Genomic DNA, 56,247 nt, shown 5'->3' on the forward strand with positions numbered 1-56,247 from the left:
CCGCCGTATACGGAACCGTACGTACGGTGGTGTGAGAGGTCGGTAATTGAAATAATCAATTACCTCCTACTCGATCGTCTGTCGTCGTGACGGGGTCATTTTTATGATATCAGCGGGGTTAACTTACCGGAAAAATTGAGATTGTCGGGGTTAGTTGGTATAATTGGCTAGACTAGGAATTAGTAAGAAAGTAGGAAAATAAATGGATAAAGCGACAATGCAAGATCGGCAAAAACATATCCGGAATTTTTCAATCGTCGCCCACATTGATCACGGTAAATCAACGTTGGCGGATCGGATTCTTGAATTGACGGATACTATCTCGAAACGTGAGATGCAAGACCAAGTGCTGGATTCAATGGACTTGGAACGTGAACGTGGCATCACGATTAAGTTGAATGCGGTCGAACTGCATTATACGGCTAAAGATGGCGAGACCTATATTTTCCATTTGATCGATACCCCGGGACACGTGGACTTCACTTATGAGGTCTCACGGAGCTTAGCTGCCTGTGAAGGGGCGATCTTGGTCGTTGATGCGGCACAAGGTGTCGAAGCGCAGACGCTCGCGAACGTGTACTTAGCAATCGATGATGACTTGGAAATCGTCCCAGTCATCAATAAAATTGATTTACCTTCGGCGGAACCTGAAAAAGTTCGTCAGGAAATTGAAGATGATATTGGGATCGATGCTTCGGACGCCGTGCTCGCCTCAGCTAAGGCCGGTATTGGGATCGAAGAACTGCTGGAACAAGTCGTTCATAAGATACCAGCACCAACTGGTGATATCGATGCACCGCTCAAAGCCTTGGTCTTTGATTCAATCTATGATGACTACCGCGGGGTTGTGTTGAGCGTTCGAGTGCATGAAGGCATCGTGCGGCCAGGCGACAAGATTCGATTGATGAATAGTGGTAGCGAGTATGAAGTGACCGAAGTTGGTGTCAACTCACCGAAACCGATTGCGCGTGACTTCTTGATGGCTGGTGATGTCGGCTATATTACGGCCAGCATCAAGGATATTCAGGATACCCGTGTCGGTGATACGGTGACGAATGCCGCTCGTCCGGCTGAAAAAGCCTTAGCTGGTTATCGTGAAATGAATCCGATGGTCTATGCTGGGATCTATCCAACCGATAATGCCCGGTTTACTGATTTACGTGAAGCGCTAGAGAAGCTCAAGTTGAACGATGCGGCCTTGGAATTCGAGGCTGAATCTTCACAGGCGTTAGGCTTTGGGTTCCGTTGTGGCTTCTTAGGATTGTTACACATGGATGTTATTCAAGAACGACTTGAACGTGAATTCAACCTAGACTTGATCACGACGGCGCCATCTGTGACTTATCATGTCCTGATGACAGATGGCACTGAAAAGGATGTTGAGAACCCGGCAGAAATGCCGGAAGCCTCATCACTCAAGGAAATCCGTGAACCGTACGTGAAGGCCCAGATCATGGTGCCAAATGAATACGTTGGGGCAGTCATGGAATTAGCACAGCGTAAGCGTGGTGAGTTCGATACAATGGAATACTTGGATAATAACCGGGTCAATGTGGTTTACCATATTCCGTTGTCTGAAATCATCTTTGATTTCTTCGACAAGTTGAAGTCGAACACCCGTGGTTATGCCTCCCTTGATTATGATTTGGATGGCTATCGGGCGAGTGATTTGGTTAAAATCGATATCTTATTAAATGGGGACAAAGTTGATGCGTTGAGTTTTATTGCGCACCGCGACTTTGCCGCGGCACGTGGTCGGGAGATCGCGTCGAAGCTGAAGACGATTATTCCACGGCAAAACTTCGAAATTCCAGTCCAAGCAACGATTGGTGCCAAAGTGATTGCCCGTACCAATATCAAGGCATACCGGAAAGATGTGACCGCGCACTTGTATGGTGGCGACCGAACTCGACGGATGAAGTTACTTGAGAAACAAAAGGTTGGGAAGAAACGGATGAAGGCTGTCGGGCGAGTTGAGATCCCGCAAGAAGCGTTCATGGCTGTTTTGAAAACTGACGAAGAAGAAAAGCCGTCGTAATAGGGTTCCGCGCAAGCGGAGCTCTTTTATTTTGCTGATTTTCCTACCATTTTCCTACCTCGAAACCTAGAAGTAGGAAAAATAGACAGATTTCCCGTTTTTGTCTTCCAACCAAATTTATGAGAAATTCTCCTGTATAGCATTCTTCCTACCAAAATTTAATGACTGTTATCTAACATTTGCTCAAATATATCAACAGTATCACGTTTCATTTTTTGAGTAACATGAGAGTAGGTATCCATGGTAGTTGCAATCCTTGAATGACCAAGACGCTGTTGGATTTCCTTGTAGTTGGCATTATGTTCCAATAGCATGGTTGCGTGTGTATGACGGAGTGAATGGAAATTAAAAGGAAAGTCCACGTCTTTACTAACTTTTCCGGCATAATAATGAATAACAGATGGTGTTACTGGTTTTCCGTTTGCTTTGGTACAAACAAAGTTGCTTTCATAATAAAATTTTCCGTACCGCAAGTGATTGGCTAGTTGTTCTTTTCGAGCGTGTTTTAAGATTTCCACAAGAGTTTTTCCAATCGCAATAGTTCGATAGCTGGCCTTCGTCTTTGGAGATGTAATTGCAAATTCTGATTTAGGCTTCATGATCATTTGTTTGTTAACAGTCAGCGTTTGTTCTTCAAAATTGATGTTGTCCCAAGTTAGTCCCGAAATTTCCCCACGGCGCAAACCGGTATTAAATCCGATTTGTAATGGTAAGTAAAATGGTGATGCTTCGGGGACCATTGATAGAATTTCTTTAAACTGAGATAAACTGATGATTTTAAGCTCGGTACGACGTTCCTGGACGGTCCTTTCAAGATCATCTTTGTTAATTGGTGGAATAATATAATCAGCAGGATTTTGATTAAGAACCTGATAGGGGAAAACCGCCATTTTAAATCCTTTACGGATAACCGAAATAATAATATCGATTGTGTGCTTCGCTAAGTTAGTTGGCAAGTTATTGACAGCTTGCTGAATACTGACTGCAGAGACAGCTTTCATTTTATACATACCAAGCGCAGGCTTTATATACTTATCAATGACATTACGATAATTGGTCTGTGTGTTATATTTTAAAGTTTTTACAACAAAATTTTTATGCCAGTAATCAAAGTAATCGGAGACGCTTATATTTGATAGCTTGATTGGTGCACCGCCATTTTCATATTCATCTAGTGCCTTACGTAGTGCGGATTCAGCTTGGACACGAGTTTTACCACCGTATGTTTCGAAACGTTTTCGTTTTCCCTTAATCTTTGCACCTTCAAAGCTGTAGTACCAGCTATCACCGCGTTTTCTTAAATGTCCCTGCATAGATAAAACTTCCTTTCTAAATTGTTGTGAATGCCTATTTTATATAAATCAAACGTATGTTCTTTTGATATGTTAAATAAAAGCCCTAATAGGGCCATTATTGATAAATAAGGTGATATAATTTTGGAAAAAGAGGTGCTTCTATATGACTGATCGAGAGCGTAACTTACTAGTAAGAGCATTGCAATTCTATCGTGATGAAAGACAACTAGATGACTTACCAAGGGATAAAAATTTAAAATATTATGACTACGACGGTAACGGAAAGGTTACTTATTCTACTGCAGATGCAATTGATGCTAATAATATGGAAAAACTATTGAGCACCTTTAATTGATGGCAAAAAATATTCATTGTACACAACATTTAAACCATCTAGTAACATATCACATATTCTTTTAGAAGTAATACCACTATTATGATGATCTACCGAGTTTCGCAATCTAAATAGTGTATCAATGAAGGTTTGTTGTCGTGAGTCTAGACTAATGGGTTCTCTTGTAAATGCTTTGAGATAGTCCTTTGCAGTGGGATTGCGTCCTAATTGTCCCTCCTTATGATAGCTTATCAGTGTAAGTAGCATGAGGTGTTCTAGACAGCTTCCTAATGCAGCGGCACAAAGAAACCATTTTTGATTTTGATAAGCAAATAAACACTGATTGAATTCATCGGTAAATTGATTATCATTAATCGAAGTTAACATTTCATCGAAGTGGTAATTATCTACAAATAACTGGGTTTGTGTTAAAGGAAAGCTTTCAATTTTATTGTTTTTTATCAATTCTGTTTGAAAGTAATTGTATTCGTGATCTACAAATTCTTTGCTCCATTTTGATAAGTCGTCCAATTGATTGACTAGTGGTGAATTTCTAAACAAAACAGTAAATGATAAGGAACTTGGGATGGTCTTACTGATAATTGATTTTTCTACCAAGTTTTTATTGGCAAAATATTGAAGAAACTGTTTCGTACTGTATAGTTGTTCAAACTCAAAATTGTGAGTTTGGGCTTCCAGGTCAATGAATGTGAATGTGTCTTGATCACTACTGTGGGCGAACATAACACTAGTGGTAATGCTTTCAGACATGGATTTTCGATAAGCTCTTATTAAGTAGATGGCAATGTGCCTACTTTCTGCCCACGAAAATCTAGAATAATCGGTGTTTAAGTCACCCATGATATATTTAATTTCATCAAGATAATTTTTCTTCAGTGTGTCTATGATTTGTTGGCTTCCTTCAACTGTCAAGAATGCTCACTCCTGTATTTATTTAGTGGATATGTTAAAATTCCAACAATTCTAGTAATACTTTGCTTCAAAGTCATCTATGTTTCACTCATTAGGGGATGAATCCATTGTTACATTTATATCCCTAGCACTTGCCGTTTCTTCGTTTTGAACTCAGCTTCGGTCAAAATTCCGTCATCGAACAGTTGCATCGCTTTCTAATTTCGCCAACGATGCCAGAGGGGACAGCAGACTGCTTTGCCTTATTAGCGTTGATGATACCTTCCAAAGGGCGGTTGCTTGATCCTTTTTATTCTTAAATAAAAGCCCGAGTTAGGGGCCAAGTAATTATTTATTGATATATCTGTTTCCTTTTTGTCTTGATGGCTGCAGCATCATAATCAACACTGCTAAACTACCGATAACTGGTACAAAATTTATTAGCCAAAACGCACCACTTAAACCGATATCGTGTAATCTGCGGAATTCAGCAGTGAGCCCAATGATAAAGATGTAGATTGAATAAATTAACATTATTGCTAAAAGTACGAAGAGGGCAATAGTAGTTCCTGTCGGTGAACCATCTATATTAAATTCTAGTAATTCTGATCCAATACCCGTGATAGCACCGATAATAAAGCTATAAACGAAAGTTATCACGAATGTGATTAGTGTTACTCCAAGCAGTGCCCACCAATAGTCAGCGCGACCCATACGTTTGTCTATCTTGAACGAGTCCCTAAACAACAATTTTGTTGAACTGATTAGATTTGGATTTGAACTCTCGTTATATGGCTTGTCGATAGTTTCCATTTGAGTGTGTACTGTTGTACTTTGTTCGCTCTTAGCGCCATTTTCTTGTTTTGTGCCACAAAAAGGGCAAAATTCTGCGCTTTCCTGAATCTCTTTTCCACATTTAATGCAAAACTTCTTATCCATATGAACTTCCTCCAAAGGTAAAAGGCCCCATCCTTTTATCTGATTTTCTCCCCAAAGGTTAGCTTTTAAAGACTTCCTAGCTGGTCATATTGATTATTTTACGCGCTTATAGTTCAAACCATAGCTTTCACCAACATCATGTAGGTCGTCTATTTGTAGTCCTAGCGCATCTTCCTAAATCAATGAGGCTAATTCATGGGGCAACTTAAAGAAGTCTAGAAAGTCTAGTTCATCCTCCTGTTTGCTCCAGCCATACTCGTCACGAAGCATAGCTAGCATGAACCTGTTAGCTTCAATTTCATTTCTGTCTGACAGTAGACTATTTGTGTTGACCGCAAAAAACTGCGTATTAAATCCCTTATGATGGCGCAAGTGGAAGATTTCGTGGAAACAAACACCTTCCTGCGTTTTTTCGTCAATCTCACTATTGATAACGATCATTGGAATTCTATGCGAGTTGTTATTGTAGCCATAAATAGCACTGCCGAGATGATTAAACTGGACATTAATATTTAATTCACTGGCAAGTTCAAAGGCATTAAGAATCCCAAACTTATTTGTTAAATGGTCGATATCTTTTTCAATCCACCATTCCATATAACCAGCTCCTACTATTCCTCACCGTGACGATACTTCTTTGGCGTGAATTTTCTTTTCGCTAATTGCTTCGATAATTCGAGTGTCTGACGCATGGAGGCTTTCAATAACTCTTTGTCGTCATCTGAAAGTTCTGCACCATTTTGAAAGAATGATAAGGAGTTCTTAGAATCAAGTCCGCTCATCATATCTTCTAGTTCTTTATCAATGCCACGTTCATCCTTTTCAGTTAAATCATAGTAATGGTCTTTGTTAGTCGAATGCTCTTCTTCACTAGTATTTGCAGTGATTCCGGCCAATTCAAAGATTTCTTTGTCTGAAATGCGCAGACCGGCTGCCATTTTCTTTAGCGTATTTGGTCTTGGAATCTCTCGCTTCTTATTTTCAACCTGTGACCAAAAGGACGAAGAGATTCCGGCTTGAAGAGCAGCTTGACGAATCGTGAATCGTTTATCATTTCTGATCTCTTTAATTTTAGGCCCAAAATTTAGAACTTCATTGCGTAAATTGTCAGATGAACTCATTGCGTCAAACTCCTTTCTATGACTGGATTATAGCAAAAAGTGAAACAAAAAAGTGCAAAAAGTGAAATGTTATTGTTCGAAGTGGTTGCAGAAAGTGAAACGATGGTTTATAGTTATTCTTGTAATAAAGAAAGGGGGCAAGAAAATGTCAGTTGTTTTACCAGTAAAAGATACCGATGAATTAAGAAGCTTGATTAGTCTGAAAGGTGAAACTGTTCGCTCGTTTTCCTTAAAACACGGTATTTCTTACGGATATTTATCCCAGATACTAAATGGTAGAGAGCCATCTCCAAAAATGGCCAAGAAAATATCTGATGGTGTTGGAAAGCCAATTGATTCTATTTTTTTGTTCACTGGGGTTGCAAAAAGTAAAACAAGATGATTAGCTCCACAATCGATTATCACGCTTTTTGCAGTTATGAATTAGTGGTTGTTATGAAAGGTGGCGAGAAGATGTTTTTTACAGTAGGTGATTACATTACGGTTAGTGATGAATTAGTTGGGTATACGCGGCGTGCTAATAAAAATGTTGCAGAAATTCAATCAATTACACATTTGCCGTCTGGATATTATTTAAGCAATAGCGTGCAGTTGGTAACTAATAAGGAATCTGATTATTTAAAATCCAATGGATTAAAAAAGCTCAAGACGATTAAACAGCGACTTGAGCCCGTGGAATTAAATGTATTTTCTAAATTATATTCTTAAGCACGTCAGTAGCAGAAGTTTTAACCGTCCAAAGTTCGACTTCGTACTCAGAGCCTTTTGGTGCAAATGTCCGATGTTTAACTAAGTACCAAGGACCGTTTGTGTTAATAGCAAATGTATCATTTAGATCTGGCAAATTCTTCATATCAACAGAAATGTTTTTCCAAGAACTGCCGTTTTGAACATGTACAAATACGTGATGCATAATATCACCTCCTTTACCTAATTATCGCATAGGAGTGAACAGATGGATTAGAAATTATCAGGCGTTGGCTGGTTGTAGGTTAGCGGTTGTTATGAAAGGTGGTGAGCAATTGAAAATCAAATGGCACCCACAAGTTGTTGTCAAAATTAATAGTTTTTCTAACTGTCATCCTATCTTGACAAAATTTGTTTGGCCTTTCGTTGTAGCTCTCATTATTCCATTCATTGTTGTTTATCTAATGCACTAAAGGGTAAGTTACGAAACTACCAATTGTGTCGATTATTATTTGAGATAAAAAGGGGGCTAGCTAAGTGGTGATAATGATCGTATCAACGTTAATTCAAAATCTGTTGACTCTTTTAGAGCTTTTATTAGTCTATTTGAATTCTCTTGGCCGACTCTCAAACTTTGCTTTAGCGGTGTGGTCAGGTCTTTTGATTGCAGGTCTATTGATAGAGCTTGTGTTTCTTCTAATATTTGTTCAATAAGTGGTACAAACTCTGCAAGTGCTTGAAGTGTTTCGTCATTGTACTTAGACCAGACGGATTTTTCTACTTCAGTATTGATTTTATTGAATTTGTCAGACTCGTTTGTCAGTGCATGGTTTGCATACAGTGTATAGTGGGCGGACCAATATATAGAAGCAGAAACCTTTGAATATCTCAAGCACTTTGATAGTAGCTCCGGCGAGGCATATTTGAGGTTACTCATAATAAACTCCACGATTTCATCGTTGTATGGAGCATATTTGAAAGATTCATGGTCTTTAGGATCATTTTTATGTGAGTAATAAATGTTTTGACGTTGGTATTTATAAAAGGCGCCCAGCCAGATTCCTGTATTGTCGGATTCATAATAAATTGTTTTCAGCAACGGTAAATAGAAATTCTCATATCTTTCGGACTTATTACGAATTTTTATTTCTGTAAAGTATTTTCGCTGTCCTAGACGATGAGAAAAATAGACCGATGATACTGTTACCGATGCTGTGAGAATAGCACAAGCGATGGTTACTAAATTAGAGTTGGTAAGACCACTTGTCAGTAAGATTAGTTTCATGGTATTCACTTCCTTACGCTAATTATCGCATAGGAGTGGATAGGTGGATTAGAAATTATCACGCGCTTTGAGGTTATAGGTTGGTTGTTGTTATGAAAGGTGGTGGAGAATGAGCGAGAAAAAATACAAGTTAATGTCAATGGAAAAAATATTGGCGGATCTATTAACTGGAACATTAACTGGTGAGTACCATTTGGAAGAAGTGCAGCGTTCAAATGAACCATATGATAAAGGTCAAATCCGTTCACATTATGGCTTTGATGTTATTAGAAAAGCTCCCAAAGGAGAAAATGATGACTAAATCTGAATTGATTGAATTAGATAAATATCTGATTAAGGAGATCAAACAAGCAATTGAAAATGAAAATTCCGCAATGGTTGCAGCCATTACGGAATTATACAGATTGACACTTAGTCTTTACTAAAAAAGTCAATGAAACGGATCTTTTTTCCTAATACCGCAACAGTATTAGTACCGGTAAAGACATACGTACTATTTAAATGTTCCAACGTAAGGCCATCTTTAACGTTTTCAACACTGAGCACTTTGGTTGAAATCTCACCCTGAATTATGGTGTTGATTGTAATAGTTTTGAGACCTTTAACAGAGACGTGTCCTTCATCAAAGTAAATATTTGCATCCATGTTTATCACCTCCTTACACTAATTATCGCATAAAGAGAATAATCGGTTCATTTTTTATTGTAGCCCGGAGAAATAAGCAAGAACAATATTATGACGGTTCCAGTGACACCGAAATTGTTAAACATAACGCCAATTACGTATGAAACAAGTTCACCAATCACGGCATTAAAGAGGAACTTTTTTGACTCAGAAAGGGACTGATAACGTTGAATAATTTGGTTAGTGAAACCCTTCACGGTCTGATTTACTTTACGGGTGGCATTCTGACTGTCGTAGTTTACTTGGTCTATGGGTATGTTTTCTTTGTCGGACTCTACGAGCTCTTTAGACGGCTTGGATGGTTCAAACTCAGACGAAGAGTGGTACAAAGTATCAAAAACATCATTCATCTGATCCGCACCAAGTAGCTTGATTAAGTTAGCAAGCTCAGCATTACTTTTTTCAATTTGTTTTAAGCCAAGCTGATTTGAAACATTATTGAATTTTGTACCAAGGCTCATATCGTACGCGGTAATATTTTGAATTTGTAAATTTAAAGCGTTGTTTACAGACAACGCCAAAGATTTCTGAAGATTAACCGATTTCATAGCAGAGTTGATTAAGGACTGCTTGTGTATTGGTGGAACGCCAAGTACATGTAGAGTGGTTAAGTTGGACGCCGTGATATTTTGTCTTGCAACTATAGAGGGCATGTCATATGCAGCCACAGGAATATTGTTCATTGCTGTGCTAATTATTCTTGATTGTCTTTGTAAAGTGTCAGTTACTGTAGGCATATGACTCCAGGCGGCAGTGACCAAGCGAGACTGCGCTCGAATAGCACTACTAAACACGGCTTGGCTGGGGCTTAAAAATGACATTTCCAATTTTGTAAATAAGAATTACGGCAAGAATCCAAAGGCTTATTCATTGGACACAGCCATCAAAACCATCATTAGATTTCATCTGGGTATTTCAAATGTGTATCAAATTAACGAGAGCAATATTGATGAAGCACGTCGGATATTCGAGTTGTTAAAGATCAATATTTAATTTTCAAAGAACAATTGTTTCAAGTTTCATTATTTAAATTGTGCCAGTTGTGGCAGTTGTACAACTCAATAAATTATGAAAGACGTGAAATTATATGGCAGATAAAATTGTTATTTATCCGTCTGCCAATGTTAAACAAACATTGGGAAAGACGCTTCGGCTGAATCGTAAAACGCAAATGGGGCTAGGAAGTGACTTGGGATATACACAAGCAATGATTTCAAAGCTTGTTACTGGTAAGAGCGGATTGCAACTTGATCAGATTCAAAAGTTGCTAGACAAGCTACCATCGCATAACGAGGAATTGATGTTGGATATATTGAACCAGATTTCTGGTGGGATTGTTCCAACTATTGTTTCGAATCACTACCAGTTGATGGATGCAGTAAACCTGGATAATCGTGTTATTGCAGAATGCAATCAAGCAATTCAAGCATTTACTAGTGCGACAGATGAGCTAGGACGTCCCCGAGAATCAGTTGCTGACATGCGAGACCCTTACGAAGCGTTTTATCAAGGTTACGATGTAATTAAGTACCTATATCCGTTTCTGATTGCAGTCAGCAATTACCTTGGTTGCAGTATGCAGGATCTCGCTGCTAAGCGAGAAAAGGTACTCAAGCAAAATAGCTACAAATTAATGTGAGGTGATTTAAATGGCTTCAAACTACTTTATGGATGAAAAAAATCAAATCAGATTCACGTTAAGCATTGCTGATACAGCCAAAGCTTTGCGGACTAGTTATGAAAACATTAATGCGTTGATTGATTTGGGCTTGATCAAAGCGCTCAAATTGAGTTCTTTGTCAGTACCATTAACTGAAATTCAACGATTTATGGACGACAACGCAGGTAAGGACCTTAAACAAACTATTGAAGATGAAAAGCAACAGATTCGACTCAATGGTCAAATAAAGGCATTTGCATTACGAAAAGAGGGATGAACATGAGCCTTTTGGGATATGTTGGATTGCTTGTAGTTATTGCGTTTGTTGGCGTTGGTTTATCAGATTGAGGAGGCAATCAAATGTTGTTTTTTGTGGAAATTTTAGCCTTAGCAGCTCCGTTTATTTATGCTACTAAGAACGGCTGGACGGCAACTATCAGCATGCTAGTCAAGTTACCAGCAACACTATTTGGAATCTAGGAGGAATGAACATGTTTACTTTTAACTTAGCTGATCGCAAGTATCGTAACGTAACCATGGAAGAAATGCACGAAATTTTTAAGGAGGAGGATGCACATGAAGATAAGAAAAGTTCCCGCTAGCGCAATTCATAAGTATGAAAAAAACCGTGCAAGCATCGCAAGTGCTCACACGGCCAAGTTACAAACTTCCGAAAAAAGTTTATGTATCCAGTTTATTCCAAAACCTAGCTTGGTGCAACATATCAAGTTCGTTTGGAGGTGGCTAGTATGAGTTTAGTTGATATGCTGGATGGCTTGAACCGTTCAGAGGACGCTCAATTGATGACTGGTGACTATGAGCCAGATAGGTATTTGCCGATGGACGTAAACGATAACGACGTAGATCCTGATTCCTATTATTGGAAAGTCAACCACGGTTATTCTGGCGATTATGTTATGGATGACCCTGACACAATTGCCGGCTATCTTGATAGTGAGGGTTACGAAGCCAGCGAATATGATTATGGTTCGCACGTCTTACAAGATGATTATCAAGCAATCCTTGTTTATTTTGATGGTGATGGTACTGAACACGAAGCTAGGAGGCCTAGATAATGAGCGAGCTTAAGGAACGAGTACAACCGAAGATTGAAATGACCTATAAAATGGATCGTCACCAGTGGTTGGAACATCGTCGCAAAGGCATTGGTGGTTCTGACGTATCTGCCATTCTTGGTTTTAACAGTTGGCGCTCACCATTTGAAGTGTGGGCAGATAAAACTGGTCGCTTACCAATTGATGATAGTGGCAATGAATTCACCCACTGGGGCAATATCATGGAACCCATTCTTGCTAAAGAGTTCCAGCAGCAAACCGGCAAGAAGGTGCATCGACAAAATAAAACGTTTGTTGATCCAGAGTATGACTTCTTACGTGCCGATATTGATCGTGACATCGTTGGAGAAGAAGGCTTCTTGGAAATTAAAACAGCAATGGAATTCAAGTCTTCCGAATGGACGGATGATGAGATTCCGCCGGCCTATTTGCTACAAGTTCAGCATTACATGATGGTTCTTGACCGGCCGTATTGTTATTTTGCCACCTTGATTGGTGGACATCGCTTTATCACTAAGCGAGTAGATCGTGATGATGAGTTGATTGCAACAATGCGCCAGCAACTTGTTGATTGGTGGCAGAAACACATTATCCAAGATGTCCCCCCAGAAGTAGATGGAACAGATTCAACCACTAACACGTTGAAACAGTTACATCATAAGACCGAAGGTCAGCCAATTATTCTAAATGACGATTTGGACAAACTTCTCGTTGAACGTGAGCACCTTAAAGAAGGGCTCAAGACTTATACTGATGACATTAAAACAACTGAAAACAAAGTCAGAGAGGCAATGTTGACTACCGAAGTTGGCACGTCAAACCACTTTGTCGTTACTAATCGGCTAACCAAGCGGGGTAACCGCGTATTACGGATTAAGGAGAAATAAAGATGGCTACTAATAATACTTTGAGTAAAGCACTGAATCAACAACCGCAAAAGGTAAGTGCGAAGAATGCTTCAATTAAGGTCTTGCTGGAGTCACCTACGATTCAAGCAAAGTTCCAAAATGTTTTAAAGGATAAATCATCAGGTTTTGTGAGTTCTGTACTTAACGTCGTTAACACCAACGGTTATCTGGCTGATGCACAGCCAATGTCCATCATGACTAGTGCCATGGTAGCAGCTACTTTAGATTTACCCATTGATCCTAATCTTGGGTATGCCTACATCGTTCCTTTTAACGGAAAAAATAAGGAAACAAATCGGTGGGAGAAGAAAGCCCAATTAATTATTGGATATAAGGGCTATATCCAGCTTGCACAACGATCAGGTCAATACCGTAAGTTGAATGTTGCACCGATTCCGGAAGGAGCATTTATTTCATGGAATCCATTAGCTGAGGAGCTTAAGTATGACTTTAGCAAGGCTACTTCTGATAAAGCGGTGGGATATGCAGGTTATTTTGAACTACTTAATGGGTTTACCAAGACCGTCTATTGGACACGTGATCAAGTAGAAGCACATCGGATTGCGAATAATAAGGATAAAGATAAGCGTGCATTAACTGGTGTATGGCTAAATAACTATGATGCTATGGCCACCAAGACCGTTCTTCGTAGCATGCTAGGTCGTTGGGGTATCTTGTCCATCGAGATGCAGAATGCTGTTAGCAAGGATGAACAACCACAAGAATTGACTGATGATGGTCAATTAGTAGATGACCGGCTAGATATTACGGATGATGCTACCAACTATGACAGTCCGAATGATGAGGCAGACGGGGGTAAATCTAGCACAAAGTCAGATAAACTTGATTCTGAATTAACTAAGCAAGAGCAACAAGATATCTTTGATGCGGTGAATGGTAGTAAAAAATAGATTTAATTTATGAAAATAGAATTGGCTTGAATGCAGCAGCGACTGAATCCGCCGAACGGGTGTGAGGCCCATTAACAAATATAAGGGGGCGTTTAAATGGCACGTCCAATCAAAAAGGGTTTAGATTACTTTCCACTCGACGTTGATTTTGCAGTGAATGATAAAACGGAAGCAATTATGGGAGAGTTTGGACCAAAGGGTGTTTTGTTCATGATTTACCTGCTGTCTGCGGTGTACCAAAACGGATACTACTTGCAGTGGAATAAATTAAAGCAAATGCAGTTAGCTAATCGAATTGAGGGCGTGTCTCCTGATTTAGCTAATCAAATCGTTAACCGCTTGATTGCTTATGGAACCTTTAGTGAGGAACTGTTCAATTCGGCTAAGGTATTGACGAGCCAACGAATCCAAGAAACCTATTTAGATGCGACTAAAAGGAGAAAATCACAGAAACCAACGTTGTATTGGATTAATGACGACATTAACTTTGTTTCAAGTGATGTTAATGACGACATTAATGCACAAATTAAAGAAAAGGAAAGTAAAGTAAACAAAAATAAAGATAAACCAGACCCACGCGACAAAGTTCTCCGGGAATTTACCGAAAATGTTTGGAATATTTATCCAAAAAAAGTTGACTTTCAAAAATCTTATGATGCGTATTATTCTGCCAAGCTTGAAGGTATCGGTCTAGATAAGATTGTCTCAAAAATCAATGAGTATAAGGCATATCTGAAGTTGAACGGTACTAAAGAGTTTTATACCAAGAACCTAGCAAGTTGGTTACGGGGCCGCGGCTGGATGGACGAGTACGATATGACACCACCGGACAAGCCTAATTCTAGTGGCTCGCAGACACCAATGTCAAAGGAGGCTCAAAGCTATGTCAGAAATGACTTCTAATCCGTTGCAATTTAAAGCGCTGCACGGTTTACAAAAAAGTGATCAGGTTTGCCCAAAGCACCACGTCAACATGGTTTACATGGCGGGTCACAAACCGTTTTGTTTGGTTTGCTCGCGTGAGAGCATCGACAAAAAGGACGAAGAACGTGCTAAACGCATGAAAACTCGTTTTGAGCGCTTCCACACGATTGAGGTTTTGAAGCGGGACTCAATTCTTGATGATGATGACCTTAAGCAAGCGACATTCAAGAACTTTGAGCCGAATAGCGAAGAAGCTAAGCGCAATTTGGGACTGGCGCGGCATATTGCTGGCGAATACCTGGACCCCAAAACGAAGTACAACACGGTGCTTACCGGTTTGCCAGGGCGTGGTAAGTCTCACTTGGCATTATCCATGCTTAAGGCCGTGAACAAGCATAGTCAAGTGCCAATGGCGTGTTTGTTCGTGAGCGTCAACAAGCTCATGGGATTAATCCGCAGCAGCTTCGGCTACCCAGACAGCAAGTACACCGAAGCGAGCATGATTGAGCTGTGTGCAAACGCCGATTTGCTGGTACTAGATGATCTGGGTTCAGAGGCTTCGTTCAAGAAGCAAACCAGCGAGGCTAGTGAGTTCGTCCAACGCGTGTTGTTCGGGATTCTAAACGAGCGGCGGCGCACGATCATCACAACGAATTTACAAAGCAATCAATTGGCCGACATTTACAATCCGAAGTTATTATCACGGATGTATAAAGGCGTTAACGGCCACATTATCAAGTTTACGGAAGCAACACCAGACAAACGGGAGGTCGACTTTTAATGTGTAAATTATGTCATGGTACCAAAGTTGTTCACAACGAAATCATGCGCGGCGTAGTGGTTGTGCAGGCGTGTCCTAACTGCACAAGCGCCGTTCATGAGCATTATGAATATGAATTAGACAAGAGGGTTATGCAAGCTCTAAAAATGTAAGTGGAGTTGGCTTAGTAACTGTCATGTCTATCGAACAGAACAAATTATCAGTATCAAGTAGGTGGATGAAATCAGAGTGACGATTAGCCGCGGAAATGAGTGGCATCGAAATATTGCGTTAAATTACGCAATACAGGAATACCTGCACGGAGAAACGTGGCGGGTCAAAGGAATGCTGAATTTAAATAAAATAGTCAACGTTAATGGTTGGCAAGTTGAAAGAGTGAATGTTGATGAAAACTAGTGAATTTAAGCACCGATTTGAGGCTCTTGACGATAATTACAAGGTAAGTATGACAAAGAACAGTGTTTATCTGCAATACCACGGTGGCGTAATTGGATACATCGATAGAGAAATTCGATTTGGGCTTGGTGTCAATTTCAGTCAATCACTCCCACATCTACAGGAGCTTTACATGCTAGCAACTGAGTTTGCTGGGACATTGGTTGAAGACCGAGACCCGAAACTTTACAGAGTACACATCTTAAGAACTACAGATGGTACTTATTTAAACCGAAACAATAAAGACAAACGTTACTACACAGGTGGCAGTGATGTGTTTGGATCTCAAACACAGTTCACAATGGAAGAAATTGGCGAGATGTCACGCAAAAAGCAACTTGCAATTGATTGGGACAAGGCACTTGAGGAGGTCAAGGATGACTAAGCAACGGAAACATGCAAAGCGGTCGGAAATCAAAAAGAAGCGGCGTCGCATGCGATTACACGCAGCAGAACACAGCAAGAATATTTTGGCAGCCAAACGAATCAAACACACGTACGCGCCATACAAGGTGGGTGACACGAATGAATAGATTTACTGACTCGGTTATGGACCTGATTGCTATCATTGGCACGATTTGTAAAGGGTCGCTAATAATCATTGCGCTTGTGGTGGCATTGATCTTTATTATCAAGGTTATATTGCTAGCTTGGTCAGTCGCTTTCTAGGAGGCACACAGAATGGAGTTAAGTCTTGACGGTCAAACGCAGATTTATATGCAGCTCGGCCTAATTCATGAGTTGGCAAGCGAACATGATCCGAAGCGTTATGAGAAAGACATGAAGCGGATCAAGGAGGCTACCAAGGAAATCAAAGCTACGATTCATCATGAACGTTATTTCTGGGAAATACGTCAGCAAGCGTTTGAATTATTTGGGAATGATTAGGCGGAATTGTAAGGTGACAGCAAATAAAAAGCGCAGCCCCAAGGCCACGCATGATTAATTCCACAAAATTAATTATAGCACAGTCAAAACAAGGGGTGGCACTGATGGAGAGCATTTTTAAAGGTGTTGATAAAGAACGGACGATTGTAAATGCAGATCGGGTTTTAAACAGTTATCGTAAATGGCGATTACGGGCGCAGAGAGTTAGTTTTAATTTGCAGAGCCCTGCTATGGACGGAATGCCTAAGAGTCCTAGTTACGGTAATTCAATTGAGGACAAGCACGTAAATAAATCTAATGCTGATTTTATGGCAAATCTGGTTATTAGAGTGATTGATGCAATTACGATAGATGAAGGGTCAGAAATCTATTCCAAATTGCTGACGTTACTTTACATTAAGCACTATTCAAAAACTAAGTGCATGGTTAGCTTGAACATCTCGGATAAAACTTTCAACAAGTATTTAAAGCAAGCCCAATTGACCTTTGCTGAAATTTATCCAGATAAGGTTGAAAACTTGATTGTTAAAAAGTATGAGCCTGAGCCTGTTGCACGTTATGACGAAGGCTGAAATTACTCCGACAATATTCCGAGTAATTTCCGACAAATTTCCGTGTTAGTTCCGGTAAATACATGAAAAAGGGGTTTATATTAGTAATATCGATTGATAGGTAAGCCACCCCAGCTTTTAAGCCTATCATCAGTTGTGGTTTTAGCTCAGTTGGTAGAGCGTCGGTCTGTTAAACCGATTGTCGTTGGTTCGAGCCCAGCAAGCCACGTTAGGCAGGCATACAGTTTTACAGATTTTGTTCGGCTCCTTGGTTAATTATTGAATACAAGCCTGCCTATTAATTTGATGTCAATCCCACGGCAACCGTTAAGTCGGCAGGTACGTCCTGAATGCCGTGGTTATTATTCCTGTAGCTCAACGCAGAGCTCACAACTTATAATTGTGCGGGTACTGGTTCGAATCCAGTCAGGAATATCCGCCAGCGATTAAATAGGAGATGACGTGCTCCTCTCGGTCGTTGGCGTTAGTCTTAGTGTAAAGTCCAGTCTTCGAATGCTGGGCTTTTTTGATACATGAGCCTCAGATTTGGTGCATAATTGTTTATGTAGTTAGAGATTGGGGATGGAAAATTGAGTTTTGTAAACGCAGTAATTTCACCAAGATTTATAAGTATAGCTAGTGACGGTCAAGTAAGTAACAGTGATGGTACTAGAGAAGGAGGACATACAAAGTATTTTAAATTTAAAGCTGTCCCGGGTAATACAATTTATATAGGTGCAACTGGAAATGTAAGTGTCGTTGAGTTTGTGAAAAAAGAACTGGCCGTTGTTGATTATTCTGTGAGCATTGAAAGTTTGCTGAACTATTTTCGTGATTTCTTTAAAAAAAATAGTAGTTTACTTATGGAGAAAGATGCTAAAACAAATTTTATGATTGTGGGAACAAATCATAAAATTGTGTATGGATATACTTTTTTCTTAGATGATAGTGGGAGGCTCCAGGAAAACGACTACCCGAGTGCTAAGCCGAATGATTTAATTGTTTTATCGGCTATTCCTCCTGAATTCAATGATGATCCAGCTGATCTTTTTTTGGGATTTTTAAATGGAAAAAATATTCATACCAAGTCAGATGTGATTGGCTCTCAAAGGAAGCTATTCAAGTATGTAGCTAGTCGTTGTGAGTCTGTCAATAATGAGTTTTTCCAGCATACGATTAACCTATAGTAACTTACGTTTAACGTCATTAAATTATGGCGTTTTTATTTTACATAAAATTAGGAGGTACACTATGAAAATTAAAATAGAAGCGATGCCAATCGAGTTGAAGTCATTGAAGATTGGGGAAAAACTGTACGTAAACTGTAGCAAAGAAGTCGATAGCCATGTCTAGGATGATTCATTGTAAATACGGTTACGAGACCCGTGAGTGGATTCAGGCTGATGCGCGGTTAGATAAGTGGATAAAAGACAAAAAGCGCCTTGCTAATCAGCAGGACGCTTTAGAAGTGCATAAAAGTATTAATGAGAGTCACGATCTTGGATACCCTTTTTTTGACCATCAGTGAGAAGATTATAAGTTTCTTCCAATGCTTTAGCATTAGTGATTTCATACTGGACTATTAAGTTGACCATGGTTAAGAGAGTAGTAGCCAATGAGGTTGCGTTTTCAACATTATCAAAATCAATCACTCCAGGATGAACGGCATTGTTGCCGATTACTCTAACTGAGTCGAGCATCTCCTTTATTTTAATGGGTAGGCCTTCAGCTACAAGGTCACCAATTTTTTGATTGAGATTATGGTCGTTGTCAACGAGACAATCCACTAACTGTTGAATTGCGAGACGTGATAGGGCGGCTGACGCTCGGGGAGAGTCTTTTAAAACCATTGAAGCCTCAGTGTATGTTTTTAATACATTAGCAGGCATATCCGTATTGGGGGATGGAATGTTACTGTCTGTTTCTTGTGGATAAATCAGTGAATCAACAAGGCTTGAGTTATCCCAATCATAATCTATTAGTTCATCTGTTGGGCTATCAGGTATGTAGGGGTAAGCCGTAATGTCACAAATATAGATGGATTCCTTGGAGCAAAGACTACACGTTACCCTAATCAATACACGTATTTCTGAATTTGAATCATCAGAATCTAACTCTGCATGGAGAAATGCTGAGTATGCAGCATTTTTAGTTTGACAAAATGGACAATTGAATCGACCGTCAGCTATTTTACCTGATCCAGTTTCTATTGAATGGGATAATTGTTTATAAGTAAATATGGACATGATTCTCACTCCTTTTATTTTTAATTATATCAAGTAATGATTATGAAACAAACACTTTGGTGCAGGAGGTGAGGTTGATGTGTGATGGCAAGGATTGACGATGCCGAGCAGGATTATATAAATGGCATGAAGTATAAGGATATTGCCACTAAATATGATGTTAGTGTGAACACGGTGAAGTCATGGCGGACACGTCATAAATGGCGAAAAAAGGGTGCACCCCGTGCATCTAAAAAGGGTGCACCCCCTAGTAACCAGTATGCAGTGGGTAACAAGGGCGGTGGTGCACCGTCAGGCAATAAGAATGCGGTAACTACCGGACAATATGAAACTATTACAATGGGTGCACTAACCAAGGAAGAACAGGTTATCTTTGAGCAAGTTACGGACGACCCGCTGGTGACGATTAATACGCAGATTAGAGAACTAAAGGTGCGTCAATTTCGTATACAAAAACGTATTAACGTACTGCAAGGAGACAGCAAGCCTGAATCGAATAAATTCACCAGTTTCATCATACCAAAAGGTTCAAACAAGCCAATAAGCACAGGCGGTACGGTGACTGAGTATCGTAAAGTTGACGACTTGATAAAGTTAGAGTACGCCTTGACCTCAGTTAATAACTCATTGTTACGGGCTACACACGAAAAGCAACGGATGATTGAATCGTTGGGTAACAATCATGGTGGTCAGCAGGTTACGTCATTTGACGAAATGGACACGGGTGAACTTGAACGACACTTAGAACGGTTGGAGGGTGAATCTGATGCCGATGACAGCTAAACAAATTATGCAGCATGAAATTGAAAGAACTTTGGCCAAGCGGCTGTATAAGTACTATTTCCGTTATGCTCATGACAATCGATATTATCTATATAAGCACGTTCAACTGATATGTGACGCTTTGCAGCGGATCATAAACGGTGAGCGTGCTTTTCTTATCATTGAAATGCCGCCACGACATGGTAAATCGGCAAGTATTACCGAGACTTTTCCAAGCTACTACCTTATGAATAATCCGGACAAGGAAGTTATGATGGCAACCTATTCGGAAGACTTATACAACAAGTTTGGGCGTCGGAATCGTGATAAGTTTGCTCGTTTCGCACCGGAACTGTTTAACCTGCAGATATCCCAATCAACCTCCAGTGCGTCTGAATGGGGAATTGAAGGTCATGATGGCGGCATGTTTTCAACGTCAATTCTATCTGGTGCAACTGGTCGTGGTGCTGACTTACTTATTATTGATGATCCGGTTAAAAATGCGCAAGAAGCCGAGTCACAAACGATTCGCGACAAAGTATGGGATGAATGGCAGTCAACGTTTAGTACTCGTTTGCATGACAATTCAAGCTGTATTGTGATCATGACACGCTGGAACCAAGATGATTTGGTTGGACGGTTACTCCGACAAAAGGCTTATCCGTGGGAAGAAATTCGATTACCAGCAATTGCTGAATCTAATGATGATATTCTTGGCCGCAAGATTGGTGAGCCACTATGTCCGGAACTTGGCTACGACGCCGATTGGGCGAAGATAACTGAAAAAGGTGTTGGGTCACGAGTATGGGCGGCACTCTATCAGCAACGGCCAGCTCCGGAAGGTGGCGCAATTTTCAAACAGGATTGGTTCCATTACTATGTACCAAATATTAGTACACGAGTGCGACTTGGTTTACCAAGCAGTGTTGTGATATTGCCGATGCACTTGGATCAACAAGTGCAGTCTTGGGACGCCACTTTTAAGAAAGCTGATACCTCCGACTTTGTAGCTGGACAAGTATGGGCTCGCCGTGGTTCGGACCGTTACTTGTTAGATCGTGTACATGGTCGCATGAGCTTCACTGAAACATTGTCGGCGATCGAGTCAATGACGACAAGGTGGCCTAAAGCAACGACTAAATATGTAGAAGATAAGGCCAACGGAAGTGCCATCATTGATACGTTACAGCATAAGTTAAGCGGTATTACACCAATAACGCCAGATGGTGGTAAAGAGTCACGAGCGTACAGTGTGACACCACTATGGGAAGCTGGCAACATATATGTGCCACACCCAGCATGGTTAGCTTGGGAACAAGAGTTTGAGACGGAAGTAATATCTTTCCCCAATGCACCTCATGATGACGAGGTTGATAGCATGACACAAGCATTAGATCATATGGGTCATGGCATGAGTGCAGCAGAAATTTGGGGACTATGAAAGTGAGGTGATTCAATGAAATTATTTGATTTATTTAAATCAAAGTCGGTTCAACATAATGATAGCCAGGAGTTTAACGATTTTATGGCTGGCATGGGGAAATCTGGTGCGAGAGATGGTTTAGCAGGACAACACATTGTTCGAGCTGATCGAGTCTCTAAAACAGATTTATCAGAACTGTATAAGACTAACCCGTTAGCTAAGAAAATTGTCGATATGCCAGCTGATGACTTAACCAAATCAGGGTGGACGCTGACAATTAACGATGCCTCCAAGCAAACTGCATACAATGACGCTCTAAATGCTTTGAATCCTAAGAAGGTGTTTGCCGATGAGTTTCGATTGGCTCGCCTGTATGGCGATGGCTATATTGCAATGGGGCTAGAGGAGACCGGGACTAAGGTTGACACGACGCTTCCATTGGACATTTCACACCTAAACAACATCACTTATTTGAATGCGTTTAGTAGCAAAATTGTGCAGAACTCGTTAATTTGTTTGAATCCATGGGATAGCCGATATGGGCAAGAAGAAGCGATTCAGATTAGTACGCGGCCTAATAATGGCGCCTTTACGCTAGCTCGCTCACCGGAGGATGCTGATACGCAGCCAATTATTGAAGTGTTTGATGCTAGCCGATACTTCCACCATTCTATTAGCCGACTAGAAGATGATGAGTTTGGTACGTCATTACTTCAAACGTTAAATGACGCCGTCAAAGTTGGAGACTCAGCGCTGTGGTCAGTCGGTCAAATCCTATTCGACTATGTGTTCAAGGTCTATAAATCGCAGGATGCTGCCGATTTAAGCGCGGAACAACGAGCAATAGTATCGGCCAAGGCTAACTATCAGTTCCATACGAATGCGTTAGCTGTAATTGGTAACAATGAAGACTTGACCAAGGAAGCGACAACCGTAACCGGTGCAGCTGACTTACTAGACTTCGTTTGGGACTACCTATCAATGGGTACTGGAATCCCCAAGACTATCCTAAAAGGACAGTCAGCGGGGACTGTTGCTGGTGCACAGTATGACAGCATGACTTATTACGGATCAATTGCAGCCACTCAAGAAAATGAGTTGCGTCCACAGTTAGAAACACTGATTAAATATCTGATGCAGTGCCCAAGCGTTGCTGGCGGTACTGATGATCCAGATAAATTGGATTGGAAGTTGACGTTTAACCCAATGTGGCAAGTTGATGAATTAACGGATGCCCAAGCCCGACAATACTTAGCACAATCAGATGTAGCCTATATTCAAAATGGCGTAATTGGTCCGGACGAAATTGCAGCAATGCGCTTTCCAAAGGATAACTCCGGTGCAGCTGGACCGACCTTGAATAATGATGCAATGCCACTTAACGAGCAGCAGATTAAAGCAATGGCCAAGCAAATCTATTCCGGAATGTCAGCTAATCAAGATGATTAAACACTATTGTGAAGAAGTAGTGCCGATGTGCTGTGGTCCTGGCTATAGGAATGAGGGGAAGGTAAGTGATCTAAATGCAAGTTACACGGTATGACCGTGCCGAGATAACTGATTCACATTTAACTGATGAAGGCTATCTGGATGTTAAAGCATGTCCAATAAGCCGTTCAGGTGTGTTTCCGTATTATTTTGCGGATGGCACTATGTTGCGAGAAGCCAAGCTTCCCAGTGATTTACAGGACGGTGTGGGCAGCTTTAACAACAAACCGGTTACCAATGAACATCCACAAGAGTTTGTGTCAGCACGCAATATCAACAAATATTCAGTTGGAATGACGCACTCAAATGCCCACATGCAAGACGGTCAAATGGTCGTTGATATGACTATTACGGATCCAACGACCATTCAGGAAATCCATGATGGTAAACGCCGTGAGTTGTCGATTGGTTTTAAGGCCGATGTTGAGAGACGTTCTGGGGAGTTTGCTGGGCAACATTATGATGCAGTTCAAACCAATATCAAAGGTAATCATGTTGCAGTAGTATCTGCTGGTCGAGCAGGCCATGATGTAAGCATTCCGCACTTTGATTCAAAGGATGCAACATTATCCACGCAGATTTTAGATGATGGGTATGCTGGTACAACTAAAAATGATCAAGGAGGAACCAAGATGAAGAAAATTATTATTGATGGTGCGACATATGAACTTGCAGAAGATGCTGCGGCTGCAGTTCAAAACGAACAAAATAAAGCAACTACGGGTGCAACCTCACTTGAAGAAGCCAATAAGACTATTGCTGGCTTAAAAAAACAGATTGAGTCACTAAAATCTGATAATAATGATGCTAAGAAGTCCAGTAGCACCAATGAAGCTAAGGCAGATGCTGCTCAGAGTGAATTAAAGAGTATGCAGGATTCAATGCAAGACTTGATTGATGCACGGGTTCAATTGCAAGCAGATGCTGCGCAACGGTTAGATGATAGCTTTGACTTTAAGGGTAAATCGAGTCGTGATATTAAAACAGCTGTTATTTTAGCTAGTCACAAGGATTTAAATCTTGATGGTAAAGATGATGCGTATGTGGACGGTGCTTATTCATTAATTATGGCCGAAAAGCCTAAAGCAATGGGTGGTATTGATGTGCAAAGTGCTAGTCAGCATAAAGATAGTGTAGACCCTACTTCACCTCAATATCGTTTATCACATGCGTATGAATTAGCACACAAATAAAGGAGGAATTAACTATGCCAATGGAAATGGGCGATGGTTGGACTCACACCGGTGCCGGTGCGGGACATTTAGCTGATACTCGCGGTGCCCGAATTAACACAGATTTTAATACCAGTACAAAATTAGGCTTGGGTCAAGCAGTTAAGTTAAACGATCAAGGTTTATTAGACGTTGCAACTGATAGTAGCGATGTATATGGGGTAACTTCATTTAAGTCGGCTACTCAGGGCTGGACGTTATCAGCACCACACGATGTTAGCTGGGATGCAGACGATGTTGTTAGTGTTATTCGTCAAGGCCAAGTTTATGTACCTGTAAATGATGATGTTTCAAAAGGTCAAAAAGCGATTGTTGACACTGATGGTTATTTCAAATCAGCAACTGGTGTTGAACCCGCCGACGCCGGTGATGGAAAAACGGCTGAAACGGGTACGACTGCCAGCACAGTATATGTTGGATATTTTAGAACTGATGCTAAGGCGGGAGAAACAGCTGCATTGGAACTCAATTTACGATAGGAGGCTTAATAATTTATGCCACAAGGAAATAATGTATTTGCAGGTGTTACACAAGCCCAATTAACGGCGGTCGACAATGTCTTGTATGAAACGGCTTTATCGACATTGCAAGCGCGGAAGTTGATTCAACCAATCACCCTGCAACCATATCAAACTAGTTATAGTTACCGGATCGTTAAACGATACGGTAAAGCGCATTGGGTTGGCGAAAACTCAAACGAACGTGGTACTAGTGGTGAAGATTATGATCAAGAATTTCGGCAAATCTCAACGTATGCAACTGGGGTAAGCTACACTCAAGACGAATTACTACAATCACAAGCCGCAGGAATTAATTTAAGCACTGAACAGGCTACTACTGTTGGTCGAGCCATGGGTGAATTCGAAGAAAAAGCTGTTTGGTTAGGTGATAAGAAAAAAAGTATTCCAGGGCTTGTAGGGATTGCTGATAAGGAGCGGACAGATAAAGCCACTGCAACCTTTGAAAACATGACACCAGAAGATATTTTTGAATATTTACGTATTCAGCGTAACAAATTAGTGACCCAACCCGGAATGAATGGAATTAAGCCACTACTAGTACTGCCTACATTTGCCGCTACTGCTTTAACTAAACGATACAGTGACTATGATGCACGACCACTGAGTCAAGTGTTGGCTGATGCTGGTTGGTTTAGTTCGATTGAAACGGTTGATATGTTGGAGCAAGCTACTGGAACCTCAAAAGGTTGTGGGCTAATGTTCGACGCAAGCGCGACAACTATGAACTTACTGATTGGTGAAAATCTTAATGCTGGTCCAGTTGTTGGTCCAAACGAAGATTTTATTTATAAAATTCCTTACCGTGCTCGGACTGGTGGTGTGGTTGTTCGTCAACCATATCATGTTATTCAAATGAATGGCCTTGAATAGTCATGAGAGTGCCAAAGACACGGTTTCCAATTCCAATTGAAAAATCCTATGCCCGTGATATTCAAAAGGGTGTAACTCTAATTGAGAGCGTCACGCTGCTAATGTTAGAGAATGAAATAAAGCCGACATTTGACCGTGGTATTCATGATGCACTGATGGGTGATGATGTTATTGATTGGATTGAATCATTAATGGTCAAACTTAAACAGCTGATTATCGGTTCGTTTACAGATGGTGATGCCAAGGATATGGTTACTCGCTATATGAGAGCAATTGATAGCAGTAATCGTAATAATGTCACATCTCAGGTTGTGGCACATAGTAAGTCTGCTACTTTAACAGCTACTGCGACTGTGCCAGAGAACCAGCCTGTTGAGCTAGCTGTGAATCCATTGGCCGGCGAGGCACAACTTCAAGACTACATTAAAGGTAAGATAACTGAAAATGTGAGCTATATCAAAGGTATTCGCGATGACTATGCTACTAAGGTTGAGCAAGCCATTTATCGTGGTGTTACTGAAGGACAATCATACAGTGAGATAGGGAAAACAATTCAACATCAAGCACACATGAGCCGGGACCGTGCTTCATTTATTGCCCGTGATCAATCAGGCAGTATATACGGCCAGTTAACCAAGCGACGCCATCAAGCTGCGGGTATCAACAATTTTCAGTGGGAGACGATGGAAGATGAACGGGTTAGACCTGGGCATGCAGCACGTCAAGGAGCCATTTATAGCTACGAAACAGCAGACCTATTGCCTGGTGAGGACTTTAATTGCCGTTGCACAGCGGACCCGATATTTGATGATGAAGAAACGGATGACTAGGGAGGGATGAGATTATGGCGAAAACGGAAGTAATTATGCCTGATTCAGATGTAACACGAAAGCCTGTCAAAAAAACGAAGCCGACTAATTCAAAGCCTAAGACACATAAAACGCTTGAAGGCGAGGAGCTTTGGCGGGTGGCTACAGCAAATGGTGTATCTGTTCGAGAATTGGCTGAGCGTAATGAATTATCGGATTTATCAGTGGTGGCAGAGGGCACCATCATTCAGTTACCATAGCATGTTGGGAGGTGGCGTGATGGATGGCTCTAATAAGAGCACCAGTGAGAGAGTTAGGCTAGTCAGGTCTGATCTGACTAAAGTTAGTGATGAAACCATTGACTTGGCAATTGATGATGCGTGGGTAGTCATCCAACGTCAGCACTTCGCCAAAGATATTCAGGAACAGGCTTGCCGATACTTAGCTGCTGGTATGATTTCTCGTGAAGATGATCGTGTTTCGTTAAAACAAGTCGGAGACCTTAAAAAGCAATATTTCAAGGGTGTAAATCCTTGGTATGATCACTATTTAGATTTATTGAATCGTTTTGGTGATGGTGGCGGTCTTCGAATGGTGGTGTTTGGATGAGTGAATTTGATTTACTACCGGACGGGGCACGATCTGAGCTTGAAACGCTCAATCATTTACGGATTGAAGTCGGTGTGTTTGGTACGGATGACACGTACATGCCTATGATAGCCAGTGTTAACGAATTCGGCGCCAATATCAAGTCTAAGAACGGCAAGTATCTGACAATCCCCACTAAGCTAGCCGGTGATCATAAGGCATCTGAGTTTTCAGACTTGTTTTTTGGCACTGGTAAAAATGGTGGACACTTTTTGGGTAAGGAAAACGGTAAGGGCGGTATTGACGTTTATTTCTGGTGCGTTAACGAGGTCCATATTCCTGAAAGATCGTTTATTCGGTCAACGTTTGATGAAAATCTGGGTAGTTGGGTAGATAGGTGTGCGGACTGGTTAGTTGAAGTAGCCACTGGTGACATGTCAGCGAAAACAATGTTGGAAAAGCTTGGTAATGTCATCGTTAAGGATATTCAAGCCAAAATTCGCGCTATTCAGGAACCTGCTAACTCTCCAGCAACCATTGAGCGGAAAGGTTCGACTTCTCCACTGGAGGACACCGGGCATTTAATTCAAGCAATCACTTATAGGGTGGTGGAACTGTAATGAACGAAGATTTTTCGGATATGTTAGCTGAGTTTGGCATCCCACTGATAGTGACATTGCCAGATAGTGACCACCCAGCGGGACATATTGAACATGGTACTTGGGTGCCAGACATTGTACCACCTACCGAGGTAATAGAACCACTGATTGTGCCAAGTAGTTCGGCGTTACAGTCTGAGCAAGTCCACTACGGCGAAGGCGGTCAAACGACTAGCTATGATGCGTTGTGGTATTCAGAGTTTGATGTTCCGAATGGTACAACCGTTCAGAATAAGCGAAACAATCACGTATTCAAAGTAAATTATCAGCGTGATTATTCCGATTACTCAGATGTTCATTGTTATGAAATGCGGGGTGTAAACAATCACGGATAGTCAAGGTAGTGGTGCATTTGATTATGGCATGCTAGTTGATTTACTTATAGCGCAAATTAAGAATTTAACGGGTTGCGAAACTGTTGAAACCGATTATTCGGGACCACAGCCAACATATCCGTTTTTTAGTTACAAAATCACCACACCGTACATTCAAATTGTTCAGCAGATGACGGAACATGAGCCGTTTGAGTTAACGGTATCTATCAATGCTCACGCAGACAATACCATTCAATCTTTGCAACTTGCCACTTCGCTGGCTAAGCAATTAAAAACGGAGCAAGTTCGTCAAAAATTGAGAATAGAGTCCGTTGTGGTAGTTGATATTGATTCAATGACAAATCGGAGTGCATTCCAGAGTGACGATTACGAGAGAATCACGGGTTTTGATATCCACCTGCGTGTCGTTGATAACTTTGAAGAAGATACTCTGCAAGTCAATAAAGTAAACCTTGATGGCAAATCCATCAAGAAAGAATAGAGGAGGAACATAATGGCTGGAAAAATTACAGATATTTACGTGAATATCACCACCACCCATCCAGTTGCGTCTATTGGTTTAGGCGTACCGGGTATTTTTGTTGCCGGTGATACGTTGAACGATCAACATTACACATCGTTGGAAGCACTAGCAGCCGACTACGACAACAGTACGGATACGTACAAGGCAGCCGAAGCTTATTTCAATCAACCAAATTCCGGTAAAAGTATTGAAGTTATCACGTACACAGCAAGTAAGACGGATGAAACGACTAAGGTAACAACTGGTGGTATTTCGGAAGCCGCTGCGGCTTATTACTGGGGTCAATGGCACTTTGGCATGTTAGCAACGTATAACGACGCAGACGCTTTGGAACTGTCTAACTATATTGAGACACAAAATGAGAAGTTCTTTATGGTTCAACGAACCACACTAGAAGAATTATCCCAATTTGCAAAGAATACGCGGACAATCACTCTCTATCATTTAGATGCTGATGATCGGTTCGATATGGCGTTACTCGGACGAGTTGGCAATGCGGATGTTGGTTCGGTTACTTGGAAGAGCAAAGGTGATCTTGTTGGTATTTCCGAAGATAAGCTGACTTCTCTTCAATTTTCGGATGCTGAAACGGCACATGCCATTTCGTACGTATCCAAGGGGAATAAGGTAGTTACTTCAAATGGTTGGACTGCTTCTGGTGCTTGGATTGATCAACTTCATGGTATCGATTGGGTCAAAGAAAATATCGAACTTCAACTTCAAAGCTTGCTTAATCAAGAAGATAAGGTGCCATTCGACGACAATGGATTTTCACAACTTGAACAAGTTGTGGAGACAGTGTTAAGTGATGCTTATGCGCAAGGTATTGTGGCATATGACGGTGCAACCAAAGCTGGTGCCTATGCTGTTAGCTTTGACAAACTCGCGGATGTACCTGCCGAAGATATTGCCAATCGTGAATATAACGGGATTCACTGGCAATATACGCCAGCAGATGCAGTTCATAGCATGACGGTTTACGGCACTATCAACTACGCAGCCTAATATAAGGAGATGATTATTAATGGCAAAATGGGAATATGATGCAACCAAATGCACAACTATCGTTGATGGTAAGCGGATGTTTGGCTTCCAAGATGGTGACATGGTTTCTGGCGAACAAACTAATGATAATGCAGAATTGACAACTGATGCTCAAGGGTGGGGCTCATGGAGTATAAATAACGATCACCGCGGCACTATCACAATCAATTTATCTGCAAACTCGCCAGCTAATGTGACTTTAAGCGACTATTTTCAGTCAAATAAGACTGTCCCAGTTAGTATCACGACGCCACATGAACATGTTTACGCAAGCGAAGCACGAATTCAAAAGGTACCAGGCTTTACAGCTGGTAAAACGACGGGTAACCGCGCATGGCAGTTCCTATGTGTTAACTATACTGACAAAATTACAGCTTGAGGATAAGCGTCTAGGGTTCGAATCCCTGGACGTTTTTTGTACGAAAAATTATTTAATCTAAAGGAGATTTCTATCATGACCGAAAAGAAAACTGTATCTAAAGAAGCTAAAGAAACAACTGAAGTAGCACAAGCACGGCAGAATCGACCAGAAGTTACAAAGATGCCAATGAAACGTGTGGGTACTACGGAAGACTATACCTATAAAGATTCTGATGGCAATGAAACTAATTACACGTTCTACTTTCCTGGGTTAGCTAAAGCAGAAGGCATCATTGATAGTTCACGCATGGGTAATGGGGCTATCGCAACTCGGTCTTACAATCAACAACTCATGGATCAGGTTGTCGTAGAGCCAAAGACTAACTGGGAATATTGGGAAGAACATGAAGGCTATTCGGATGTAATGGACGCTGCTGATTCCTTTCTTGGGAAAATTCGGGCAAAGTAGTCGAAAAGGAGCCAAGCTCAAGCTTGAATACGATAATAATCGGCAATTCGAATGGCCAGTTGAGATGCAAATTGCAACGCGAGAGGAAGTCGCTGTGGCGACTGCTGACCAGTTAGAAATGTACAATTATCAAGCTGATCGCAAGCTTGAGTTAATACAACAACTGGGTATAAACATGTAGGGAGGTGACAAACATTGGGGCAAATTAAGAAAGTTACAATCGGACTTAAATTCCAAGCAGACCAGAGTGGGCTAAAAGCGGCGGAATCTTCAGTTGAACGGCTATCTGTTAAAGCTGCCAAAGTTGATATTGGCACAAAAGGTACGACAAGCCTTAAATCTATGGGCAGTGCAGCTAGTCAGGCTGGCGTTCAAACTGAAAATTTAAGTGGCACTGTTAAGCGTAATACTGCAACGATGGCAGTTAACTCGCGTGCTGCTAAAGAAGTAGCCGCCAATCAAGCCAAGCATGCTGAAGCTTCTCACAAGACGGCTGCTGAAATGAAAGCCTTAAAGGAAGACGTTGATCGTTATAATACGAAGCTGAAGTCTCAGCGTGAAGCACTAGAGTCATCAACGAAAGCTGACCAGGCTTATACCTCAATGTTGAAGGCGCAGGGGCATGCCCATGCGGCTAACAGCGACCATATTAAGTCGCTGCGTAATACATATTCCAAACTGCAAACGCAGTATAAGGAAGAAGTTACGCAGCTTGATCGGATAAAGCGCTCTTCAGGTACGGTTTCTGCTGAATATCAAAAGCAACGAAAAATTGTAAATGACCTCGGATTGAAGACGGTCGAGACAGCTGACAAAACTAGCCGACTGACACGTGCACAAGGTAGTCTTAAATCGGCAGCGTCTGGTTTTAATTCCGTTTACGATAAGACCAAAGGTGTCAGCTTGGCTGTGGGTGCAGCCTTTGTCTATGGCGCAAAGAAGGCAATTGAGCTTCAACATGCCTACAAAGTAACTAATAACTTGATTAACACGGGTGGCGAAAGTGTTCGTCAATCGTTTAAGGCTACCAAGGAGATGCAGGCCGACGGTGAGAAATACTCTGTTAAGTATGGCACATCTCAGAAGGAAATAGCCACTAACTATCAAGAATTAGTCAAGCGTGGGTATAATTCTTCGCAAGCATTGGGCTCAATGAACTCAATGATGAAGGCGTCTGTTGCTTCTGGCGATTCACTCAGTGACGTTGTCCATGATTCAACATCTGCAATCGAAGCATTTGGACTGCGAGCAAATTCAACGTCTGGCATGATCAAGAATACCAAGATGGCAACCAATCAAATGGCATATGCTGCGGATCTAACCGCAACGGACTTTCATTCGATGGGTGTTGCCATGACTTATGCCGGTGCCACTGCGCATCAGTCTAAGCTGTCGCTGTCTGAAACTGCCAGCACGATTGGAATTTTATCCAACAACGGACTCGAGGCAGATAAAGCCGGCACTAGCCTCCGGAAAATGTTATCTAGTCTTCAAGCACCAAGCAAGTCAGCCAAGGACGCCATGTCTAAACTTGGCTTAAGCACATCGGACTTCGTAAAGAAGAACGGTGACATGAAGTCAATGGCTGACATCTTTGGCCTGATTCAGAAACATAGTGCAAAACTGGGAGCTGCACAAAAAGGTGCTGTCTTCCATAACTTATTCGGTGCTACTGGGCAAGCCGCTGGGGCTATTTTGGCAGATAATGCTGGCCAACTGGGTAAGTTAAATAAGCAAGTTGAAAACGCTGGTAAGAAAGACTATACCGGCAAGTTGTCTGGAAAGAATATGCAATCTGCCCAGAACCAATTGAAGAAATTCAAAATGGAATGGGAAGAATTATCAGTTACATTTGCCCGGACGGTTTTACCACAAGTTACGTCACTAGCAAAAGCAGGTACGTCCCTTCTAGAAAAATTTAGTGGCTTGAGCAAAACCCAAAAGAGCGTTGCAACATGGAGTGTTGTAGCTGTAGCAGCTATTGCACCAATTGCTAAAGGCATCTCTGGCATGATGACCGCAACCAGTGCAGCCATTGGTGTTTGGAAAAAGCTTCGGGTAACTATGGCACAACCAATGCCAGTAACGGGTACTAGTACAGCAACTAGCGCTGCAGAAAATGTGGCAGCCGAGGCGTCAACAGTAAGCGGTACCGGTGAAATGTTAGCTGGCGGTACCAAATTAAGCAGATTAGCTTCAAAGGCATTACCAGCCGCTAAGGTGGCCGGCAAAGGTGCGTTAGGCATATCTGCACTAATGGCATTACCGGAATTGCTTAGCATGACCAAGAAAACGGTAGGTAAGCATATTGGTAGCTATGTTGGTAATGTCGGAGGTTCTGCTGGCGGTGCAGCAGCCGGAGCGGCAATTGGTTCAATTATTCCAGGTGCTGGGACTGCTGTTGGTGGCTTGATTGGCGGTGGACTTGCACTAGGAGGCTCGTATTTAGGTAGTAAGTACGGCTCAAAAGCCGGCAGTGGTGTTGGTGAATGGTTACAGAAGAACGGCCCAAAGCTCTGGAAGAGTGTCAATGTTACCGTTGATCCATCTGGTAAAAACTCGAAGAGTAATCAAACTAGTTCAAGTAAATCTGGTAATAGTTCGAAGCATTCAGTGAGTGCAGCCCGCAAAGAGTTTGATTCATTGCCTAAAGACGCTCAGAAGGCTACTAAGTCAGCAACTGGATACATCAAAGCAGCTAATTCTGATTGGACTAAATCTGAGGGATTATGGCATGCAGGTAGTGTTAAATCTCGTGCTGAGTCTAATCGAATGCAAGCCAAAAGTGATGCTAGCTATGACAAAGCTTATGCGGCACTGGCTAAATATACTAATAAGTCGAACACCAGTACCAGCAAGAGTGCGTCGTATTTAACCAAGCTAGGTTTGATCAATCAAAACCAAGCAAGTAATGCAGTTACTGTTGAACAACGTGGAAGTAGCAAACGTCTTACTGACATTAGAAATACTATGACAAAGCTTAAAACGGCTGAACATAATGGTGGTTCTGATCGGTTTAGATTGCAACAGCAACTAAATGGTCAAATTCTGCGATTAACTGATAAAGGTGGGAAAAAGCGAGAGGCTTTACTTTCCAAACTAAATAGTCAGACTTCACGTTTATCTTCAAAACAGTATAAATCGATTACGAGTCAGGCACGTTCTGCTGCAAATTCGACAGTCAAATCTGCTAATAAGCAATACAAAACCGCCAAAGATAAAGCGCAAGCCCAATATTATGCTACTAAGACCGCAGCTGATAAGACTTATAACAAGACTGCTAAGGCCGCTGCCAATGTATATGGCAAAAACTCGAGTATGTACAACCAGATTATGGATAAGGCTGGTAAAACTCGAGACGATACGATTGGCAAAGCTGAGGATCAACGGGACAAGTCAGTTGCAGCAGCTAAGGATCAGCATGATAAGACTGTGAGTTGGGCGCGTAAGCAACGTGATGAGGTTGAAAAAGAAGCGCAAAAGCAAGCCGGTAACGTCTATGCAATCATGGGTGGTGTTGGTGACGCCATTTATAACGTCTTAAGTCAAAACGCTGCGGCAGTCGGTGGAAAATTATCGAAGCCTAAGTCTGATGATCAAGCCTTAAGCGACTATTACAATGTAAAGCTTAAGACAACCAAGTCAAAAAAGAATGTCAAATCTTTATCAGTTAACACTGGTATTCATCATAGTTCAAAAAAATCTAATCTTCATCTTCAAACTGGTATGGCTACCGGTGGCGCAATTCGTCAGCCACAGACTGCTATGGTCGGCGAGCGTGGAATTGAGGTATTACAGCGTGGTAGGAAATTTAGTATAATCGGTCAACGTGGTGCCCAACTTATGGGATTAAAGCCAGGTGATCAGATATACAACAATGCTGATACTCAACGAATGCTGTCAGGTAGTTACGGTAAACGCATCAAGGGATTTGCTGATGGTACGACAACCATTGGCAGCTATACCGTTGGTGAAGCAGGTAGTTCTACGACCTCTAAGTCTATGGAAAAGGCTGTTCAGAAGGACTACAAGAAGATGGCGACGGATGCCAAGTCTTCACTGGGCAAGATTCAATTCCAGAATAAGAAGTCATGGCAGTCTGCAAGTTTAGACACTTTCAGTTCAACCGATATGATCCGTAAGACTGCGGGCAAGAATAGCGATAAGACCAAAGTTAGCTACTCTGGGAACATTAAACAGCTTCGCAAGCAAAACGGTCAGTTGTGGGACAACATGACTTCAGATTCGAAACAATCTGGTATAAAGATTGCGAAGACTGCGGACGCTAAGTCCAATGATGCTAAAAATTATGTTGTAAGTAATTGGAAGTCATTATCAAAGCAATTCGGTTCCATCAGTGATGACATGGTATCAGGATTTAACACAGCCTTTAAGAAGCTTGGACCGTATGCTGCAAAGGCAATGGAATCAGCAGTAAGTAATTTGAACCACGGAATCAGTGCTGTTGATACAACTTTGGCTCAATTTGGTGGTAACAAAGCTGTTCTTAAACCAATTCACTATGCACAGGGTTCTAAGGGACCCATTGCTAGTGATCGGATGGCAGTCTTAAATGATGCCAAAGCAGGTCCAAAGCAAGAACTTGTTGTGCGTGGAAACAGTCTGCTTAAACCGCATGGTAAGGATGTGCTTACACCGCTTCAGAAAGGTGACGAAGTTCTCAATGGTTCGCAAGTTGAACGCATCAAACCAATGTTGCCGCATTTCGCAAAAGGTACTGGTGTTTCAAATGATCGTCTAATTGATTTAGCCCAGAAAAATTCTGGCAATCCCTCAAAAACTTGGAAATCTGATTTTGATAATCATGTTGGCAAGGCTGGTAGGACAAATCTAGCTAAAGGTGTGACAAAGACCACTAAGCGCGCAGCTGATTCAGTTGGCCCTAAGTGGTCGGGCGCAATGTGGGGATTGATCAATAATACGATCCAAGGTGACACCGGTAACGGTTCGCTTAAGCCTCACTTTGGCAGTCCGTTTAATGAGTCATCTGGCTATGGTCCACGTTCTGGTGATGTTACGGACAATCATAAAGGTATCGACTTTAGTGCACCAATGGGAACACCGATTCCGGCGCAATATGCGGGTACAGTTGTTACTGCTGGCGCTGCTAGTGGATTCGGTAACTGGGTTGTAATTCGTCCTAATGGAATGAACATGAACACTGTCTATGGTCACATGAAGAGCTACAGCGTACATGCTGGTGACAAGGTTAAAGCTGGTCAGATTATTGCTAGGGTTGGTGCTGAAGGCGAAGCGACCGGACCACATGTTCATTACGAATTGCGACAAGGATTGGGATCTGGTGACAATCGTCCTAACCCCGATACGTATAAAGGTAATGTTAAGACAGTCAAAAAACCGGGTAATAAGGCTTTAAATAGTCTCGTTAAAAGACAACTCGGTTCAAAGGCAATCAGATGGATTGAAGATAATCTCCAAGACAACATTAGCAGTATTGCGTTATCAGGTAGTGAGGCGACTCGAGCACAGGCTTTAGCCAAAGCTATTCGACACATGTATCCATCTGCTACTAAGGCAGGTATTGCAGCGGCTCTTGGTAACTGGAAGTTCGAATCTGGATTAAATCCGGGTGCAATCAATTCTGGCGGTGGCGCTTCTGGGCTAGGCCAATGGCTGGGTGGACGTAAGAGTAATTTGATTGCCTACGCTACTAGTCATGGTAAAAACTGGAAACAGGCTGGTGCGCAGTTAGCATTTGCTTTGAGTGGGGACGGTAGCGATAGTAGCGTTCTTAAGAGTGTGCTTCGTGGCACTGGTTCAGTGGCTTCTCTGGCTGCTAAGTTCTCAAGTCAGTGGGAGCGCGGTGGCTACACGGCTCAACACGTTGCGGGTGCCCGCTCGGTGGCTTCTATGTTGAAGTTTGCCAAGGGTGGACGTCCTATGCCGGGTAAATGGGCATTGGTTGGTGAAGAAGGTCCGGAGTTATTTAAAACTGATGAACCAGGGACGGTTGTACCACATGAGCAAACCAAGCAGTTGCTAAATGGCAATGCTTCAACTCAATCTGAATCTAAAGTTAAGCCGCAATCGAGAATTGACTTCCACCCAACTATTAACATCAATGTTAGTGGTGGTGCTTCAGTTGATAAAGAACAAGTTAAGAAATGGGTACTCGAAGCTATGGGTGAGTCGTTTGATCAGTTAAAAGATATATTCTAGGAGGTGGATAGCTTGGTTAAAGCCACATATACCCGTAAAACAAACGGTCGTACCGAGCGCTTTGGTGGGTATTTGAAGATCGTTGGTAGCAAGAAAACCGCTGATAAAGTTGGCTTACACGCCATAACTGAAGCTGAAACTAATACGCAAGAGGTTAGCCAATATGCTATTGAAGCACCGAATAACGCTATCACTGATCACGTTCGTCGTACAAGTAAAATTATTAGTCTGACGATTCGTCTAGACGAAGGAACCATGGCTAAGACGGATGCACTCTACAAAAAGTTACAGACATGGTCGCGGCAAGGTAAAGAGGTCGAATATCGTGGTGCTTCAATGCATTTAGACCATTGCGTCATGTCGAGCATTGGTAAAAGTGCTGAAAAATATGTGTCTGCAATGGATCTTACGATTGAGTTGACCTACGTTTATTTTGCAAAAACATCTGTAATTACGCATAAGGCGGCCAAGAAGAAAAAAGGAAAGAAAGTTGTCAAAAAGCCGAAGAAGAAAGCTAAAAAGAAGTCAAAAGCCGTTTATCGGCGGACCAAACGTGGGGACACGTACTGGGGCTTCCATATGCAAGTTGGAACTTCTATTGCTCAGCTTCGTAAGTGGAATAAATATCCTGATCGCCGTATTCCCATTGGCGTCAAGTTGAGAATAAAGTAGTAGGAGGTGATTGAATGGCGCAACGTGATTATATCCCAGTTGATGTTGATGATCTTCCTGAACAGTTTGAGCTTGATATCGATGATGTAACGTACGTTTTCGGCATGAATTATAACGAAGTTGGCGGATTTTATACCGTCGATTTGTACGACGAAGACGAAAACCCAATCGTGTTAGGCGAAAAAATGGTGCTGAACCATCGCCTGTGGGCCAACTTGGTTGACCGTCGTTTACCGATGCGCGACATAGTACCAATGGATGAATCTGGAAAGGCCTCGGACGTTAACCCGGATACACTAGGCAAAACGGTGTTCTTGTATCTGGATGACCTAAATCCGGAAGAAGATATCCGCAGTCCCGATTATGTCGGGGTTGGTTTAGATGACGACGAGGATGGTGATGACGATGACTAAGTATCAATTTATCCACCACGTCAAGCTGACGATCGACAATGGTAATCGAACAATGACGCTTGAAAATGATCCTACGCACATGTTGGAGATTCACTTCAGCTTACCATTTTCAAGTGACCCGGTCCCTAATGTTTGCACGGTAACCATTTATAATCTGTCTCAGACGACGCGGAATTTTTTCAGGAAGAATGCCCATGTTGTTATGCAAGCAGGTTATACGGACGATGTTGGTGTTCTAACAGAGGGCCACATCAATAAGATTCAGCCACTTCAATGGTCGGGTGTTGATTCTCAATTCATTTTTACATTCATTGAGGGAACTGATTATTCTGCCAAGAAAGACATATCAATGACTTTCAAAAAAAAGTCGAGCGCAGCTACCGTAATCAAAGGTATTGCTAAGAAGGCTGACATCCCAATTAAGTCACTCAATTTGCAAGTGCCCAAAATCTATACTACAGGATATACCGCTGATGGGCAGCCATTGGAATTGATTCAAGAAGTAGCCAAGAAGTGTGGCTCGGTATTGCGAGTAGTACGCGGTGTCTACAAAGTTGTTTATGATGATTCAATAACTGATCTGAATAAAGTCGTAAAGACGCGGACAGACGAGGAACGTTCAGCTCACACGAAATATTTAAATGCTCAAAAGAAAACCGCAACGGCTCGTAAGAGTATGCGAACTGCTAATCAGCGTGCAACTTATCGTAAACGAGTTAGTGAGCAGGCAACTGCAAAGGCGGTTTGGCAAGAAACACGTACTGCACTCACGAGATCCAAGAAAGCGGCCAAACAAACGTCAGCACAGAGTAAGAGGTCAACAGCTACTAAATCTGCTGATTTTCTGCTCTCATTTGGAACAGGTTTATTGGAAGAACCGACTTACAGTGATGATGACGATGGGGCACGATGGAATTTTAACTGTTTGCTGCAGCATCGTATTACAGTTGGTTCAGTTGTTCAAATAAAGTCTAAATCGCTCAACCGCACAATGACTGTAGAGAGTGGCGAGCATAGTTTTGACGGCTCAAGCTTTACGACGACGGGGGTGCTTAAATAATGGCACAGGGACAGATATGGCAATTTTTCGACTATTTTGCTAGAAAAATTAAGCGTGAAACACATGTGGGTTACTTATGTCGGGTTACGGCACTGTACGGCAGTACTTGTTCTGTTCAGCCAATCGATCTAGATAACGGCAGTAAACGCTCGTTGCTGATAGATGTCTGGATTCCGAAACATTGTCGTGACGACGTCAAGGTCGGTGCAAGTGTGGCCGTTTCGTTCTTTGATCGTGATGTATCCGATGCTGGCGTTGGGGCAACGCATGATATTGAGAACGGTTCTGATCGGCTACATTCGGTTAACGATGCGTATATAACGGGGGTGTTCTAATGGCCGATTTATGCGATTTTGAAGCTAATGAAAATGGCGATTTAATCATTACTGGTGGGCATATTCAGATGGTGTCTGGCTATGATGAAGTAGCACAGAACGTTCGAACAATCATCGGGACTGAACTAGGTACTGCATACTTGGCTGAAGAGCTAGGAATTAGTTTTGAAAATCTGATGGGTAAAGACTTTAACGAACATTTTGCACAGCAAGATATTATAGATGCTGTTACAGATCAGGAACAACGAGTCACTTCAGTTGATGAGGTGACTTTTAATTTAGACCCAGAGACACGCAAATTGACTGTAACGCTTAAGCTCCAGGTTGACTTAACCCAATCTGGTGCTACGGATGAATACGAAATGGAGGTGAATATGGATGCCGGTGACTGAGAATGGCTTCGAGCCACGAAACGAAGATGATATCTTTGCTGAACTGAGCGACCTTGCAACTAGTTTGATGGGTGAAGACATTGATACTAGTGAAGTGTCCGTATTTGGTCAATTTCTGCGGCTAATTGGTCACGAGATTGCCAAGAGTGATCAGTACATCGAAGCTATGTACTTGTCATGGTTCTACGATTCAGCGACTGGGGTATCACTTGACCGAGTGGCAGCACTAGCCGGTCTCACTCGAAACGGTTCACAACCGGCTTACGTGACGCTTAACTTCACGGGTAAGGCTGGAACAGTCGTTGATGAGGATGACCAGTTTGAAACCGAAGACGGTCAAATATTTGCCATGGAAGATGTTGTGACGCTTGACGCTAATGGCAAAGGCTCTGGAACAGCGGTGTCGTTAGAAGAGACTGCTGACGCTAACGTGGCTGCTAACACGATTACCGAGCAGGTTATGCCAGTGGAAGAGTTAACATCGGTGACCAACCCGGAAGCGGCAACCGGCGGTGCGACGGACGAAACGGACGAAGACTTTCGACTACGTATTGCGGCTTATGAAACGGCGTCCACCGGTTCAACCATTGATGGCATTCGGTCGGCGGTTCGCAACGTGACTGGGGTTGATCAGGTCGAAGTGATCGTGAACAGTACGACGGAAATTGATAGCGATGGTAACCCGCCTAAATCGATTCATATTTATGTAACTGGTGGAAACGACGACGACATTGCACAAGCTATCAATGACTCACTAGCAGCTGGTACTCAAACAGTTGGTCAAGTAGTTACAAACGTTGCTGATGATGGCGGTAATAATCAAGTTATCAAGTTTGACCGGCCAACTGCTGTACCAATCTCTATGAGAATCAAGCTTCAGACAGATCGTAACTTGTATGAAACGGATGGTGCCGATGTTATTAGACAGAATATTCAGAGCTATATTTCTGGGCTAACCATGGGTTCAACGATACGTTTCACTTATTTATACACTCTTGTATATAACGTGATTGGTGTTGTTGACGCCGATATTCAAATAGGACGGACGTCCGACACGATTAAGAACGAAGATATCAAGCTTTCGAATTATGAATCCGCAGTTTATGTTGCTACCAATATAGAGGTGACGACTGATGCAGATTGATCCAAGTATTGAAAAACTAACACCGGCATTGGACCGTTCGACAGACTCTAATAACTGGAAATTAGTACGGTTGTTACTTAAAACTCAATTGGATCAGGAAGCAGATATGGTGCAGCTATCGGACATGCACGACATTGATTTCGCTACCGGTAAGTTTCTTGATCACTTAGGTCGTTTGGTTGGTGAGTATCGGGGCCAGATGGATGATAAATTCTATCGGTCCATGATTAAATCACGTATTGCGCGACAACATAGTAATGGAACTATCAACGAATTGTACGGGATAATTGCGGTGACACTTGGTGCTGCTCCTTCTGAGTTTAAAGTGCAGCCTATGTGGAACTTGACAGGCGAGGCACGGGCTGTTCAAGTGCTCGGTATTCCAAATAAGTACGTAGACTCGTTACAGAAGCGTGAAATGGTTCTTGAACGCATTAATGACTCTGTTGCTGCTGATGTGCACGTAATTGGAATTGGTTTTCAAGTTGAAGGAAGTACGGCTGTTTATATTGGAACGACAGTTACTAGAGCTCGTAAACATGTCGGTGTGATGGACTATCGTTTGCCGCGTGATCATGATGGAGCAGTGATTAATACTGCTAGTACAGCCATTAACCGTCAACGAATGCACGTTGGCGTGGTTAAGGAGGGATGATAATTGCAATTCGATAGAGTTTATATGACAAATAGTGGATTAGACTTATTGACCAGTGTAGCAGCTGGACAACAGAATATTGAGTTCACAAAAGTAGTGGCATCCAGCCATAATTATTCTGGCCTATCAACAAACGAGTTTAAAGCGTTGACTGGTATTGCGAATATTGAGCAATCTACTAAATACGCCCGTGTAATCAAAGAGAATCGAACGCTTGTGCGAGCGCAGGTGTCTTTTCCATCTAAAGACGTGACGAAAGCTTACAAACTATATACAGTCGGCTTTTATGCCAAAGGTAGCAATGGTAGTGAGGTTTTATATGGTGTTATGCCGTCTTCACTACCTGATTATATTGCGGCTTATGACGGTCACTCTAATGCCGATGACTCTTTTACAATGATTACAACAGTTAGCGACACAGCTCAAATCAATATCACAGTTGATCAGGCTTCAGTTCCAAGCTTTGATGACATTAGAATTGGGACATTAAACACTTCCACGTACGCAATCAATACATCAGGATTGGATTTAAACGACTACCCGCGTTTTAAAGCATACGGCTATTACAATGGTGCTGGTATACCACAGACGACGCCATACGCTGGGGTGCCTGAAATGTTTGATTTAATCATGACAGCTAACTTAAAAAATAACGGGCAGGTTATGATACCCAAGTTTTGGTTAGCTCAGCTCGCCGAGGTCATGCCAGATTTTAACACATCTAAGTTCACAGTTAGTCGGGCCGGTGATGGTAAGTGGATGTACTTAATTTCAGAGCCGGCAACGATTGGAATTCATTGCCTAAACGCAACTTTTAAATAGGAGGAACAATCATGAAAATTAAATTATCATTAGAAAATGTCGGGGGGGGGTAGAAATGCTGTATTAAAGGCATCTCTCACCCTTCTATTATTGTTAGGCGGTGGTCTTAATGGCTAACGCATATACAAAGATTAATTCAGGACAATCAAACTGGACAGATCCACTGAATCTTATGTTAGCTGCTTATGGTAAAGCTACGGACGACACTGGTTGGTTTGACCTCCCACTAATTAATGGGTTTGAAAATAGGGAAAATCTTGGGATCACCAAAATCAGAAAAGTTGGTGACCTAGTTGAACTGCAGCTATCTGTTACGAATCTGACAGTTAATACAGACTTTTTGAAACTCCCGGTTGGGTTTGCACCAAAGAGTTATATACCAACAATTGTGCGTGGAACTTGGGGAAATGTATTTATTATCGATGTTAAGAATAATGGAACGGTTACCTTTGGCGGTAAAACGACAGGTACCTTTGCTGCAGATGATTATATTGGTGACGATATTGTTTGGTTTACAAATTAATGGAGGTAAATCATGAAAATTACAAATGTATTAGAAAAATTCGGGGGGGGACAAAATGCTAGTTTATTAGCATTTTTAACCTTGTCCTCATTTCTGATGGGTGGTGCTTACCATGGCTAAAATTGTTGTGATTGACCATGCAGCTACAAATTGGGAACAAATAGAGAATAAAAATTTCGATAGTTTAAATCAGCAAGTTACATCTATGATTAGTGATAGCGGATGGACAAATGCTGGAATGGTGTTATTAAATGGAACAGTTGAGCAGAATCCTGATAAGGATAATGGGAAGCCACAGTATAGATTTGTTAAGCTTCAAGGACCAAGTGAAATAATCCGAATACTATCAGTGCGCGCGGTTGTTAAAGGATCTACCGCATCCAGTTCAATCATTGGTCTGCCGGAATTTGTTTATTCTGAAAATGATAGTGTTCTAGGAGCTAGTTTCGGTGATTTCTCATATAGAGCAACTTTATGGACTACACTTAATACACCAATGATTTATCTAGATATGCTAAATGGTTCGAATCAAACAGTTCCTGACAGCGGAATTTCGATTGATCAAACATTCATGTACTAGGGTCGCTCATGATTGGGCGGCCTTTAGTTTAGAAAGGAAGTTCAATTATGACAGTAACACTAACAGACATTGATTATGGTTCAAATAGCTGGAACAAGACAGTCAACCAAAACTTACAGAAACTAAATGGCCGTTTTACTGACACAGGGTGGCGGACGGAAGGTCTGACACTGGTCAACGGATTCACACAATTTGTTGGGGAAAGTGGAGCGGTGAACAAGGCAATGGATGAACCTGCATACCGTATTTATGGCTTGGACGGATTAGCCAAAATTATGTTACTTAAAGGCAGTATTGTAGCACCTGACTCCGATTTGAAAACGTCGTTATTTATGAAGATTACTCAGGAAATCCGTAGTTATTTCTATAATAATTCTGGCGTACAAATCTGTTGGTTTGGAGAAGACTCCTATCGCCATCAACTGCAGTTTATCAGTGTAACCGACGGCATTGCTATGTCTACAGATGTGCCTTTCAGCGCCCTGAAACGTATTCAGTTAAACCAGACATTTATCGGATAGAAGGGAGAACTTAAGCATGAAAGTATTATATTTTTACGACGAAGGGACAGGAATCTTCGATCATAGTGAGCTAGTCACGGTCGATGATGAATTCACTCTCCCAGAAAACGCAACCTTTGTCGCCCCAGTAAACGGCTCATATGAGCCGATTCATATTAACGATGATAAGACGGCGTGGATTGGGACTCCGAAGGAAGAGTGGATGGCAGCACATCCAGCTCCAGCTCCAACGCCAACTCCAGAACAGACGGCTCAGGCAACGTTAATGTTACAGATGGCACAGACTAAGACAACACAGGATAAGTTCAATGCTCAAATCATGTTGCAGCTAGCCAGCATGAAGAGTGATACCACAACTGTGGGGTCGACAAGTACTGGCACTGCTACAACACCAGCAGAATAGGAGAGATAAACATGTTTATTTACATTAAGCAATATTTCGAAATGGGTCTCTATACGGTGGATGACTTATCCACTTTCAAGATGGCAGCTATGATCACTGCAGACCAATTTGATGAACTAACCACGACAACAACGGAGGTAGCACAATGATTAAATTAACATTAGAAAAATTCGGGGGGGGGGCAGAATGTTGATTTAACAACATTTCTAACCCTTTTATTATTTAGCGACGGAGGTGATCTTCGTGGCTAATAATTATCGTAAAATTGACTACGGCCAATCCAATTGGACTGGTCCACTTGATCTAATGCTTGAAGCCTATGGCAACGCAACGGCAGACACCGGTTGGATAGACTTACCATTAGTAAATACAGTATCACTTGGGTATTTAAGTTATTTGAAAGTACGAGCTGTTGGTGAATCAGTCGCTCTCAGAACTCAATTTGCTGTCGGCACTTCGGGAGCGATTAATATTGCAGTGATTCCGTCAAACCTAATTCCATTTGGATTCCGTTATTTAGTAGGATTTAGAGTTGGTGGTATGGGTCCAATTCAGCTGATCATGGATTCTGACCATAGATTGATTGCTAACGTTCCTAAAGATGCCATAGGTCAACAAATTAATTGTGACACAGTAATTATGAATGGATACAGACTATAGTAACAGGAGATGAGCCAATGTGCTATATGTAAGAAGCCGTGTAAAGTCACCGCTGAAGATTACAAAACTGTTGTTGATGAATGACTATCACAAAAAAATAGGAGAATGCAACTAAATGTCAAAGTATACAGATGAAAGTGTGCCTGTAACTGCAAGTATGCAAACTTATGCGAACGGAATTAATACTGATAACTTTAATATCGGTATCTACACAGATCCACATTATGATATTCGCGATCTTTATCCTAATGGTTTGAACAGTAACTATGTATATGGGCGCTACGGGCAGTCGTCGCTTATTTCTATTTTGAAATCTATGGGCAATACGGCCGATGTATTACATCTTAATGGAGATAATGTTAATGGGATTACAACTGAGTTAGCTAATAATCAAAAGCAAAATAAGGTTATGCTGTCCTCTTGGTTTTCAGATGGCTATGGTGTTACTGCTGACCGAACAGCTACGATTGGTAATCATGACGATGGCAGCCCGCATGCAAGCGTTGGTAACTTGGATTTACTTAATTCCAGTAATACGGTTTCAGTAGAATGGTTTCAAAATAACATTCAGTACCCAAGTGGTTCAGTAAGAGATACTGGATCACTTTCTTTTTACAAGGATTATGTAGCAAAAAAGGTTCGTTATATCGTGTTGGACACAGAAGAACCTCCACTGACAGTTAATACTGCCGGTAACTATGTTTATAATCGATGGCTGTGGCATGGATTAACGCAGCATACACTATCTTGGTTGGTAGATAGTGCATTAAAGAATGTTCCGGCTGACTATACGACACTAGTGGTGACACACTGTCCAATCTGGTTTAACGATGGTAAGGACTATCAGTGGGGTGACAGCGGTGCCAATATGGTTAACTTTGAGGTTTTCACTGGTATCTTGAATGCTTTTATTACAGGAACAAAATATACGAGTGAAAAAAGTGCACAATCAGTGCATGATTGGCTGAATATTGTTCATAAAAATAGTAGTGAATTTACTAACAATTACCCGGTTTCAATATATGGTGCTGGTTGGGAAATTAATATCACGGCTGATTTTTCTACTCAGGGGAAACGAAAATTTGCGGGTGTGTTTAGTGGTCATACACATCAAGAAAAATTATCTAAAATTGATAACTTTTATAGTGTTCAGCTTCAACATGGTTTTCCTTGGAAAAACAAGGATTTAGGAACTGATAATCAACTGGGATTTACAACTATTTCTATTGACACTATAAATCAGCAAGTTGAGCTAATTGGATTTGGATATGCCAGTAATCGATCGTATAAGTATTAGGAGGGATAGTTTTGGTAGAAAATATTGAAGATAGACTGACTAAATTAGAAGAAGCATTTGATAATCATGTCGGGAATATTGGAATTGGTGTCCACGGGTTAGGCGATGAAACAACTGCAGGTTTTCAAGCTGGCGTTCAAAATATGGTTCCAACTTTCTTCGGCAGTCAAGGCGGTGATATTCTATCATTAGCGGCTGGAGTCTATATTGGCTCGGGTTTTAGCAACTTATGGAGTGAGTCAGCAGATCAAATTAAACCAATGTTGGAGATTCATGTTTTTGCAGACACGTTAGGAACACGCCGGATTCTTGCCGTGGAACTCTATAACGGGAATGTACATTTTTATAACGATTACCGTTTATCTGTAACTCATGGTGGTTGGAGTAGTCTGACTTCACGTAGAACTTTATGGCAAGGCGGCGTACAAAATGTGGATGATTCGTTCACAACTCCAGACCTGATCAGTACTGAAGGCAATCTTCTTTTTGATAAATTATGGGTTTCTTATGAGTATCTAGGTAATTATCATATGGACTGCTTTGATTTGAATCAGAATAGTGATTACATCGTAATTAACACGAGTAATAATGCAAATAGTCTAGTTGATATTGGTCAACCAGTAGTCAGCAATCTTGGCGAGTGTATGTTATCTCGAAGTCAAACAAAGTGGACTATTACTCGAACGACATCTAACGATATTTCTTCTGGTGGTGTAATCAGCGGTGTTGATCAAATTAAGGTTCTTAAAGTTGAAGGCGAAAGATAGCTGGACATCATTTTAGAGCAAAAAATTGGAGATGATTGAATGTGCATTTGAGTGATATTGGATTGGCCTTAATTGCGGTGGTAACGGGCCAACAATGGAGTCCACCGCACTATATCATGGGATATCAGTTGAGTGAATGGGCATCTATTGCTGCAATCATCATGTTTGTTTCTGGCATGGTGGTCGGATTGGTACGTATTGCGGTTGTGAACCCCGCGAATGTGGCGAATCGAGAGTTAAAACGGTCAATTGATAGCCTGACAGCTAAGGTTGACGGTATCGGCATCACTGCAGATCAAGTTCATAAGGAGCACGACCATCGACTCGATAAACATGAAATATGGTTGGCAAGACACGATGAAGAGCTTGAAAATTTGAAGGAGAAAATTACAAATGACAAAGTTTAAATTCAGTTTTAATAAGAAGTCCCCGACCGATATTGCATCGGTCGTTTTTATTATCGCATCAGGATTGGTTACGTTGGGTACAGCACTAGGCTTTACTTTACCAGGTTCAACATCTGATAGTATCAATGCCTGGGTTAGCGTAGTTACATTGATTGTCGGTAACCTAGGATTGTCAATCAATACTGAACATGTTGGAAAGAATGGGGGTACTGGGAGTGATCAACAAACTCAAAAGTAAATTAGCGCTAACGGGGGCGGCCACAATGGCGGCTCTTTTTTTCGGAGTAAGTGCAAACGCTGCGACTGACAATCGACCTGTATATGACTTCTCTGAATGGCAAGGCAATATCTCAGCCGCCCAAGCTAAGCTTCTCAAGGGTGAAGCCAAGGGTATCATTTTGCGTGTTCAGTATGGGTCAAATTACAGAGACAAAGTCTTTGACCACAACGCGGCTGTTCTTAACGCGGCAGGAGTTAAATTCGGTGTCTATGCTTTCGGTCAGTATGTAAATGATGCCGATGCTAAGGTTGAAGCTACTGACTTCTATAACCGTGCTAAAAAGTATAACCCACTATTTTATGCGAATGACGCGGAAATAGTAACCACGTATGCAGGAAGTTCGTACAGTTCGGCAACCAAAGCATTCGCTACCAAACTGCATTCGCTAACCACCAAGCCGGTCTATCTGTATACTGGCAAAGATGTTTATAATTATCATTTAGACGGTCGAAAAGGATATAATGGCGTTTGGCTGGCATACTATCAGAACACCCAACCTAATGTCGGGTTTACGTACGAGCTATGGCAACATACTGACCGAATGTATAGCACGGCCCTTAACAAGTCTGTGGATGCCTCTAAATTTGTGACAAACGTTAATTGGTTTGGCAACACGGTCGATACTTCTAAGTATCCGAATGGTGGCTACAAAGTGGGTGATGAGGTTCGCCTAAAGACTGGTATTACTTACTATGGCACGACCACTAAGGCAGACGACTCACTTACTAAGACTAAGTTAACTGTTAAAACAGTGAAGACCGTCTACACTGGCACATCAAGTCAAGTTCTCACTGTCTATAATGACAGCAAGGCAATCGGGCAAGTTCGTGCGCAAGATGTAACCAAGGTTGGGTCAATTAAACCGTCAAAGTCGTCTACCTCAGTCAAGTGGGTCAGGGAGTCTAAAACATACACGCTAAAGACAGCGGTCAAGCTTCGTAAGTCTCCTTCGACATCGGCCGGTGTAATCACGACTTTAGCCGCGGGCCAAACGGTCAAAACGGATGCAGCAATTATTCAAGGTGGCTACCGCTGGGTACGGCAGCCACGCAGTAATGGCTATGCGTATATGGCAACTGGTCCTGCAAGCAATTCGCTTGAATACGTGAAAACCGGTGTTTCTCACGCGTACTACACGGTCAAGTTCGGTGATTCATGGTGGGCAATTGCTCAACAAAATGGACTAGGCGTGTATGCGTTAGCGTCAAAAAACGGCCAATCAATTTATAGTACGATTCATCCCGGTGAAAAATTAATCATTAAGTAGTAAAAATCCCGCATTAGCCTTAATTGGCCGGTGCGGGATTTTTTTATTATTCATCAATTTGTTTTTTTAGTATTTTATGACGGTCTGAGATTAGAGCCAGCATTTCGGACAAGTCGTCGTTGGTTGCTAGTTGTTTGATGAAATTACGGGCGACTGAACGCTTGTTTATATATTGTTTACGTTCCTTATTTTTATCGTCCCATTTTCGATTTGCTTTGAGGTGCGCTTCTGTTGGTTTATCTGCCATTCTTAATCACCCGGAATAAAGTATATATCGATAGCCCTAATCCAATTATGGCGACGATTAGTGCAATGATTGAGATAGTATGTGTCATTACAGAACTCCTCCTTTAGTGTATAATTGATTATATAACAAGAAGCAGGGCCTAGACCCTGCTTTCAAGTTATTTCCGTTTCTTAATCCGTTTAGATTTTCGTTCGAAGTGTTCTTTTTTTGAAGTTCGACTGATAATCTTAAGATTAATGATGGAGCCTACAATTGTAATTGTTGAACCTGCCAGGGAGATAATTGCAGTTAGTAGGTTTATTTTTTTGTCATCCATTATTTTACTCCTTTCTTATATTCCCTCCTACAACTATTATAATACACGCATATGCGTGTATAGTCAATGGATATACGTAACTAATTAAAAAAGTTTTGTCCCACGTAAAATACTGATATTTAATTAGTTTGGATTATATGCTAGTCGTCTAAGGTAAGCTAAAAAGCGACCGCACCGAGGTGGGCCGCTTAGTTGAATATAGATCCTTTTTTACTTTCCTACGTGTTTCCTACCAACGGTTAAATTTTAATAGGATTTAATAGATATAAATAAGATATATTAGATTTTAGACAGCACTATAAACGCTTTTATATCAACCACGGTTAGATGTAATTAACCAATACTAAAGGTCCTTAGAATTAGGGCTTCGACAAGAAGCGTTCATGGCTGTTTTGAAGACTGACGAAGAAGAAAAGCCGTCGTAGAATACTTTACTAAAATGGCTTAAAAGAGCGGTACTAGGATTGTGTGAGCAGGCCTAATACCGCTCTTTTTGTGACTCGACCGGCAATAATTTTTTGAGATTGACTTATCAAGCAATCGTGATATGCTGAGCTTGAAGTGAGTGCCATCGATTGATTTGACACATGGTTGGATGACTGAATTGGTTGAGGTTACCAATGATGGGGTAACCTGCAAATTCCTAGGGGGGTGTGGTGCATGTCAACAGTTTACCCGAAGGCCGTCAAAGTTTGGATGGCGGCTAATTTATTACAGATCGAATTTGAAAATGGTCAGACCAGATTCATGCGAACACATTATATTGATGATTATGTTTCAGCTTGGTCACCTAAAAAAGGGCGTGGTAAGCGCCTTAATCTATGGATTGCACCTACTTGGGAATGGTTGGGTGCCAACGCTCGGATTGAAAAAGATGGCACGGTGGTTTTATTTGCTAAGGACAGCTATACGCCACAAGAACTTTGGGAAAACAGTCAGTCCGAAATTAACTTGGTATCTGGTGTGAAGTAAGTCATGCCAAAAATTAACGTCAATTGCAAAAGGGATTAGCCAGCACAAAGAATGCTGGCTAATCCCTTTTTGAATAGTACAAATAATAAAAATTATTTAATTGTAGCTAGCAATTAGCCCCAATTATTTTGCATATATGGTAGCTTCAGCAGGCCATCGGCGGCTGGGTCAGCGTTACCAATTGTCTTGAGATGCCAATTGCCTTGCTCATCTTGAGTGGCAACGATCTTTTTACGCTTGCCTTCACTGTTCTTATAAAAACAATTTTCACTATCTGCACCGATTTCACGAGCTAACACGCGGTTTGGAATAATATAACCGTCGGCGGTTTGAAACTGTTCAATTTGATCAACACTGGTTAGTTCGCTGTGTCCCCGTTGGTAAATCTTTTCGATTAATGTCATAACAATATCCCCTTGTAAAAAATAAACTTCCTAACTAAAAGTAGTTTAGCATAATTATTTTGATTATTAATAGGAAATCAATGTGGTTTAGTGAATATTCAAGAATTAAAACAGGTTTCTTGCCTAACCAGTGGTGAATTGATACAATAAGTGTTTAAAATCTGTTATAATATCTTTCAGACCTAACGGAGTGGAACTTAGTTAATTGAGTTCCTTAAAATCAATCAATTTCACATTGTGAAGGAGAGATCAACGACATGTTAAAGCGCACGAAACAGTATTTGCGATCGATCAATTATGATTACGATAAGACATATATCCGACCGCTAATGGTTCCCGACAGCGTTTACGTGTTGAAATTCGGTAAGGACCATCGTAATAATCGCGTGGTCGTGAAGTATAGTCATACTTGGACTGGACGCGTTAAAATTAATGAGATTGCCTTACGTCTGCACAAGCAGAAGCACCCTCGAATTTTTAAACACGAAGCGGATATGCTCAAGTACTTAAATAAACGTTTAACTAGGAAAGTGGCTGATTAGCCGCTTTTTTTGTTATCACTAGGAGGTGACATGTGTGCAAATGGCGACATTTTTAAGTGGCCGGCCAACGCCACAAATTGCGGCAGACTTGTTGGGCAAGCAACTTGTTTTAAAGACCAGTCAAGGTGAAATCCGGGCATGGATCACAGAGGCCGAAGCCTATTTGGGCGCCCAGGATGCTGGCGCACACGCGTTCAAAAATCATCAGACGGCCCGTAACGCAGCGTTGTGGTTGCCGGCTGGGACGATTTACATTTATCAAATGCGCACCCAGTTTTTGCTAAATCTGGTCACGCAAGCAGCTGGCACGCCTGAATGTGTGCTGATCCGAGGAATTGAACCGGCTACTGGTCTGGCCCTAATGCAGCGCAATCGACCAGTGCCACTTGAAAATCTGACGACTGGTCCTGGCAAACTCATGCAGGCGTTGGGCCTAGACAAGCAATTGAATGGCACACCGCTTTCGGATGAGACGCTTGCACTCGATCTAACGGCAGCGCGCCGGCCGGCCAAGATAATGAGTAGTGCGCGTATCGGCATTGTGAACAAGGCAACTTGGACGACGGCACCGTTGCGCTATGAGGTGAGTGGTAATCCGTTCGTTTCAAAGCGCCGAAAGCGTGATATTGATATTGAGCATCATGGCTGGTGTTGAGTGGCATTAGCATGATGACTTAACATTGGATGTTTTTTTGCAGTATTGGATGTGTTTTTGCGTCTTGTGCTGGTTTATTGGTAGAATAGACTAAATTGAATTTTCCAAGGAGGAAGCCCAATATGAAATGGACTGAAGTAACTGTTAGCACTTCCAATGAAGCGGTCGAAGCAGTTTCAAATATTTTAATGGAATCAGGAGCGAGTGGTGTCAAGATTGATGATGCCCTTGATTATCAAAATTTGAAGCCGGACCGTTACGGTGAAATTATTGACTTAGCAACGATTCCGCACATTACCGAAGGGGCTAAGATTTCGGCGTATTATCCCGAAACGGTCTTTGTCCCAGAAATTATTCCCACGATTAAACAACGGGTAGCCAAACTGGCCGAATTTGGCTTGAATCCACAGCCAGCTGAAGTCAGTATGGCGGACTTGTCTGATGAAAATTGGGCAACGGCTTGGAAAAAGTATTATCATCCCGTTCGTGTGACGCGCTACTTAACGATCGTGCCCAGTTGGGAAAGTTATCAACCAACCCAACCCGGTGAATTGGTCTTAAAACTCGATCCTGGAATGGCTTTTGGGACGGGAACACATCCTACCACGAAGTTATCCTTGCAAGGTCTTGAAACGGTTATTAATGGTGGCGAACACCTCATTGATGTCGGCACTGGTTCAGGAATTCTGAGCATTGCGGCGAAGGCCATGGGTGTCGGTGAAGTTGAAGCCTATGATTTGGATGAGGTGGCGGTCAAGTCAGCTCAAGCTAACTTAGACTTGAATCCCGTCGCGGCCGATATCAAAGTGGCTGCGAATGATTTGCTTAAGGGCATTCAGACGCAAGCGGACATCATTGTGGCCAATATTCTGGCTGAAATTATTATCCCGTTAGTGCCACAAGCAAAGGCGAACTTAAAACGGGGTGGCTATTTTATTACCTCTGGGATTATTGATGATAAGTTTCAAACAGTATTGGCCACAATCAAGACTGCCGGTTTCCAAATTGCACAGCACACGCAGATGGGTGATTGGCACAGTATCGTGGCTTACTTGCCTACTGAAGAAGATTAATGGAGGCCGAGCATGCAGCGTTATTTTTTAACTGAGACTGTTGCGACAACTGCTGGGACGCAATTTGAGCTGACGGGTGAAAGTGTTCATCATTGGCTCAAGGTCATGCGCGCCCAACCGGGTGATGAAGCTGAATTTGTGACGCTCAACCAACAAGTTGTTATTGGCAAGTTGGCAAGCAGTACGGCAACTACTGCGATGGTAACCGTTGTCGCTGTCACACAGCCAAATGTCGAATTACCGCTTGAAGTAGTGATTGCCTGTGGGGTCTCCAAGGGTGATAAGACAGAACAAATCGTCCAGCGCGGGACCGAGTTAGGCGCGGCTGGCTTTGTGTTCTTTGATAGTCAGTACGCTGTCGCAAAATGGGCTCCAAATAAACGTGATCGGAAATTGACGCGGTTAGCTAAAATTGCCCAAGGCGCTGCTGAACAGTCGCACAGAACGGTCATTCCAACGGTTGACTATCAGCCTAATTTATCGACGTTGATTCAGCAAGTGCCACATGATGCGGGCGTCGTGGCTTGGGAAGAATCTGCCAAGCAAGGTGAGAGTAGTCAGTTAGTCCAGACATTGAACAAAATGCAGTCGGGACAACGGTTATTGGCGATTTTTGGTCCAGAAGGCGGCTTGACTGCTGAAGAAGTTAGCGCTTTAAACCAAGCAGGGGTCGTGTCGGCTGGTCTCGGGCCACGAATTATGCGGGCAGAAACGGCGCCAATGTACCTACTTAGCGCGATTTCTTTTTCGCAAGAATTAGTGTAATTTCACGGTCGGTGGTGTAAAATAAATAATCATAGTCATTAAGCATTTAAGGGTAAGTGAGGGATCAGTGTGACGGAGAAATTTCGTAAATTTAGCGGCCAGTACTGGTTGGTAGCGATCGTCGTTGGCGTTGGGCTACCCTGGCTATTAAAGTTATTGAGCGTCAGTCGATTCCATCAAATCGTCTGGTTGCTATTTTGCTTTGACTTTATTATTTCAATGATCGTTGGCTGGCAAATTCGCCGCACCGCGCGAACGGGCTGGTTAATTTGGCTGCTACCAATATTTTGTTTACTTGGTCTCTATCTATTTTTCCCAGAGTACGTTTACTATCTCGCAATTGTCGATTTAGGACTGTCGTACTTAGCTTACGGGATGGCCGCACCTCGTGAAACAGAACGGGATTAGCGGTAGGCAAGGCACGTCGGGTGGTTAACGAACGTGCCTTTTTATGAAACTAAAATTTTGAGAAATCGTGGTGAGATTGTATGCCAAAACAACCGACTTGGACTGCTGAAGACGTGCTGAATGCGGTTCAAAAGTATATGAATGCCGATCACGTGGCGCTGGTGAAACGTGCCTGTGATTTTGCGACTTATGTGCATCAAGATCAAATCAGACAATCTGGTGAACCTTATATCATGCATCCAATTCAAGTTGCCGGTATTTTAGCCGACTTGAAAATGGACCCAGAAACGGTTGCTTCCGGTTTCTTGCACGATGTTGTTGAAGATACCGGGGTCACTCTGGGTGATGTCGAAGAATTATTCGGTCATGATGTGGCTGTCATCGTGGATGGCGTCACAAAATTAGGTAAGATTCGCTATAAATCTAATAAAGAACAATTGGCCGAAAATCATCGTAAACTCTTGCTTGCGATGTCTAAAGATATTCGGGTCATGATCGTCAAATTGGCCGACCGCTTACATAATATGCGGACTTTGCAGCATCTCCGGCCAGATAAGCAACGGCGCATTGCCAATGAAACCTTGGAGATCTATGCGCCGATTGCTGATCGTCTTGGGATTAGTACCATTAAGTGGGAACTCGAAGATATTTCCCTGCGGTATTTGAACCCGCAACAATACTATCGCATTGTCCATTTGATGAATTCCCGGCGTGAAGACCGCGAAAAATACATCGAAATTGCGATTCAGGACATTCAAAAAGCGTTAAAAGACTTAAAATTACCGGAAGCTGAGATTTATGGTCGGCCCAAACACATCTATTCGATTTATAAAAAGATGCGTGATAAGCATAAGCAATTCAGTCAGCTCTATGATTTGCTGGCGATTCGGGTCGTTGTTGATTCCATTAAAGACTGTTATGCGGTGTTAGGGGCGATCCATACGCAATGGAAGCCGATGCCAGGACGCTTTAAAGATTACATCGCGATGCCGAAAGCCAACATGTATCAATCTTTGCACACCACCGTCGTTGGTCCAGAAGGCAAGCCACTTGAAATTCAGATCCGGACGTACGAGATGCATCGGGTCGCTGAATATGGGGTTGCGGCGCATTGGGCTTATAAAGAAGGTAAACGCGACGAAGTTCAAGCAACGAAGTCTGGTAACAAGCTTAATTTAGTTAAAGAAATTATCGAACTGCAGGATGAAAGTAAAGATGCCGCCGACTTCATGGAAGGTGTCAAGGGCGATCTCTTTAGTGATCGGGTCTATGCGTTTACGCCTAAAGGTGATGTCACCGAATTGCCTAAGGGTGCTGGACCACTTGATATGGCTTATTCAATCCATACGGAAGTCGGCAATCATACGACTGGTGCGAAAGTCAATGGCAAAATCGTCCCACTAGATTATCAAATCAAAAATGGGGACATTGTCGATATTTTAACTTCGACGAGTTCAACGGGGCCAAGTCGTGACTGGCAAAAACTCGTTTATACTCGGCGAGCACGCAATAAGATCAAGCAGTTCTTCCGGAATGCTGACCGGGAGGAAAATATCATTACCGGTCGGGAATTATTAGACAAGCAGCTGCGCGACTTTGAATTTAATCCTAAAGACGTGATGTCCAAGGAAAAACTAGATGCTGTTGCGAAGAAAATGCATTACAGTGGTGAAGATGACTTATTTGCGGCCTTAGGTTTTGGCGATGT

The 56,247-nt window shown here is 42.0% G+C and carries 72 protein-coding genes and 1 tRNA gene (1 of these 73 only partly in view); 60 read left to right on the forward strand and 13 right to left on the reverse strand.

The annotated features are described in order from the left end of the window. Positions 1-202 precede the first annotated feature (202 nt). On the forward strand, positions 203-2,038 hold the full coding sequence (gene lepA, locus FFM70_RS09060; protein ID WP_137616537.1) for a translation elongation factor 4: 1,836 nt from the start codon (positions 203-205) through the stop codon (positions 2,036-2,038). 158 nt (positions 2,039-2,196) lie between these two features. Here lepA and FFM70_RS09065 read toward each other — a convergent pair whose 3' ends face one another. Then, positions 2,197-3,351 (reverse strand): tyrosine-type recombinase/integrase, encoded by a 1,155-nt coding sequence (locus FFM70_RS09065; protein ID WP_137616538.1) that lies wholly within the window; start codon positions 3,349-3,351, stop codon positions 2,197-2,199. 145 nt (positions 3,352-3,496) lie between these two features. Here FFM70_RS09065 and FFM70_RS09070 point away from each other — a divergent pair, with 145 nt between their 5' ends. Continuing rightward, complete coding sequence (locus tag FFM70_RS09070) at positions 3,497-3,688, forward strand: hypothetical protein (protein ID WP_137616539.1); 192 nt, start codon at positions 3,497-3,499, stop codon at positions 3,686-3,688. Here FFM70_RS09070 and FFM70_RS09075 read toward each other — a convergent pair. The 5 genes from FFM70_RS09075 to FFM70_RS09095 all read right to left on the reverse strand — a co-directional run bounded on the left by FFM70_RS09075 (position 3,668) and on the right by FFM70_RS09095 (position 6,639). Continuing rightward, positions 3,668-4,600, reverse strand: a complete 933-nt coding sequence (locus FFM70_RS09075) for a hypothetical protein (protein WP_137616540.1) — start codon at positions 4,598-4,600, stop codon at positions 3,668-3,670. The two genes, FFM70_RS09070 and FFM70_RS09075, sit on opposite strands and share 21 nt — an antisense overlap. A gap of 116 nt (positions 4,601-4,716) precedes the next feature. After that, positions 4,717-4,791: an SHOCT domain-containing protein gene (locus tag FFM70_RS14120; protein WP_137616674.1), complete on the reverse strand. Its 75-nt coding sequence runs from the start codon at positions 4,789-4,791 to the stop codon at positions 4,717-4,719. 136 nt (positions 4,792-4,927) lie between these two features. After that, positions 4,928-5,518, reverse strand: coding sequence for a DUF805 domain-containing protein (locus FFM70_RS09085; RefSeq protein ID WP_137616541.1), 591 nt, complete (start codon positions 5,516-5,518; stop codon positions 4,928-4,930). A gap of 174 nt (positions 5,519-5,692) precedes the next feature. Further along, entirely contained in the window at positions 5,693-6,115 is a 423-nt protein-coding gene (locus tag FFM70_RS09090) for an ImmA/IrrE family metallo-endopeptidase (protein ID WP_137616542.1), read from the reverse strand. Between the two features lie 14 nt (positions 6,116-6,129). After that, complete coding sequence (locus FFM70_RS09095; protein ID WP_137616543.1) at positions 6,130-6,639, reverse strand: helix-turn-helix domain-containing protein; 510 nt, start codon at positions 6,637-6,639, stop codon at positions 6,130-6,132. A gap of 145 nt (positions 6,640-6,784) precedes the next feature. On the opposite strand from FFM70_RS09095, the gene FFM70_RS09100 reads away from it, so the two are divergent. Together FFM70_RS09100 and FFM70_RS09105 are read left to right on the forward strand one after the other, a co-directional pair. Beyond that, complete coding sequence (locus tag FFM70_RS09100) at positions 6,785-7,021, forward strand: helix-turn-helix domain-containing protein (RefSeq protein ID WP_137616544.1); 237 nt, start codon at positions 6,785-6,787, stop codon at positions 7,019-7,021. Between the two features lie 71 nt (positions 7,022-7,092). Further along, positions 7,093-7,347, forward strand: a complete 255-nt coding sequence (locus tag FFM70_RS09105) for a hypothetical protein (protein ID WP_137616545.1) — start codon at positions 7,093-7,095, stop codon at positions 7,345-7,347. Here the strand turns inward: FFM70_RS09105 and FFM70_RS09110 are convergent. Together FFM70_RS09110 and FFM70_RS09115 are read right to left on the reverse strand one after the other, a co-directional pair. Continuing rightward, on the reverse strand, positions 7,331-7,552 hold the full coding sequence (locus FFM70_RS09110) for a hypothetical protein (RefSeq protein ID WP_137616546.1): 222 nt from the start codon (positions 7,550-7,552) through the stop codon (positions 7,331-7,333). The genes FFM70_RS09105 and FFM70_RS09110 overlap by 17 nt on opposite strands. Positions 7,553-7,855: 303 nt before the next feature. Beyond that, positions 7,856-8,611 carry a hypothetical protein gene (locus FFM70_RS09115; RefSeq protein WP_137616547.1) on the reverse strand — a complete coding sequence of 252 codons (756 nt, stop codon included), beginning with the start codon at positions 8,609-8,611 and terminating at the stop codon, positions 7,856-7,858. Positions 8,612-8,720: 109 nt separating this feature from the next. On the opposite strand from FFM70_RS09115, the gene FFM70_RS09120 reads away from it, so the two are divergent. Continuing rightward, positions 8,721-8,912: a hypothetical protein gene (locus FFM70_RS09120; protein ID WP_137616548.1), complete on the forward strand. Its 192-nt coding sequence runs from the start codon at positions 8,721-8,723 to the stop codon at positions 8,910-8,912. Between the two features lie 110 nt (positions 8,913-9,022). On the opposite strand, the gene FFM70_RS09125 is transcribed toward FFM70_RS09120, so the two are convergent. Together FFM70_RS09125 and FFM70_RS09130 are read right to left on the reverse strand one after the other, a co-directional pair. Then, positions 9,023-9,256 carry a hypothetical protein gene (locus tag FFM70_RS09125; RefSeq protein WP_137616549.1) on the reverse strand — a complete coding sequence of 78 codons (234 nt, stop codon included), beginning with the start codon at positions 9,254-9,256 and terminating at the stop codon, positions 9,023-9,025. A gap of 47 nt (positions 9,257-9,303) precedes the next feature. Beyond that, the gene (locus FFM70_RS09130; RefSeq protein ID WP_137616550.1) at positions 9,304-10,032 is read right to left on the reverse strand and encodes a hypothetical protein; all 729 of its coding nucleotides are present in this window, start codon (positions 10,030-10,032) and stop codon (positions 9,304-9,306) included. 350 nt (positions 10,033-10,382) lie between these two features. On the opposite strand from FFM70_RS09130, the gene FFM70_RS09135 reads away from it, so the two are divergent. The 13 genes from FFM70_RS09135 to FFM70_RS09195 all read left to right on the forward strand — a co-directional run bounded on the left by FFM70_RS09135 (position 10,383) and on the right by FFM70_RS09195 (position 18,616). Beyond that, the gene (locus FFM70_RS09135) at positions 10,383-10,934 is read left to right on the forward strand and encodes a helix-turn-helix domain-containing protein (RefSeq protein ID WP_137616551.1); all 552 of its coding nucleotides are present in this window, start codon (positions 10,383-10,385) and stop codon (positions 10,932-10,934) included. 10 nt (positions 10,935-10,944) lie between these two features. Further along, positions 10,945-11,232 (forward strand): hypothetical protein, encoded by a 288-nt coding sequence (locus FFM70_RS09140; protein ID WP_137616552.1) that lies wholly within the window; start codon positions 10,945-10,947, stop codon positions 11,230-11,232. A gap of 472 nt (positions 11,233-11,704) precedes the next feature. Then, entirely contained in the window at positions 11,705-12,031 is a 327-nt protein-coding gene (locus FFM70_RS09145; RefSeq protein WP_137616553.1) for a hypothetical protein, read from the forward strand. After that, on the forward strand, positions 12,031-12,918 hold the full coding sequence (locus FFM70_RS09150) for a YqaJ viral recombinase family nuclease (RefSeq protein ID WP_137616554.1): 888 nt from the start codon (positions 12,031-12,033) through the stop codon (positions 12,916-12,918). Before FFM70_RS09145 ends, FFM70_RS09150 begins: the two co-directional genes overlap by 1 nt. Positions 12,919-12,920: 2 nt before the next feature. Beyond that, a complete protein-coding gene (locus FFM70_RS09155) occupies positions 12,921-13,850 on the forward strand; it encodes a recombinase RecT (RefSeq protein WP_137616555.1) in 930 nt (309 codons plus the stop codon). 96 nt (positions 13,851-13,946) lie between these two features. Further along, complete coding sequence (locus FFM70_RS13950; protein WP_223877469.1) at positions 13,947-14,753, forward strand: DUF4373 domain-containing protein; 807 nt, start codon at positions 13,947-13,949, stop codon at positions 14,751-14,753. Further along, positions 14,734-15,555: an ATP-binding protein gene (locus FFM70_RS09165; protein ID WP_137616556.1), complete on the forward strand. Its 822-nt coding sequence runs from the start codon at positions 14,734-14,736 to the stop codon at positions 15,553-15,555. The genes FFM70_RS13950 and FFM70_RS09165 overlap by 20 nt, the downstream gene beginning before the upstream one ends. Before the next feature lie 385 nt (positions 15,556-15,940). Beyond that, complete coding sequence (locus FFM70_RS09170; protein WP_137616557.1) at positions 15,941-16,375, forward strand: hypothetical protein; 435 nt, start codon at positions 15,941-15,943, stop codon at positions 16,373-16,375. Further along, on the forward strand, positions 16,368-16,523 hold the full coding sequence (locus tag FFM70_RS13865; protein WP_171002345.1) for a hypothetical protein: 156 nt from the start codon (positions 16,368-16,370) through the stop codon (positions 16,521-16,523). Before FFM70_RS09170 ends, FFM70_RS13865 begins: the two co-directional genes overlap by 8 nt. Positions 16,524-16,671: 148 nt before the next feature. After that, positions 16,672-16,878 (forward strand): hypothetical protein, encoded by a 207-nt coding sequence (locus FFM70_RS09175; RefSeq protein WP_137616558.1) that lies wholly within the window; start codon positions 16,672-16,674, stop codon positions 16,876-16,878. 104 nt (positions 16,879-16,982) lie between these two features. Further along, complete coding sequence (locus FFM70_RS09180; RefSeq protein ID WP_137616559.1) at positions 16,983-17,450, forward strand: ArpU family phage packaging/lysis transcriptional regulator; 468 nt, start codon at positions 16,983-16,985, stop codon at positions 17,448-17,450. A 135-nt stretch (positions 17,451-17,585) separates the two neighbouring features. After that, a tRNA-Asn gene (locus tag FFM70_RS09185) sits at positions 17,586-17,658 on the forward strand. A gap of 361 nt (positions 17,659-18,019) precedes the next feature. Beyond that, positions 18,020-18,616 carry a hypothetical protein gene (locus FFM70_RS09195; RefSeq protein ID WP_137616560.1) on the forward strand — a complete coding sequence of 199 codons (597 nt, stop codon included), beginning with the start codon at positions 18,020-18,022 and terminating at the stop codon, positions 18,614-18,616. Positions 18,617-18,910: 294 nt separating this feature from the next. Here FFM70_RS09195 and FFM70_RS09205 read toward each other — a convergent pair whose 3' ends face one another. Beyond that, positions 18,911-19,675, reverse strand: a complete 765-nt coding sequence (locus FFM70_RS09205; protein WP_137616562.1) for a DUF4145 domain-containing protein — start codon at positions 19,673-19,675, stop codon at positions 18,911-18,913. 84 nt (positions 19,676-19,759) lie between these two features. Between FFM70_RS09205 and terS the strand changes: the two genes are divergently transcribed. From terS to FFM70_RS09380, 35 genes are all read left to right on the forward strand, one after another. Continuing rightward, positions 19,760-20,458, forward strand: a complete 699-nt coding sequence (gene terS, locus FFM70_RS09210) for a phage terminase small subunit (protein WP_137616563.1) — start codon at positions 19,760-19,762, stop codon at positions 20,456-20,458. Then, positions 20,442-21,878, forward strand: coding sequence for a phage terminase large subunit (gene terL / locus FFM70_RS09215; RefSeq protein WP_137616564.1), 1,437 nt, complete (start codon positions 20,442-20,444; stop codon positions 21,876-21,878). The genes terS and terL overlap by 17 nt, the downstream gene beginning before the upstream one ends. 15 nt (positions 21,879-21,893) lie before the next feature. After that, the gene (locus FFM70_RS09220) at positions 21,894-23,309 is read left to right on the forward strand and encodes an anti-CBASS protein Acb1 family protein (protein WP_137616565.1); all 1,416 of its coding nucleotides are present in this window, start codon (positions 21,894-21,896) and stop codon (positions 23,307-23,309) included. 74 nt (positions 23,310-23,383) lie between these two features. After that, positions 23,384-24,541, forward strand: a complete 1,158-nt coding sequence (locus tag FFM70_RS09225; protein ID WP_137616566.1) for a DUF2213 domain-containing protein — start codon at positions 23,384-23,386, stop codon at positions 24,539-24,541. A 14-nt stretch (positions 24,542-24,555) separates the two neighbouring features. Beyond that, positions 24,556-25,059, forward strand: a complete 504-nt coding sequence (locus tag FFM70_RS09230) for a structural cement protein Gp24 (RefSeq protein WP_137616567.1) — start codon at positions 24,556-24,558, stop codon at positions 25,057-25,059. 15 nt (positions 25,060-25,074) lie between these two features. Then, on the forward strand, positions 25,075-25,971 hold the full coding sequence (locus FFM70_RS09235; protein ID WP_137616568.1) for a major capsid family protein: 897 nt from the start codon (positions 25,075-25,077) through the stop codon (positions 25,969-25,971). An 8-nt stretch (positions 25,972-25,979) separates the two neighbouring features. Further along, entirely contained in the window at positions 25,980-26,801 is an 822-nt protein-coding gene (locus FFM70_RS09240) for a minor capsid protein (RefSeq protein ID WP_171002346.1), read from the forward strand. A gap of 14 nt (positions 26,802-26,815) precedes the next feature. Beyond that, positions 26,816-27,040, forward strand: coding sequence for a LysM peptidoglycan-binding domain-containing protein (locus FFM70_RS09245; protein ID WP_137616570.1), 225 nt, complete (start codon positions 26,816-26,818; stop codon positions 27,038-27,040). Between the two features lie 19 nt (positions 27,041-27,059). Next, on the forward strand, positions 27,060-27,389 hold the full coding sequence (locus FFM70_RS09250) for a DUF4054 domain-containing protein (RefSeq protein WP_137616571.1): 330 nt from the start codon (positions 27,060-27,062) through the stop codon (positions 27,387-27,389). After that, a complete protein-coding gene (locus FFM70_RS09255; RefSeq protein WP_137616572.1) occupies positions 27,386-27,988 on the forward strand; it encodes a phage virion morphogenesis protein in 603 nt (200 codons plus the stop codon). Before FFM70_RS09250 ends, FFM70_RS09255 begins: the two co-directional genes overlap by 4 nt. Continuing rightward, positions 27,988-28,362: a hypothetical protein gene (locus FFM70_RS09260; RefSeq protein WP_137616573.1), complete on the forward strand. Its 375-nt coding sequence runs from the start codon at positions 27,988-27,990 to the stop codon at positions 28,360-28,362. Before FFM70_RS09255 ends, FFM70_RS09260 begins: the two co-directional genes overlap by 1 nt. Before the next feature lie 28 nt (positions 28,363-28,390). Further along, positions 28,391-28,843 carry a phage neck terminator protein gene (locus FFM70_RS09265; RefSeq protein ID WP_137616574.1) on the forward strand — a complete coding sequence of 151 codons (453 nt, stop codon included), beginning with the start codon at positions 28,391-28,393 and terminating at the stop codon, positions 28,841-28,843. Positions 28,844-28,855: 12 nt separating this feature from the next. Beyond that, positions 28,856-29,890 (forward strand): DUF3383 family protein, encoded by a 1,035-nt coding sequence (locus FFM70_RS09270; RefSeq protein WP_137616575.1) that lies wholly within the window; start codon positions 28,856-28,858, stop codon positions 29,888-29,890. Positions 29,891-29,909: 19 nt separating this feature from the next. Continuing rightward, positions 29,910-30,308: a phage structural protein gene (locus tag FFM70_RS09275; protein ID WP_137616576.1), complete on the forward strand. Its 399-nt coding sequence runs from the start codon at positions 29,910-29,912 to the stop codon at positions 30,306-30,308. Positions 30,309-30,383: 75 nt separating this feature from the next. Then, positions 30,384-30,758: a hypothetical protein gene (locus FFM70_RS09280; protein ID WP_137616577.1), complete on the forward strand. Its 375-nt coding sequence runs from the start codon at positions 30,384-30,386 to the stop codon at positions 30,756-30,758. A 195-nt stretch (positions 30,759-30,953) separates the two neighbouring features. After that, positions 30,954-36,959, forward strand: a complete 6,006-nt coding sequence (locus FFM70_RS09285; protein ID WP_137616578.1) for a phage tail tape measure protein — start codon at positions 30,954-30,956, stop codon at positions 36,957-36,959. Between the two features lie 12 nt (positions 36,960-36,971). Continuing rightward, positions 36,972-37,631, forward strand: a complete 660-nt coding sequence (locus FFM70_RS09290) for a LysM peptidoglycan-binding domain-containing protein (RefSeq protein WP_137616579.1) — start codon at positions 36,972-36,974, stop codon at positions 37,629-37,631. Between the two features lie 14 nt (positions 37,632-37,645). After that, the gene (locus tag FFM70_RS09295; protein WP_137616580.1) at positions 37,646-38,044 is read left to right on the forward strand and encodes a phage baseplate plug family protein; all 399 of its coding nucleotides are present in this window, start codon (positions 37,646-37,648) and stop codon (positions 38,042-38,044) included. Further along, positions 38,037-39,104: a hypothetical protein gene (locus FFM70_RS09300; RefSeq protein ID WP_137616581.1), complete on the forward strand. Its 1,068-nt coding sequence runs from the start codon at positions 38,037-38,039 to the stop codon at positions 39,102-39,104. Before FFM70_RS09295 ends, FFM70_RS09300 begins: the two co-directional genes overlap by 8 nt. Continuing rightward, complete coding sequence (locus tag FFM70_RS09305) at positions 39,104-39,439, forward strand: hypothetical protein (RefSeq protein ID WP_137616582.1); 336 nt, start codon at positions 39,104-39,106, stop codon at positions 39,437-39,439. Before FFM70_RS09300 ends, FFM70_RS09305 begins: the two co-directional genes overlap by 1 nt. Continuing rightward, positions 39,439-39,831 (forward strand): contractile injection system sheath initiator, encoded by a 393-nt coding sequence (locus tag FFM70_RS09310; protein ID WP_137616583.1) that lies wholly within the window; start codon positions 39,439-39,441, stop codon positions 39,829-39,831. Before FFM70_RS09305 ends, FFM70_RS09310 begins: the two co-directional genes overlap by 1 nt. Continuing rightward, positions 39,818-40,975 (forward strand): baseplate J/gp47 family protein, encoded by a 1,158-nt coding sequence (locus FFM70_RS09315; protein WP_137616584.1) that lies wholly within the window; start codon positions 39,818-39,820, stop codon positions 40,973-40,975. Before FFM70_RS09310 ends, FFM70_RS09315 begins: the two co-directional genes overlap by 14 nt. Beyond that, positions 40,965-41,630 (forward strand): hypothetical protein, encoded by a 666-nt coding sequence (locus FFM70_RS09320; RefSeq protein ID WP_137616585.1) that lies wholly within the window; start codon positions 40,965-40,967, stop codon positions 41,628-41,630. Before FFM70_RS09315 ends, FFM70_RS09320 begins: the two co-directional genes overlap by 11 nt. A gap of 3 nt (positions 41,631-41,633) precedes the next feature. Beyond that, complete coding sequence (locus FFM70_RS09325; protein WP_137616586.1) at positions 41,634-42,452, forward strand: hypothetical protein; 819 nt, start codon at positions 41,634-41,636, stop codon at positions 42,450-42,452. Positions 42,453-42,561: 109 nt separating this feature from the next. Next, complete coding sequence (locus FFM70_RS09330; RefSeq protein WP_137616587.1) at positions 42,562-42,975, forward strand: hypothetical protein; 414 nt, start codon at positions 42,562-42,564, stop codon at positions 42,973-42,975. Positions 42,976-43,087: 112 nt separating this feature from the next. Further along, complete coding sequence (locus FFM70_RS09335) at positions 43,088-43,555, forward strand: hypothetical protein (RefSeq protein WP_137616588.1); 468 nt, start codon at positions 43,088-43,090, stop codon at positions 43,553-43,555. Positions 43,556-43,602: 47 nt separating this feature from the next. After that, positions 43,603-44,076 carry a hypothetical protein gene (locus tag FFM70_RS09340; RefSeq protein ID WP_137616589.1) on the forward strand — a complete coding sequence of 158 codons (474 nt, stop codon included), beginning with the start codon at positions 43,603-43,605 and terminating at the stop codon, positions 44,074-44,076. A gap of 16 nt (positions 44,077-44,092) precedes the next feature. Beyond that, on the forward strand, positions 44,093-44,479 hold the full coding sequence (locus tag FFM70_RS09345) for a hypothetical protein (protein ID WP_137616590.1): 387 nt from the start codon (positions 44,093-44,095) through the stop codon (positions 44,477-44,479). A gap of 11 nt (positions 44,480-44,490) precedes the next feature. Continuing rightward, the gene (locus FFM70_RS09350) at positions 44,491-44,628 is read left to right on the forward strand and encodes an XkdX family protein (protein WP_137616591.1); all 138 of its coding nucleotides are present in this window, start codon (positions 44,491-44,493) and stop codon (positions 44,626-44,628) included. A gap of 94 nt (positions 44,629-44,722) precedes the next feature. Continuing rightward, positions 44,723-45,139 (forward strand): hypothetical protein, encoded by a 417-nt coding sequence (locus tag FFM70_RS09355; RefSeq protein WP_137616592.1) that lies wholly within the window; start codon positions 44,723-44,725, stop codon positions 45,137-45,139. A gap of 115 nt (positions 45,140-45,254) precedes the next feature. Then, complete coding sequence (locus tag FFM70_RS09360) at positions 45,255-46,436, forward strand: hypothetical protein (protein ID WP_137616593.1); 1,182 nt, start codon at positions 45,255-45,257, stop codon at positions 46,434-46,436. Positions 46,437-46,447: 11 nt separating this feature from the next. Continuing rightward, positions 46,448-47,203 carry a hypothetical protein gene (locus FFM70_RS09365; protein ID WP_137616594.1) on the forward strand — a complete coding sequence of 252 codons (756 nt, stop codon included), beginning with the start codon at positions 46,448-46,450 and terminating at the stop codon, positions 47,201-47,203. 41 nt (positions 47,204-47,244) lie between these two features. After that, a complete protein-coding gene (locus FFM70_RS09370) occupies positions 47,245-47,610 on the forward strand; it encodes a hypothetical protein (protein ID WP_137616595.1) in 366 nt (121 codons plus the stop codon). After that, entirely contained in the window at positions 47,597-47,848 is a 252-nt protein-coding gene (locus FFM70_RS09375) for a hypothetical protein (RefSeq protein WP_137616596.1), read from the forward strand. The genes FFM70_RS09370 and FFM70_RS09375 overlap by 14 nt, the downstream gene beginning before the upstream one ends. Continuing rightward, positions 47,826-49,157 (forward strand): GH25 family lysozyme, encoded by a 1,332-nt coding sequence (locus FFM70_RS09380; RefSeq protein WP_223877470.1) that lies wholly within the window; start codon positions 47,826-47,828, stop codon positions 49,155-49,157. Before FFM70_RS09375 ends, FFM70_RS09380 begins: the two co-directional genes overlap by 23 nt. Before the next feature lie 46 nt (positions 49,158-49,203). Here FFM70_RS09380 and FFM70_RS09385 read toward each other — a convergent pair whose 3' ends face one another. Next, entirely contained in the window at positions 49,204-49,404 is a 201-nt protein-coding gene (locus tag FFM70_RS09385) for a hypothetical protein (protein WP_137616597.1), read from the reverse strand. Positions 49,405-50,380: 976 nt separating this feature from the next. Between FFM70_RS09385 and FFM70_RS09390 the strand changes: the two genes are divergently transcribed. Then, the gene (locus FFM70_RS09390) at positions 50,381-50,692 is read left to right on the forward strand and encodes a hypothetical protein (protein ID WP_137616598.1); all 312 of its coding nucleotides are present in this window, start codon (positions 50,381-50,383) and stop codon (positions 50,690-50,692) included. Between the two features lie 113 nt (positions 50,693-50,805). On the opposite strand, the gene FFM70_RS09395 is transcribed toward FFM70_RS09390, so the two are convergent. Next, positions 50,806-51,096 (reverse strand): hypothetical protein, encoded by a 291-nt coding sequence (locus tag FFM70_RS09395; RefSeq protein ID WP_137616599.1) that lies wholly within the window; start codon positions 51,094-51,096, stop codon positions 50,806-50,808. A 257-nt stretch (positions 51,097-51,353) separates the two neighbouring features. Between FFM70_RS09395 and FFM70_RS09400 the strand changes: the two genes are divergently transcribed. From FFM70_RS09400 to FFM70_RS09425, 6 genes are all read left to right on the forward strand, one after another. After that, entirely contained in the window at positions 51,354-51,638 is a 285-nt protein-coding gene (locus FFM70_RS09400) for a hypothetical protein (protein WP_137616600.1), read from the forward strand. Between the two features lie 40 nt (positions 51,639-51,678). Then, positions 51,679-52,293 (forward strand): DNA-3-methyladenine glycosylase, encoded by a 615-nt coding sequence (locus tag FFM70_RS09405; RefSeq protein WP_137616676.1) that lies wholly within the window; start codon positions 51,679-51,681, stop codon positions 52,291-52,293. 122 nt (positions 52,294-52,415) lie between these two features. Then, positions 52,416-53,366: a 50S ribosomal protein L11 methyltransferase gene (prmA, locus tag FFM70_RS09410; protein WP_137616601.1), complete on the forward strand. Its 951-nt coding sequence runs from the start codon at positions 52,416-52,418 to the stop codon at positions 53,364-53,366. A 12-nt stretch (positions 53,367-53,378) separates the two neighbouring features. After that, the gene (locus tag FFM70_RS09415; RefSeq protein WP_137616602.1) at positions 53,379-54,131 is read left to right on the forward strand and encodes a 16S rRNA (uracil(1498)-N(3))-methyltransferase; all 753 of its coding nucleotides are present in this window, start codon (positions 53,379-53,381) and stop codon (positions 54,129-54,131) included. A 69-nt stretch (positions 54,132-54,200) separates the two neighbouring features. Then, positions 54,201-54,539 (forward strand): hypothetical protein, encoded by a 339-nt coding sequence (locus FFM70_RS09420; RefSeq protein ID WP_137616603.1) that lies wholly within the window; start codon positions 54,201-54,203, stop codon positions 54,537-54,539. Between the two features lie 80 nt (positions 54,540-54,619). Next, positions 54,620-56,247 carry the 5' portion of a RelA/SpoT family protein gene (locus FFM70_RS09425; RefSeq protein ID WP_137616604.1) on the forward strand. It continues 637 nt past the right edge of the window, so 1,628 of the gene's 2,265 nt are visible here — the first part of the coding sequence; its start codon is at positions 54,620-54,622; the stop codon falls past the right edge of the window.

This window comes from Lactiplantibacillus nangangensis, from assembly GCF_005405065.1.
Taxonomy (GTDB): Bacteria; Bacillota; Bacilli; order Lactobacillales; family Lactobacillaceae; genus Lactiplantibacillus; species Lactiplantibacillus nangangensis.

Bases quoted from the DNA above. Each gene is read 5' to 3' on its own strand.
- lepA (WP_137616537.1), top strand. From the start codon at position 203: ATGGATAAAGCGACAATGCAAGATCGGCAAAAACATATCCGGAATTTT.
- FFM70_RS09065 (WP_137616538.1), bottom strand. From the start codon at position 3,351: ATGCAGGGACATTTAAGAAAACGCGGTGATAGCTGGTACTACAGCTTT.
- FFM70_RS09070 (WP_137616539.1), top strand. From the start codon at position 3,497: ATGACTGATCGAGAGCGTAACTTACTAGTAAGAGCATTGCAATTCTAT.
- FFM70_RS09085 (WP_137616541.1), bottom strand. From the start codon at position 5,518: ATGGATAAGAAGTTTTGCATTAAATGTGGAAAAGAGATTCAGGAAAGC.
- FFM70_RS09090 (WP_137616542.1), bottom strand. From the start codon at position 6,115: ATGGAATGGTGGATTGAAAAAGATATCGACCATTTAACAAATAAGTTT.
- FFM70_RS09095 (WP_137616543.1), bottom strand. From the start codon at position 6,639: ATGAGTTCATCTGACAATTTACGCAATGAAGTTCTAAATTTTGGGCCT.
- FFM70_RS09100 (WP_137616544.1), top strand. From the start codon at position 6,785: ATGTCAGTTGTTTTACCAGTAAAAGATACCGATGAATTAAGAAGCTTG.
- FFM70_RS09105 (WP_137616545.1), top strand. From the start codon at position 7,093: ATGTTTTTTACAGTAGGTGATTACATTACGGTTAGTGATGAATTAGTT.
- FFM70_RS09110 (WP_137616546.1), bottom strand. From the start codon at position 7,552: ATGCATCACGTATTTGTACATGTTCAAAACGGCAGTTCTTGGAAAAAC.
- FFM70_RS09115 (WP_137616547.1), bottom strand. From the start codon at position 8,611: ATGAAACTAATCTTACTGACAAGTGGTCTTACCAACTCTAATTTAGTA.
- FFM70_RS09120 (WP_137616548.1), top strand. From the start codon at position 8,721: ATGAGCGAGAAAAAATACAAGTTAATGTCAATGGAAAAAATATTGGCG.
- FFM70_RS09125 (WP_137616549.1), bottom strand. From the start codon at position 9,256: ATGGATGCAAATATTTACTTTGATGAAGGACACGTCTCTGTTAAAGGT.
- FFM70_RS09130 (WP_137616550.1), bottom strand. From the start codon at position 10,032: ATGCCTACAGTAACTGACACTTTACAAAGACAATCAAGAATAATTAGC.
- FFM70_RS09135 (WP_137616551.1), top strand. From the start codon at position 10,383: ATGGCAGATAAAATTGTTATTTATCCGTCTGCCAATGTTAAACAAACA.
- FFM70_RS09140 (WP_137616552.1), top strand. From the start codon at position 10,945: ATGGCTTCAAACTACTTTATGGATGAAAAAAATCAAATCAGATTCACG.
- FFM70_RS09145 (WP_137616553.1), top strand. From the start codon at position 11,705: ATGAGTTTAGTTGATATGCTGGATGGCTTGAACCGTTCAGAGGACGCT.
- FFM70_RS09150 (WP_137616554.1), top strand. From the start codon at position 12,031: ATGAGCGAGCTTAAGGAACGAGTACAACCGAAGATTGAAATGACCTAT.
- FFM70_RS09155 (WP_137616555.1), top strand. From the start codon at position 12,921: ATGGCTACTAATAATACTTTGAGTAAAGCACTGAATCAACAACCGCAA.
- FFM70_RS13950 (WP_223877469.1), top strand. From the start codon at position 13,947: ATGGCACGTCCAATCAAAAAGGGTTTAGATTACTTTCCACTCGACGTT.
- FFM70_RS09165 (WP_137616556.1), top strand. From the start codon at position 14,734: ATGTCAGAAATGACTTCTAATCCGTTGCAATTTAAAGCGCTGCACGGT.
- FFM70_RS09170 (WP_137616557.1), top strand. From the start codon at position 15,941: ATGAAAACTAGTGAATTTAAGCACCGATTTGAGGCTCTTGACGATAAT.
- FFM70_RS13865 (WP_171002345.1), top strand. From the start codon at position 16,368: ATGACTAAGCAACGGAAACATGCAAAGCGGTCGGAAATCAAAAAGAAG.
- FFM70_RS09175 (WP_137616558.1), top strand. From the start codon at position 16,672: ATGGAGTTAAGTCTTGACGGTCAAACGCAGATTTATATGCAGCTCGGC.
- FFM70_RS09180 (WP_137616559.1), top strand. From the start codon at position 16,983: ATGGAGAGCATTTTTAAAGGTGTTGATAAAGAACGGACGATTGTAAAT.
- FFM70_RS09205 (WP_137616562.1), bottom strand. From the start codon at position 19,675: ATGTCCATATTTACTTATAAACAATTATCCCATTCAATAGAAACTGGA.
- terS (WP_137616563.1), top strand. From the start codon at position 19,760: ATGGCAAGGATTGACGATGCCGAGCAGGATTATATAAATGGCATGAAG.
- terL (WP_137616564.1), top strand. From the start codon at position 20,442: ATGCCGATGACAGCTAAACAAATTATGCAGCATGAAATTGAAAGAACT.
- FFM70_RS09220 (WP_137616565.1), top strand. From the start codon at position 21,894: ATGAAATTATTTGATTTATTTAAATCAAAGTCGGTTCAACATAATGAT.
- FFM70_RS09225 (WP_137616566.1), top strand. From the start codon at position 23,384: ATGCAAGTTACACGGTATGACCGTGCCGAGATAACTGATTCACATTTA.
- FFM70_RS09230 (WP_137616567.1), top strand. From the start codon at position 24,556: ATGCCAATGGAAATGGGCGATGGTTGGACTCACACCGGTGCCGGTGCG.
- FFM70_RS09235 (WP_137616568.1), top strand. From the start codon at position 25,075: ATGCCACAAGGAAATAATGTATTTGCAGGTGTTACACAAGCCCAATTA.
- FFM70_RS09245 (WP_137616570.1), top strand. From the start codon at position 26,816: ATGGCGAAAACGGAAGTAATTATGCCTGATTCAGATGTAACACGAAAG.
- FFM70_RS09250 (WP_137616571.1), top strand. From the start codon at position 27,060: ATGGATGGCTCTAATAAGAGCACCAGTGAGAGAGTTAGGCTAGTCAGG.
- FFM70_RS09255 (WP_137616572.1), top strand. From the start codon at position 27,386: ATGAGTGAATTTGATTTACTACCGGACGGGGCACGATCTGAGCTTGAA.
- FFM70_RS09260 (WP_137616573.1), top strand. From the start codon at position 27,988: ATGAACGAAGATTTTTCGGATATGTTAGCTGAGTTTGGCATCCCACTG.
- FFM70_RS09265 (WP_137616574.1), top strand. From the start codon at position 28,391: ATGCTAGTTGATTTACTTATAGCGCAAATTAAGAATTTAACGGGTTGC.
- FFM70_RS09270 (WP_137616575.1), top strand. From the start codon at position 28,856: ATGGCTGGAAAAATTACAGATATTTACGTGAATATCACCACCACCCAT.
- FFM70_RS09275 (WP_137616576.1), top strand. From the start codon at position 29,910: ATGGCAAAATGGGAATATGATGCAACCAAATGCACAACTATCGTTGAT.
- FFM70_RS09280 (WP_137616577.1), top strand. From the start codon at position 30,384: ATGACCGAAAAGAAAACTGTATCTAAAGAAGCTAAAGAAACAACTGAA.
- FFM70_RS09295 (WP_137616580.1), top strand. From the start codon at position 37,646: ATGGCGCAACGTGATTATATCCCAGTTGATGTTGATGATCTTCCTGAA.
- FFM70_RS09300 (WP_137616581.1), top strand. From the start codon at position 38,037: ATGACTAAGTATCAATTTATCCACCACGTCAAGCTGACGATCGACAAT.
- FFM70_RS09305 (WP_137616582.1), top strand. From the start codon at position 39,104: ATGGCACAGGGACAGATATGGCAATTTTTCGACTATTTTGCTAGAAAA.
- FFM70_RS09310 (WP_137616583.1), top strand. From the start codon at position 39,439: ATGGCCGATTTATGCGATTTTGAAGCTAATGAAAATGGCGATTTAATC.
- FFM70_RS09315 (WP_137616584.1), top strand. From the start codon at position 39,818: ATGCCGGTGACTGAGAATGGCTTCGAGCCACGAAACGAAGATGATATC.
- FFM70_RS09320 (WP_137616585.1), top strand. From the start codon at position 40,965: ATGCAGATTGATCCAAGTATTGAAAAACTAACACCGGCATTGGACCGT.
- FFM70_RS09330 (WP_137616587.1), top strand. From the start codon at position 42,562: ATGGCTAACGCATATACAAAGATTAATTCAGGACAATCAAACTGGACA.
- FFM70_RS09335 (WP_137616588.1), top strand. From the start codon at position 43,088: ATGGCTAAAATTGTTGTGATTGACCATGCAGCTACAAATTGGGAACAA.
- FFM70_RS09340 (WP_137616589.1), top strand. From the start codon at position 43,603: ATGACAGTAACACTAACAGACATTGATTATGGTTCAAATAGCTGGAAC.
- FFM70_RS09345 (WP_137616590.1), top strand. From the start codon at position 44,093: ATGAAAGTATTATATTTTTACGACGAAGGGACAGGAATCTTCGATCAT.
- FFM70_RS09350 (WP_137616591.1), top strand. From the start codon at position 44,491: ATGTTTATTTACATTAAGCAATATTTCGAAATGGGTCTCTATACGGTG.
- FFM70_RS09360 (WP_137616593.1), top strand. From the start codon at position 45,255: ATGTCAAAGTATACAGATGAAAGTGTGCCTGTAACTGCAAGTATGCAA.
- FFM70_RS09375 (WP_137616596.1), top strand. From the start codon at position 47,597: ATGACAAAGTTTAAATTCAGTTTTAATAAGAAGTCCCCGACCGATATT.
- FFM70_RS09385 (WP_137616597.1), bottom strand. From the start codon at position 49,404: ATGGCAGATAAACCAACAGAAGCGCACCTCAAAGCAAATCGAAAATGG.
- FFM70_RS09390 (WP_137616598.1), top strand. From the start codon at position 50,381: ATGTCAACAGTTTACCCGAAGGCCGTCAAAGTTTGGATGGCGGCTAAT.
- FFM70_RS09395 (WP_137616599.1), bottom strand. From the start codon at position 51,096: ATGACATTAATCGAAAAGATTTACCAACGGGGACACAGCGAACTAACC.
- FFM70_RS09400 (WP_137616600.1), top strand. From the start codon at position 51,354: ATGTTAAAGCGCACGAAACAGTATTTGCGATCGATCAATTATGATTAC.
- FFM70_RS09405 (WP_137616676.1), top strand. From the start codon at position 51,679: ATGGCGACATTTTTAAGTGGCCGGCCAACGCCACAAATTGCGGCAGAC.
- prmA (WP_137616601.1), top strand. From the start codon at position 52,416: ATGAAATGGACTGAAGTAACTGTTAGCACTTCCAATGAAGCGGTCGAA.
- FFM70_RS09415 (WP_137616602.1), top strand. From the start codon at position 53,379: ATGCAGCGTTATTTTTTAACTGAGACTGTTGCGACAACTGCTGGGACG.